Raw genomic sequence first — 57,671 nt, forward strand, 5'->3', positions numbered from 1 at the left:
GATGGAGGAATTCGCACAACTGCAACCTTCACTCTTTTGAAACCATGTCAACAAAATTATTCCGGACAGCAGTGCGCCTGCGCGGGAATGACGGCTCTTAACGGCATTACGGCATGAGCGCGGATTAAGCCTTATTCACAAGTGAAGTTGGCCGCGTCCTCGATGTTGCCGCTGCCCTTGTACTTGGCCGCTTTAGGATAGGGGCACAGCGGACGGGTACGCGAAGCGGACCAACTGGCCGGCAGGTCGGTATTGACGCCGCCGGCGTTGCCCACGCCGCGCACGCTGGCCTGCACGCTGTCCGGCGCCTTGCCTTGCTCCACCCAATTGACCAGTGGCGTCAGCATATCGAATTGATCCGCGGTCGGACCGCCGGCGCAGTGGTTCATGCCCGGCACCGCGAAGAAGCGCGCGAAGTTGGAGGCATCGCCGCCGTTGTTGGTGCGCAGCGCGTTGTACCATGCCGTGGTGTCATCGCTGGAGAAGATCGGATCGCTGGTGCCGTGATAAACCATGATCTTGGCGCCGCGGTTTTTCAGCGTCGACAAGTCGGATGGATTCGGCGGCAGCATGAACGACAGCGCGCTCTCGGTGAAGGTGGCGTTGGTGGCGGCCACCTTGGTCAGCATGGTCGCCAGGTCGCCGGTCAGCGCGAAGTTCGGACCGTTGAAGGTGGCCGGATCTTCAGGCGGCGCCTCCCAGATCAAACCCACCGCGCCCGAGTCCAGCGCCAGCGGCGCATTGAACTTCCAGGATGCCCAGCCGCCGGTGGCGAGGCCGGCGTCGTAAGGGAAGCTGGAGTAGATCTTGGTTCCGCTCGCGGTGGTGGCGCCGGCGAACAGACCGCCGATGGCGGTTTTCTGCGCCGCACTCAGGCAGGTGCCGTCGCGCGAGCCGCCGCAGGTCGGCACATCGCGGTTCAAATCGAAAGCGGCCTGGCAGGCCTGCGTGTTCTGCACCAGGCCATCGGCCGCTCCGTCCAGCGCATCGCACTTGGCCAGCACCGCGTTGGACACCAGCGTGCGCTCGGCCTGCGTGAAGCCGGTCGACAGGTCGCCTGGCGTGGTGGCCAGCGTGTTATAGGTCTTGGCGCCGGCGATGTTGGCGATGGCCGCCAGCGGCAGGCGATAGCCGGGATTCCCGACCAGGAAGCCGTCGTATTGGTCGCCATAGCGGGCCGCCGCCACCATGGTATGACGGCCGCCGTTGGAGCATCCGCCGATGTAGGAGCGGTCCGGCTTCTTGCCGTAGGCGGTCTCGATGATGTATTTGGCCATTGGCGTCAGCTTGCCGACCGCCTGGTAGCCGTAGTCCAGCCGCGCTTGCGGATCGGTGCCGAAGAACGGCGTGGCCGGGCTGTGGCCAGCGTCGGAACTGATGACGGCAAAGCCCATGTTGAGCGCATTGTCGAGCGGGCCCCCACCGCCCACCGGGCCGGTCGCGGTCACCACGCTGCCATCAACGCCGCCGTTGGCCTGATAGAAGAAGCGGCCGTTCCAGTTGTTCGGCAGGCGCATCTCGAAGCCGATGGCGTAGCTCTTGCCGTCGACCGCGCTGGTGCGCTTGTACATCTGGCCGGTGACCTGGCAGTGCGCCGGCACCGGCTTGCCGGCGACCGTGAGCGCTCCCGCCGCGATGGCGTTGGCGCCGGTGATGGTGGTGTTGGCGAAGTTGATTTTATTAACCAGATCGGCGCAGTTGCCCAGCGTGGCGCCACTGGCCGCGCCAAGTTGCGGCAGGCCGCCGGCGCTTGCCTTGGTGCCGGAACCGCCGCAGGCAGTGAGCAGCAGCGCGACCGATGCCGCCATCGCGGTCAATTGGATGTTCTTCATTGGGTGTCTCCTCTATAGTCGTAAGGGCGTGACGGTCCGCGCAGCCTTCTATGGGCTGCGTGCGGACCTGCTTGGGGAACTACGGGATCAGATCGGCGCGACGTCCTTGAGCACGCCGACCGGCTGGTTAATCAGCTTGCCATTCACCTTCTTGACCTCGCGGATGTACATGTTCTGCACGATGTCGCGCGTGGCCGGGTCGATCGAGATAGGACCGCGCGGGCTGTCCCACTTCATGTTGGACAGGATTTGCATGGCCTTGTCGCCGGTAACGGTGCCATTCAGCTTGCGGACGGTTTCGTAGATCATGCCCATGGTGTCGTAGGCGGCCACGGTGACGAAGGTCGGCGGCAGCGCCTTCGGCAGCGCGGCGGCGTAGGCGGCCAGGAACGCCTTGTTGGCCGGGTTGTCCAGCGCGGTCGAGTAGTTCAGCACCGTGACAGCGCCCAGCGCGCGGTCGCCCAGCGCCTCCAGCGTCGGCGAGTCGCTGGTCATGTCGCCCACGCCCAGGAACTTGATGCCGGCCTTGTCGAGCCCCTTGTCGCTGAAGGCCTTCAGCAGCGCGGTGCCATCCTCGGCGCCGGGCGCGAAGAAGAACAGGGCGTCCGGCTTCTCGTCCTTGACGCGCTGGATGAACGGCGAATAGTCCGGGTTCGCCAGCGGCACGCGCGAGGAACCGACGATCTTGCCGCCGCCCGCCGTGAAGCCCTTGTTGAAGCGCGCCTCGGCGTCGATGCCGGTGCTGTAGTCGCTCACCAGCGTGTAGACCTTGCCGACCTTGTTGGCCGCGCTCCAGGTGCCGAAAGGCTCGGTCATCTGTTGCATGGTCATGCTGGTGCGCAGCATGTACGGCGACTTGGCGGTGATGCCGGTGGTGACCGCGTTCATCACGATCATCGGAATCTTGGCCTGGGTGGCGATCGGCGCCACCGCCAGCGCGCTTGGCGTCAGCGAGAAGCCGATCAGGAAGCTGACTTTTTCACGCGTGATCAACTCCTGCGCGGCGCGCTTGGACAAGTCGGCGTTGGAGCCGCCATCGTCGCGATAGACGATTTCGATCTTCTTGCCCGCCACCTTGTCGCCGTACTGCTGCATATAGGTCTTGATGCCGTCCTCGAACGGCTTGCCGATATTGGCGAAAGGCCCGCTCAGCGCCGCGATGACGCCGATGCGGATGGTGTCCTGCGCCTGCGCCACGCCATTGGCGAACACCATGCCGACCGCCACACCGATACATGCGAGTTTTTTCAGTTTCATAAATGTCTCCTGTAATTTTATGTATTTATGCAGCGATGATTACGTTTGGATCCGTACCTTCATACAGCGATGCCACGATGGCCGCGCGGCGCGTGAGCACCGCCGCCTGGTTGATGGAACCCTTGTCGGTCATCTCGCGATGATCGATCGATGGCGGTTCCGCCTGCAGCAGCAGGCGGTCGATGCGCATCGACGAGCCGCTGGCGTCCGCGTTGAGGCGGTTCAGCAGCGACTGGAAGCGCTCGCGCACCGGCGCGCTGGCCAGCACTTCCTCCACGCTGGCGCCGTCGCCAAGCCCGGACAGTGCCTGGCAATGTTCCATCCGTGGGAACACCAGCAAGCCGATGGCGTTGCGGTCGATGCCCGTGACCACCACGTCCAGCACATGCGGGGCCGCCGCGCTGATGACGCGCGCGCGCAGCGGGCCGACGCTGACGAAGGTGCCGGTGTTGAGCTTGAAGTCCTCCGCGATGCGGCCGTCGAACATGAAGCCCAGTTCACGGTGATCGGGATCGACAAAGCGCAGCGCGTCGCCGGTGCAGTAGTAGCCTTCCTCATCGAACGCCGCCGCCGTGAGTTCCGGCGCGCGCCAGTAGCCCGGCGTGACGTGCGGACCATGGAAGCGCGCCTCCAGCTTGTCGCCCGACGGCACCAGCTTGACCTTGCAGCCCGGCGCCGGCACGCCGACGTAGCCGGCCTTGATGATGTCACCGGTGCCGAAGGTGCACGACGGCGAGGTCTCGGTCATGCCCAGCCCCGTCATGATGCGGATCGACTCGCCCGATTCGGCGATGCCCGCCGCATCGAGCCTGTCCCAGGCCGCCTGCGACAGGCCGGCGCCGGCGCACAGGAACAGCTTCACGCGCGAGAAGAAGGTGGCGCTCAGCTTTTTGTCGCTGGCCATGGCGTCGGTCAGCATTTCAAATCCCTTGGGGATGTTGAAGTACATGGTCGGCGCGATTTCCGCCAGGTTGCGCAGGGTGGCGCCGAAGTCGCGCGGCGTTGGCTTGCCGTCGTCGATGTACAGCGTGCCGCCGTTATACAGCACGATGCCGACGTTATGGCTGCCGCCGAAGGTGTGATTCCATGGCAGCCAGTCCACCAGCACCGGCGGTTCCTCGCCCATGAAGGGGAAGGTCTGCAGCAGCATCTGCTGGTTGCTGCTCAACATGCCGTGGGTGGTGATGACGGCCTTGGGCTTCTTGGTGGAGCCCGAGGTGAACAGGAACTTGGCGATGGTTTGCGCGTTGACCTTGTCGTGCGCCGCCTCCACCGTGGTCGGTTCGACGTCCAGCAGCGCGCTGAAAGGCGTGGCGTGGTGGTTGGCCACCTCGCCGTGGGCCAGGATCAGCTCCGCGCCGGCCGGCATCACGGCGCTGATGGCGCGGCTGAACGCATTGCCGTCCGAGGCGTACAGCGCGCCCGGCGTCAACTGGCTGACCAATTCCGCCAGCTTGCCGTAGTCCGTGGCCACCAGCGAGTACGACGGCGACGCCGGCGAATACGGTATGCCCGCGTACATCGCCCCCAGCGCCAGCTGGAAGTGTTCGAGGTCGTTGCCGGACAAGATCATCAGCGGGCGCTCGGCCGACAGGCCGCGATCGAGCAGCGACTGGCCGATGCGGCGCGCGCGGTCCAGCACCTCCGCGTACGACAGGCGTATCCACTCGCCGTCCGGCCCGCGGCGCGCGACCAGCGTGCGCTCCGGGTGGGCGGCGGCGCCCGATTCCAGCCGGTCGGTGAAGCGGGGCGGGAAGTCGTCCAGCGGCGTGACGGCGTCCACGTGCCACAAGCCGTTTTCCTGGTACACCGCGACCTCCGGGTTGCCCAGCTTGACCGGGCGGCGCCTGACTTCAGGCGCCGCAGTCCTTGCTTGGTTCATGCGCTGCTCCTTAGATAGGGTAGTGGCGCGGGGTGGTCTGGACCGTGATCCAGCGCAGGTCCGTGAACTCCGCAATGCCCGCCTTGCCGCCGAAGCGTCCCTGTCCGCTGTGCTTCACGCCGCCGAACGGCATTTGCGCCTCGTCGTGCACGGTCGGGCCGTTGATGTGGCAGATGCCCGATTCAATGCGCTTGGCCACAGCCATGGCGCGGCCGATGTCGCGGCTGAACACCGCCGCCGACAAGCCGTATTCGCTGTCGTTGGCGAGGCGGATCGCCTCCTCCTCGGTGTCGAAGCGCAGGATCGAGACGATGGGGCCGAAGGACTCTTCCTGGTACACCTTCATTTCGGGCGTGACGCCGTCCACGATCGCCGGCTGCATGATATTGCCTTGCACTTCGGACGAGGTTTGCAGCACGCGCGCGCCGCGCTGTTTAGCGTCGGCCAGCATGGCGCTGACGCGGTTGGCGGCCGTGGCGTCGATCATGCCGGTCAGCGGCGCGTCGGCGTGCGCGGCTTTCAGGGTGCGGGTCTTGGCCTCGAACTTGTCGAGGAAGGTATCCGCGATCTTGTTGTCGACGATGATGCGGTCGGCCGACATGCAGATCTGCCCCTGGTTGAAGAAGGCGCTGAAGGCGGCGGCTTCCACCGCCTCGTCCAGGTCGGCGTCCTCCAGCACGATGAGCGGATTCTTGCCGCCCAGTTCCAGCAGCGCCGGTTTCAGGTGGGTGGCGCAATGCTGGGCGATGATGCGGCCGACATTGGTGGAGCCGGTGAAGTTGACGCGGCGGACGGCCGGCGCGGCGATCAGGCGCTCCACCACTTTCGGCGCGTCCTGCGGCGCATTGGTGATGACGTTGACCACGCCCGGCGGGAAGCCGGCATCCTCAAACGCGGTGCCGATCAGGCGGTGCAGGGCGGGGCACAGCTCGGACGCCTTCAGGATCACGGTATTGCCGCAGGCGAGCGGCATGGCCACGGCGCGGGTGCCGAGGATGACCGGGGCGTTCCACGGCGCGATGCCGACCACCACGCCGCAAGCCTGACGCACGCCCATGGCCAACGAGCCTGGTACGTCGGACGGAATCACTTCGCCGCTGATCTGGGTGGTCATGGCGGCCGCCTCGCGCAGCATGTTGGCGGCCAGCGTGACGTTGAACTGGTACCACACCGGCGCGCCGCCGGCTTCGGCGATGCCGCGCTCGACGAATTCGGCGCGGCGCGCTTCCATCGCGTCGGCGGCCTTCATCAGCAAGGCGCGGCGCGCGCCCGGCAGCATGGCGGACCATTCAGGGAAGGCGGCTTGCGCGGCTTGCACCGCGCGGTCGACGTCTTCCAGCGTGGCGGCGGCGGCGCGGGTGGCGACTTCGCCGCTGGCCGGGTTGCGGCGCTCGAACACGGCGCCGGTGTGGGCGGCGGCGCTGGCGCCGCCAATCAGCAGGTCGGTATTAAACATGGTTGTCTCCTCTGTTTTTATTGTAGGGTTTTTAACCGCGTTTGTAGGTTTGCAGGCCTGGCTTGATGGTCTTATCGTCCAGGAACTGCTTGAGGCCTTGCGCGCGGCCCTTTTCCGGATCGCGGTAGTTCGACTGGTCGACCTTGGCGTACAGGTAGTCCTCGTTCTGCTCCCAGGTCAGTTCGCGGCAGCGTTTGAAGCCGTTCTTGGCGATGCGCAGTACGGTCGGCGACTTGGCCAGCAGCTTGTCGGCCAGCTCCTGCACGTGCTGGCGCAGCTCGGCGCGCGGCACGCTCTTGTTGACCAGGCCCATGGCGGCCGCTTCCTGGCCGTTGAAGGTGTCGCCGGTCATGATGTAGTGCAGCGCCTGGCGGTGGCCCATGGTGTCGGCGACGGCCTTGCTGACCAGGTTACCCGGCGGGATGCCCCAGTTGATTTCGGACAGGCCGAACACCGCTTCATCGGCGGCGATGGCCAGGTCGCAGGCCACCAGCGGCGAGAACGCGCCGCCGAAGCACCAGCCGTTGACCATGGCGATGGTCGGTTTGGAGTACATGCGCAGCAGCTTCCACTGCCATTGCGAGCAATCGCGGCGCAGACGCTCCTGGAAAATCTCAGGCTTGCCGTCGTTCTCGCGGAAGTATTCTTTCAAATCCATGCCCGCGGTCCAGCTGTCGCCGGCGCCGGTCAGGACCACCACTTGCGCCTCGTCGTCCAGCTCCAGCGTCTCGAGCACGTCGATCATTTCGCGGTTGAGCGTAGGGCTCATGGCGTTGCGTTTTTCAGGACGGTTGAGGGTGATCCAGCCGATGCTGTTTTCAATCTCGACCTTCACGGTTTCCCATCGGCCAGCGTATTTGGACATACAATATCTCCTGTGTGTGTAAGTTTGTTATCAGGCTGCCTGATATGTACCTTATACTATACCCACCTTTTACGTTTTTCAAGATGAATTTTTATGGTTAGAGCAAATTCCGATTCCAAGCCCGTGGGACTGGCCTATCTGGTGGGGCGGCTGGACCACATTTTGAACAAGCGCCTGCGCGATTGCGTGGCGCCGGCCGGCCTGACGGTGCCGCAGTACACGGCGTTGACGGTGTTCCGTGCGCATGGTTCGCTGTCCAACGCGCAGCTGGCGGTGCGCATCATGACCACGCCGCAGTCGGCCAATGAGATGGTGAAGTCGATGGAGGGCAAGGGTTGGATCGAGCGCACGCCCGATCCGTCGCATGGACGCATCATCCAGATCACGTTGACCGAGGCGGGTCACGCGATTCTGGCGCAGTGCGATTCCAAGGTGCGCGAGGTGGAGCAGCAGATGTTTCCCGGTGCCACCGAGGAGCAGCGCGCGCTACTGCATGCGCAGTTGAAGGGCGCCGTGCGCGCCCTGAGTTTGGAAGGGCTCTGACCCGTCATTCCGGCGCAGGCCGGAATCCATGGAACGCATGGGCTGTGTTAACGCGCGCATTCTATGGATTCCGGCTTTCGCCGGAATGACGGGGCTTTGTCAGGCCGGCGTTTCCTCTTCGCGCAGCTGCACGCTCATGCCGTCGCAGCTGGCGGACCAGCGCGTCAGCCATTCAGGCAGCGCCGGCGATTGTTCCGCCACGCCGAGATCGCGCACGATATCGGCCGGCGGCACCGTGCCTTTGGCCGAGCGGAACACGCCGCGCATCACCACCACGCCGGCGACGCGGCCATCCTTGACGAAGCGGTGCTCGAGGAAGCTCCACTTGTCGTCCCAGCCCAGCATGCGGGTGTGGATTTCAAACGTCTGAAACACCCTCAGCTCGCGGCGGAACTTGCCCCATGCGTCGCCGACGATGGGCACGGCCTTGTGCCGCAGCGCGGTGCGGAAGGCGCCGGTTTTCAGCACATAGTCCATGCGGCCGACGTCGGCCAGCGTGAAATAGCGGCCATTGGTGACGTGACGGTTGAGGTCAAGGTCGAGCGGCCACACGCGCATGCGCACCACGGTGGTGGAAAAAGGGTCGACGCGCTTGCGCCATGGACGCTTGAGCAGCATCCAGAACAGTCGGAACCAGAGATTCATGGTGTACAGGTGAGTAGAGGATGGCCACCACTATAGAGGAGCGGGATCTGTTAAGGTAGATGCGGAAATGACTTTTTTCATGCGAAAAGCGACATGCATCTGACCCTGCTCTTTGCCGACCAATGCTCGGCCGCCAGCGCCACCACGGCCCTGGAACTGCTGACCGCCGCCAACCTGTTCGCCGGCGAGCCGATATTCGACGTCGTCACCGCGTCGCTGGACGGCGCGCCGGTGCGCACGCTGCGCGGCCAGACCTTGCAGCCGGAACTGGCGCTGGCGGACATCCCCCGCACCGATCTGGTGCTGATTCCCGGCTTTTTGTTCACGTTGCGCGAAGCCTTGCCCGGCTTCGGCCGTTACAGCGCGTGGCTGAAACGCCAGCACGCGCAGGGCGCGGTGCTGGCCACCATGTGCACCGCCACCTTCCTGTTGGCGGAAACCGGCCTGCTGGGCGGCACGCGCGCCACCACCCACTGGGCCTTCGCGGACCTGTTCCGCAGGCGCTATCCCGATGTGCGCATGGATGAACGCGAAACCCTGTGCGAGGACAATGGCCTGATCACCAGCGGCGGCGCCAGCGCGGCCATGGACTTGCTGCTGCACCTGATCCGCCGTTACGGCTCGCTCGACCTGGCGCAGAAGTGCAGCCGCTATCTGCTGATCGATAATGCCCGCTGCGAGCAATCGGTGTATGTGATGTGGTCCATGCCCAAGAGCCATGGGGATGCCGACATCCTGCGCGTGCAGAACTGGCTGGAGGAGCACTACGACCAGCCGCTGTCGATCGACGAGCTGGCGCCGCGCTTCGGCTTCGGCGTGCGCAATTTCATGCGCCGCTTCAAGGAGGCCACCGGCTACACGCCGCTGGCCTACCTGCAAACGCTGCGCATAGAAAAGGCCAAGCACCTGCTGGAAGCGACCCGCATGAGCCTCGACAGCATTACCTTCAAAGTGGGATATGAGGACAGCAACTCGTTCCGCCGGTTGTTCCAGCAGCGGGTGGGACTGCTGCCTGCGGCGTACCGGAAGAAATTCCAGCCGCAGGCAGCGTAGGGAAGGGCTTACTTGTTCAGCAGCGAGTGCTTGCGGGCGTAGCCGAAGTAGATCACCAGGCCGATGGCCAGCCAGATGATGAAGGCCACCCAGGTGAACCAGCTCAGGTAAGCCATCAGCGTGACGCAGAAGATCACGGCCAGCGCCGGAATCACCGGCACGCCCGGGCAGCGGAACGAGCGCTTGAGGTCAGGGCGGGTCTTGCGCAGGATGACGATGGCGATCGACACCAGGCTGAATGCGGCCAGCGTGCCGATGTTGACCAGCTCATTCAGCACGTTCAGCGGCACGAAGGCGGCCAGGATGCCGAACACGATGCCCACCAGCCAGGTGCAGAAGAACGGCGTCTGGAAGCGCGGATGCACTTCCGACAGGCGTTTCGGCAGCAGGCCGTCGCGCGACATGGCGTAGATGATGCGGGTTTGGCCGAAGGCCATCACCAGGATCACGGTGGTCATGCCGAGGATGGCGCCGAGGTCGACGAAACCGGCGAACCAGTTCTCGCCGGCGCGCTGCAGGGCCAGCGTGACAGGATGGTCGATGCCCATGAATTCCTTGAACGGCACGATGCCGGTCATGATGGCCGACACGATCACGTACAGCACCGTGCACACCGCCAGCGAGCCGATGATGCCGATCGGCAGATCGCGTTCCGGACGCTTGACTTCCTCGGCCGCCGAGGTCACGGCGTCGAAGCCGATGAAGGCGAAGAACACCAGCGCCGATGCGCTCAGCATGCCGTTCATCCCGTAAGGCATGAAGGGCTGCCAGTTGGCCGGGGTGACGTGGCGCGCGCCGACCAGGATGAACAGCAGCACCACGCTGATCTTGATGACCACCATGATGTTGTTCATGCGCGCCGATTCGCGCACGCCGATGCTCAGCATCGCGGTCAGCACCATCATGATGCACAGCGCCGGCAGGTTGATGAAGGTGGTCACGCCCGGCACCGCGCCCGGCGCGGCGGTCAGCGCCACCGGCAGGTGGATGTCGAAGCCCGACAGCAGCGACTGGAAGTAGCCCGACCAGCCGACCGACACGGCGGAAGTGGCGAGGCCATATTCCAGCAGCAGGTCCCAGCCGATCATCCACGCGGCCAGTTCGCCCAGCGTGGCATAGGAGTAGGTGTAGATGGAGCCGGCCACCGGCACGGTGGAGGCAAATTCCGCGTAGCACAGCGCCGCGAAGCCGCAGGCGATCGCCGCCACCACAAAGGACAAGGTCAGCGCGGGACCGGCCGTGACGGCGCCAGTACCGGTCAGCACGAAGATGCCGGTACCGACGATAGCGCCGATACCCATCAGGATCAGGTCGAAAGGACCGAGTACTTTCGCCAGGCCGCCCGGTTTGCGGGCTGTGGCGATCATCTCATCCAGATTCTTGGTTCGAAAAATGCTCAAAATGGCTCCAATTTTATTGTGGTTATCGTGATTCCCGACAACACCTTGTGAGTGTTGAAAGTCGGGCGACCGCAAATAATACAATATGGTGGAGTCAATGTTGCCGATTTATTCCTCAAAAATCGCGAGAACGGCCGCAGCTTGTTTCGTTTTAGTGACGGAATTCGCCGTTCAGGAGCGAGGATAGGTACAGCAGGAAGCGGTCTTCCAGCCGCGTCACGTCCAGTCCCGTGATCTCGCCAATGCGGCGCAGGCGGTAATCCAGCGTGTTGCGGTGGATGTGCAAGGCCTCGGCGGTGGCCGCCGGATGGCCGTCGTGGGCGAACCAGGCGTCCAGTGTGCGCTGCAGCAGTGCCTTGTTTTTGCCGAGTTTTGCCATCGGCGCGCGTAGCTGGGCCGCCTGCCAGCCGGTGTTCAGGCCGGAGAGCAGTACAGGCAGGGTGTGGTCGTAGTAACTGTACAGGTGCTGGCGCGGCTCCTGGCCGGCGCGTTCCTCCGGAGCTTGCGGGCGGGCCGCGCGCTGGCGGCCGACGCGGGCCGCCGCCTTGGCGCTCTGGAAGGAAGTCGCAACGCCTTCCGCGCCGTGCAGCGCGATGCCCTGGGTGAGCGTATGCGGCTGCGGGCAGACCGCGCGCACGCTGGCGGCCAGCGCCTGCAGCAGCTTCTCGTGGCCGGGACCGGGCGTCTCATGGAACTCCAGGATGGCCAGTTCGCGCGGACCGGTGGCTGCCGTCAGCGCCGCGGGCAGGCGCGCTTGCAGCCGCAATTGCAAGGCGTGCAGGTCGGCGCCGTCTTCCAGCTCCAGCAGGTAGACCGCGTGCATGCGCTCGAATTGCACGCCAAGGCGGTGCGCCCATGCCGCCATGTCGGCCGAATTGGCATGCTCGCCATTGATCAGGGTTAGCACGAAAGCCTCGCGGTAGCGCGAATCGCGTTGCAGTTCGCCGGTCAATTGGGCCTGTTCGAGGATCATTTCGGCGGTCAGGCGCACCAGTTCACCGAACTGGCGCACCTCGTCCGGGGCGCCGCTCAGGCCCACCGCGCCGCACAGCTGACCATTCACCGTGAGCGGCAGGTTGATGCCCGGCTGGGCGCCATGCAGATTGCGGGCGCTGGCCTGGTCGATTTTAATGGTCAGCCTCTTGGCCAAGGCGAGCAGGGCGCCGGCATGCAGCTCCCCGATGCGTCCCGGATTGCCGCTGGCGATGATGCTGCCGTTGGCGTCCATGACGTTGACGTTGTAGGGAATGATGCGCATGGTCCGCGTGACGATGTCCTGCGCCAGTTCCGTGCTTAAAATGTTCATGCCAGCTATTTTAGGGCATTTGCCCAATAATTGGCGCTGCGCCGCGCTGATATCCGGGCGGATGGCCAATGCTTTTTTGTGACGGATTCCAGATAATCGCCCTCACCATAAAAACATCTGGAGACTTGCATGAGCACTTCCATCCTGGACGGCGCCTATAAAAAGGCTGGCTGGCATCTGATTCCCTTCATCTTCGTCTGCTACCTGTTCAACTACCTGGACCGCGTCAACGTCGGCTTTGCCAAGCTGGAGATGCTCGACGCGCTCAAATTGAGCAATACCGTGTATGGGCTTGGCGCCGGCATCTTCTTTATCGGCTATGTGTTGAGCGGGGTGCCGAGTAACCTGATCCTGCATAAAATCGGCGCGCGCCGCTGGATCTCGGTGATGATGATCGCGTGGGGCAGCCTGTCGGCCTGCATGCTGTTCGTGACCACGCCAACTTCGTTCTACGTGCTGCGCTTCTTTACCGGCGTGGCGGAAGCGGGATTCTTCCCCGGCATGGTGCTGTACTTTACGCACTGGTTCCCGACCCGGAAACGTGGGCAGGTGATGGCGCTGTTCATGTCCGCGATTCCCATCTCCGGCCTGATCGGCGGTCCGCTGTCCGGCTGGATGCTGTCGCACTTCTCGGCCGGGCAAGGCGGCATGGCCGGCTGGCAGTGGCTGTTCCTGCTGCAAGGTCTGCCAACCGTGCTGCTGGGCGTGGGCGTGTATTTCTACCTGAACGATGGCATCACCCAAGCCAGGTGGCTGAGCGACGATGAAAAATCCGCCATGCGCGCCGCCCTGATCGACGACGAGCGGCAGCGCGCCGCCACCAGCACCGCTGGCGACTCCTTCGGCGCCGTGCTGCGCAACGGCAGCGTGTGGATACTGGGCGTGATTTACTTCTGCATCCAGATGGGCGTGTACGCGATTAACTTCTGGCTGCCGTCGATCATCAAGTCGCTGGGCTTCGAGAGCGCGGTCACGGTGGGCTGGCTGAGCGCCGTGCCGTATCTGATGGCGGCCGTGTTCATGGTGTGGGCGGGCCGCTCGGCCGACAAGCATCGCGAGCGCCGCTTCCACGTCTCGCTGCCGATGGTCATGGGCCTGGCCGGGCTGCTGATGGCGGCCAACTTCTCCAGCAATGCCGTGATCGTGATGGTGGGCCTGAGCATGGCGACCATGGGCGCGTTGGCGGCGCTGGCGCAGTTCTGGTCCCTGCCGGCGGCCTTCCTGGGCAGCGCGGCGGCTGCGGGCGGGCTGGCGCTGATTAACTCACTGGGCCAGATCGCCGGTTTCGTCAGCCCTTTCCTGGTCGGCTGGATCAAGGACGCGACGCAAAGCACCGACATGGCGCTGTATATTTTGTCCAGCGTGCTGCTGCTTGGTGCGATACTGGTGCTGCGCATTCCCGCCAAACTGGTCAACCGATAAGAGCAAGCGATGAAAATAGTCATAGCGCCCGATTCGTTCAAGGAGAGCCTGACGGCAATGGCGGTCGCCAACGAGATCGAAGCCGGCTTCCGCGAGATCTTCCCGGATGCCGAATACCGCAAGCTGCCGGTGGCGGACGGCGGCGAAGGCACGGTACAGGCAATGATCGACGCCAGCGGCGGCAAGCTGGTGACCTTGACGGTGACCGGCCCGCTGGGCGATCCGGTATCGGCCTTTTACGGCTTGATGGGCGACGGCCAGACGGCGGTGATCGAGATGGCCGCCGCCAGCGGGCTGGAACTGGTGGCGCCTTCGCAGCGCGATCCCTTGCGCACCACCAGCTACGGCACCGGCCAGTTGATACGCAGCGCGCTCGACGCGGGCGCGCGCCGCTTCGTGCTGGGCGTCGGCGGCAGCGCCACCAACGATGGCGGCGCCGGCATGCTGCAGGCGCTCGGCGGCCGTTTGCTCGACGCGTCCGGCGCCGAGCTGGCGGCCGGCGGCGGCGCGTTGGACCAGCTGGCCCGGATTGACTTGTCCGGCCTCGATGCCCGCATCAATGATTGCGTGTTCGACGTGGCCTGCGATGTCAGCAATCCGCTGGTCGGGCCGCAGGGCGCGTCCGCCATCTTCGGCCCGCAGAAAGGCGCCACACCGCCGATGGTGGCGCGATTGGACGACAACCTGCGCCACTATGCGGACGTCATCGCCCGTGATGTGGGCCAGCAGGTGGCCGAGGTTCCCGGCGCCGGCGCCGGCGGCGGCATTGGCGCCGCCATGATGGTGTTCCTCGGCGGCCGCCTGCGGCCGGGCAGCGAGATCGTGGCCGACGCAGTCGGGCTGGATGCGGCGGTGGCGGACGCGGACCTGGTCATCACCGGCGAAGGCCGCATCGATGGGCAGACCGTCAGCGGCAAAACCCCGGTCGGCGTGGCGCGTGTGGCGCGGCGCCACGGCAAGCCGGTGATCGCCATCGGCGGCTCGCTTGGCGTGGGCGCCGGCGAGGTGCATGCGCACGGCATCGATGCGGTGTTCGGCTCCGTCAGCCGGCCCTGCACGGTGGACGAGGCCCTCGCGGCGGCGGCGGCCAACGTGCGCGGCGCCGCGCGCAACATCGCCGCCACATTACGGTTGGGGGTCCGGCTGGGCTTGTGATAGAGTTGTCTCCGATGTAACTACGGGGCCGACTCATGGCACGACGCGGTATGCCGTCGATTAAAGTACGAATCTATACTCTGGTTTGGGCTTGCGCCTTGCCATCCATCGTCGGCTTCTCGCTGCTGACGGCCCACTTCATCGACCGTGAGCGTGAGCAGATCAAGCGCGATACCCTGATCACGGCGCGCGCGCTGATCCAGGCGGTGGACCGTGATCTCAACACCGGCATCAGCGTGGCGCTGGCGCTGTCCCAATCGCCCAATCTGGACAAGGGGGACTTCGCCGCCTTCCATGCGGAGGCGAGCAAGACCCTGCGGCCTGAATTCCCCGGTTTTAATTTCGTCCTGAGCGACCGCGATTCGGTGCAGCTGCTGAACACCGCGCGTCCGTATGGCCCGCTGCTGCCCGATCCGGGCAGCGCGGAACGCATCCGCAAGGTGTTCGAGACCGGCAAGCCTGTGATTTCCGACGTGTTCATCGGCGGCGCGTTGAAACGGCCGCTGGTGGCGATCCATGCGCCGGTGCTGCGCGACGGTAAAGTCATCTACTGCATCTCGACGGCGTTCGTGCCGGAGCGGCTCGGCCACACGCTCAAGGAACAGCGCCTGCCGCCGGACCGCGTGGTGGCGGTGTTCGATTCGCAGGGCGTGATCGTGGCGCGCTCGCTGGACCCGGAACATTCGGTCGGCAAGAAAGGCGCGCCGTCGCTGCTGGCGCAAATGCCGGAGAAAATGGAAGCCGCCGTGGAAGCCACCACGCTGGAGGGACTTCCGGTGTATTCGATGTACAGCCGCTCGCCCAGCAGCGGCTGGGCGGTGGTGATCGGCGTGCCGCGCAGCGTGGTGTGGTCGGAGATGCTGGCCTCCGTCAAGTGGATCGGACTGGGCGTGATGACGCTGCTGCTGGCAGGCTTCTGCGTGGCCTGGGCCTACGCGCGCGGCATTGGCCGTTCGGTGGAACAGGCCAATGCCGCCAAGGACGCCTTCGTGGCCAACATGAGCCACGAGTTGCGCACGCCGATGAACGCGGTGCTGGGCATGGCGCATTTGCTGGGCACCACCAAGCTGTCGCAGGAGCAGAGCCGCTACCTGGAGATGATACGGGCTTCCGGCCAGTCGCTGCTGGGCATCCTGAACGACATCCTGGACTTCTCCAAGATGCAGGCCGGGAAGGTGGAACCGCACCCGGTGCGCTTCAAGCTGGATGAGGTGATGCATTCGCTGGCCACCATCATGAGCGTGAGCGCCGGCGAGAAGGAGCTGGAGCTGTGCATGGCGGTGGAACCGGACGTGCCGCGCGTGTTGATCGGCGACGCCTTGCGGCTGCAGCAGATCCTGGTCAACCTGGCCGGCAACGCCATCAAATTCACCGAGAAGGGCGAGGTCTCGGTGCTGGTGCAGCGCATGACCAGCGCGCCGCTGACGCTGCGTTTCTGTGTGCGCGACACCGGCATCGGCATGACCGAGGACCAGCTGGCGCGGTTGTTCTCCCCGTTCACGCAGGGCGACCTGTCGTTCACGCGCCGCTTCGGCGGCACCGGGCTGGGATTGACCATCTCGAAAAACCTGATCGAGATGCTGGGCGGTTCCATACAGGTGCTAAGCGAGCCGGGTAAAGGCAGCGAGTTCCGTTTCACGCTGGCCTTCACCGCGGCCGAAGAGGCGGAGCCGGCGCGCGGCGCCAATGTGCTGCATGTGCTGGTGGTGGACGACAACCGCACCAGCCGCACCTTCATCGGCAAGACGGTGCGCTCGTGGAACTGGACCAGCGACCGTGCCGCCTCCGGCGAGGAAGCGCTGGCGCGCCTGCGCGCGGGCACCCATTACGACGTGGTGCTGGTCGATAGCCTGATGCCGGGCATGGACGGCATCGCCACCATGCGCGCGATGCGCGAACTGTCCGACGTACCGGTCATCTTCATGGTCAACGCCTACGCGCGCGGTAAGCTGATGCAGGAGATGGCCGAGGCCAGCGCGGCGGCCTTCCTCACCAAGCCCGTCACCGCATCCAGCCTGTTCGACGCGGTGCAGACCGCGCTGGCGCCCACCGCGCCGGACGGCGCCAGTGCGGGCGCACAGGCCATGCCGCCGCTGGGCGGCGTGCGCATCCTGCTGGTTGAGGATAATCTCATCAACCAGAACGTCGCCCGGGGCATCCTGGAGCAGGCGCAGGCCGTGGTCACGGTGGCCGACAACGGCCAGGTGGCGCTGGACCTGCTGCGTGGCGGCGTCTACGACCTGGTGCTGATGGACGTGCAGATGCCGGTGATGGACGGCTTCACCGCCACCCGCAAGATCCGCGCGGAGCTGGGCCTGAAATTGCCGGTCATCGCCATGACGGCCGGCGTGATGGAGTCCGAGCGCGAACAGTGCACCAGCGCCGGCATGGACGACTTCATCGCCAAGCCGATCGACGTGGAGCAGATGTTCGCGACGCTGGCGCGCCATCTGTCAAGGCTGTAGCAGCTCGACGCCATACGGTTCGAGCAGCAGCGTGTCCTGCCATGACTTGCCGCCAATGACACCGGTGGCGCCGCCGGCCAGCTTGATCCGCTGCGGCTGGGTGGTGGTGTTGACGTACAGCGTGCGGCCCTGCACCTCGCGTGCGTAGACGCCCTCCGGCGTGACGGGGCCCGGCGTGATCCCCAACTGCTGGTAAAGCCCGCGATAGAGCGCCTGCATCACCGGTCGTTGCGGCGCCGTGGCGACGTAGATGGCCTGACCGCGCCCGTATCGATTGAGTGTGATCGCAGGCGGCGCGCCCTCGACATTGCTCAGGCGCGCGAGCACGCTGGCGCTGGACGGTTCCAGCACCTCGTAGAAGTTAGTGCTGGTGGCCAGCTTCTGGCCGTTGAAGTCCACCTCCAGCGGCGCCGCGGCGTTATAGAACTCGCTGGTGCGCAGGCCGAACACGTCGCTCAATCCGCCGGGCAGGGCGGTGTTGAACCACTGCCCATGTTCGTCGATCTTGGCCGAGAACGCGCTCATGACCACCGTGCCGCCGCCGTCGACATAGCGGCGCAGCGCGCTGGCGCTGCGCTGGTCCATCACCAGCCCGGCCGGCACCACGACCAGCTTGTAGCGCTGCAGATCCTCATGGCCGATGTTGATGACGGCGGTGTCGATATTGTCGTTGAAGACCGGTGCGAACGCGTTGTGCAGCTGGTCCATGTACGGGATGGTGAAATAGTTGCGCATGGTGTTGGACGGGCCGGGCGGCGCGGAGGCGTTGCGGCTGTCGAACGAATAGGCGAAAGCCACCTGCGGCGCGGTGTAGCGCGGGAAACCCATGCCTTGCAGGCGCTGGAACTCCTTGGCGATGGTGCCGAACTCGCCGAGTTTCCAGGATGGCTTGTCGTCGTGATCCAGCAGGCCCATCAGCATTTGCTCCTCGCCGCCGAGATGGGAGTTGAAGGTCCAGGCCATCACCGCCTGTGATCCCAGCAACAGGCCCAGGTGGGCCCACATGCGCGACCTACCCTTGGTGCCGTAATAGCCGCCGCCACCGGCGGTAAATTCGTTGAACCAGATCGGCGTTTCCATGCCGGCCTTCATCATCAGCGCCTCGAAACCGGACCCCACCGGCTCCCCCGGGTAGAAGCCCATGGCGCCATAATTGGCGTACTGGCGATAGCTGGACAGGTAATCGAAGCCTTTGCGCGGTGCGCTGTCCCACAGGTTGGAGATGGCCGGCTTGTCGGGCGCGTAGCGGGCGCGCACCTGTTCCAGGTCCTTCAGCACGGCGATGGTGTTGTCGGACCAGAAGCGGCGCAGGTCGAGATTGCGCTCGGCCGGGCCGGGGCCGTCGGCGTAGGGCAGTTCGACCTCATCCCAAGTGCTCAGGCGGCGCGACCAGCGCTGGGTGGCCCAGGCCTGGTTGAGCGCCTCCAGGGTGCCATATTTGCGTTTCAGCCAAGTAACGAAGCGGCCACGGTCGGCCTTCGAGTAGGACATGAAGGTGTTGCCGATCTCGTTATCGAAGCCGATGGCGATCACGGCAGGATGGTGGGCGTAGCGCTTGACCAGCTGCTCGGCCAGCCGCACGGCCAGGCGGCGGTAGTCGGGATCGCTGATGTCCAGCATGTAGCGCTCGGCCGGCCGCACCACGGCGCCCTGGGCGTTGACCAGGTTCACGCCGGGATATTTGCGATGCAGCCACAGCGGCGCCGGCGTGCCGGGGATGTCGACAATGACCCGGATGCCGTTCTCGTGCATCTGGTCGAGGATGCGCTCGAATGGCGTCAGCGAGAACTTGCCTTCCTCGGGCTCGAAATAATCCCACGACAAGTCGCCCATGCGCACCACGTTGAAGCCGGCCTGTTTCATCAGGGCGATATCGTTGCGGATCTGCGCCGGCGAGCGGTCGACGGGCTGGTAGCAGGTGCCGACGAACAACTGGCCGGGGCCGGGCCAGGCTTGCCGGATCGCGGCGGTATCGTTGGCGGCGCCCAGGCAGGCGGGGCTGGTCAGCAAGGCCAGGGCGCAAGCCACGGCGGCGGGTATTCTCATCAGGCGTCTCCTTGGTATGTAATGGGCGCCAGCCTAAGCGCCTGACGCACCAGGAGGTAACGGCAGCGTACCAATTCCTATCAAAATGCGGGAATTGGCATGATTTTTCCCGAAATTGCTATACCGATGTGGCGGTTTCAGCCGGCGGCGGGGTGACGTCCTCGGGCGAGGTCATGCCGCGGAAGGCCTTGGGCGTGCAACCATATTCATCCTTGAACAGCTTGTTGAAATAGGAGACGTTGGCGTAGCCGACCGAATAGGCGACTTCGGCCACCGTGGCGCTGCCGTTATCGGCCAGCAGCCGGGCGGCTTCGGTCAGGCGCAATTTGTTCAGGTAGGCGCTGAAGGTCATGCCCAGCTCGGCCTTGAGCAGGTCGTTGATTTTCTTGCGGTTGACGCCGGTTTCGGTGGCGACGGTGTCCAGGTCGAGTTCGGCGTTGGCATAGTTGGTGGCGATAAACCGCAGCACCGCGGCTTTTTCCTTGTCCCGGTACGGTTCCAGCGTCAGCTGGCGGTAGGCCATGAAGGGCAGGTCGCGCTTGAGCTGGGTGTTCATGCTGGCCACCAGCGCGCGCGCATGGGCCAGGAACAGCCAGACCGCGAAACCCACGGCACTCACGGCCAGCCACACCACCAGCGCGGCGATATAGCGATAATCGCGGCCGTTCAGCGAGAGTTCGGTGATCTCAACGTGCGAGTCGACCTGGAGCGGGCTCTGCGAACTGATGCCGAAGCCGATTTTCGGTACCTGGTCCAGCTTGAACGCCTGGCGGGAGATGTCGCGTTTGAGCAGGTCGAACCACCATTGCGGGATGCTCAGATGGGCCAGGCTCAGCTTGCTGCGCACGCCTTGCTCGTTGCAGGCGAAGTAGGTAACAGGGGTCGGGTAGGTCAACAGCTTGCCCGGCTGTGAGAATTGCGCATCAAACGTGGGGATCACCATCGTCAGCGCGTTGGCCGGCTGGCACTTGGCGACCAGTTCCACCGAGCTGTATCTGGTCAGATCCACCAGTTTGGGCGCGCCGGCGCCATCCACGAAATGCAGGTCGACGGAGGCGTAGTCGCCCGGTTTCGACAGATTGAAGTCATAGCTCAGGCTGTCGTCGTTCACCTGCACGCGGGTGTGCGGGTCACGGCCTTCGGCGGTGGTCGGCAGCCGCCAGGGCAGGGGCGTGGCGTGCGCCGGCAGCAAGGAGGTGTGCAGATAGCTTTGATAAATGCAGGCGCCTGCGACCAGCGCGTCAATCAGCAGTAACAGGAGCAAGGCCATCAAGGCCTTTTTATAAAACATTTGCATAACGCGGATAGGTGAATGTTTGTTGCGATGCAGCGTGAAGCCCGGGCTGGGTCAGCGCCGAAATCATAACAGCTACGCTGTGTGTCACTTGCAACAATTGGCGTGCGGGCACCGATAACTTCTGCGCGTCTATTGATGTGGATTTTGATATTGCTGCTTTTTCTAACAAGCTTATTTGGAATTGTTCGTTTTACTGGACGGGCCGGGGCTTTATATTGGCGGCCATGCGTACCGTATCTTTTGCCCCTTCCGCGCGCGACCAGCTACTCGGCGGCGAATTCCGCCGCAGTTACGGCTGGCTCACGGCCAGCGTGCACCGTCTGGTGGGCTCGCGCCATGACGCCGAGGACCTGGCCGCATCGGCGTTCACCGAGCTGGCGGGCATGGAAGACGTCAGCCACGTGCGGCAGCCGCGCGCGCTGCTGACCACCATCGCCCGTCGTCTGACATATGAGTTCTGGCGCCGGCGCGACCTGGAACGCGCCTATCTAGAACAATTGGCGCTGGCCCCGGAGTTTTCCGAGGCCTCGCCGGAAGACATTTGCGCCGCGATCGACGAATTGATGCGCATCGACGCCGCCCTGCAAGGCCTGAGCGCCAAGGCGCGCGAGGCCTTCATCCTCAGCCAGTTCGAAGAACTGGGCTATGCGGAAATCGCCGCACGGCTGGGCGTCTCGGTCAGCATGGTGCGCAAGTATCTGGCGCAGGCCCTGGCGGCCTGCTACGCCATCGTATGAAGCTGGCGCCGGCCGAACAGCAGGCGGTGATGTGGGAAGTCCGCCTGCGCGAGGGCGACGTCGGCGCCAAGGTGCTCAATGAATTCGACCATTGGCGCACGGCGGAGGCGGCGAACGAACAAGCGTGGAACGCCTTGCAGCAGCGCCTTTCGCGCATCGGCGGCGCACGCGCGCGCGACGCGTCGGCAGTGGTGCATGCGCTGCGCGTGCCCGCCACGGAGCGGCGCCGCGCCTTGCGCGCCGCTTTCGGCATGCTGGCGCTGGGCTGCGGCGGCTGGAGCTTGCGACAAGGCGTGCATGGCCTGGGGTTGGATGCGGACTGGCGCAGCGCGGTCGGCCAGCGCGGCGAGGGCGTGCTGGCGGACGGAACGCCGCTGGTCTATGACGCCAACACCCGCATTTACCTGGCTGGCAGCGCCGCCACACCCGTGCTGGATCTCCAACAGGGACAACTGCTGGTGAAGTCGTGGCCGGAGCGCGGCGGTGTGCTCAGCGTGGCGACCGCGCACGGCACGGTGGTGACGGGCGGCGCGGAGTTCAGCGTTGGCCGGCTGGCAGAACGCAGCGTGGTCGCGGTCAGCGCCGGCAGCGCCTTGCTGCGGCCCCAATCCGGTCCGGCGGTGTTGGTCCCGGCCGGCGGGACATTCTATTTCGGTCATCATGGCGCGCAGGCCAGCGAACTGTCTTTCAACGCCATCAGCGCCTGGACGCGCGGCGTCTGCGTTGCCGACCGCATGCCGCTGGCGGAACTGATGGAGATCTTCGGCCGCTATCGCAAAGGGATGTTGCGGGCAAGCGGCCGTGCGGCCGCGATGGAGATCAGCGGCGTGTTCCGGCTCGAAGACATCGAGCGCGCGCTGTTGCAGGTGGCCGATATCCTGCCGGTGCGGCTGCGGCGCTACGGCGGCTACCTGACGGTATTGAGCGCGATCTAAAAAATATTTTCAGTTTTTGGTGACACTTTTCGATTCTCGCCGCACATGGTTAGTGAAGCGCCTTGATCGGGGCGCCATAACCTTGTGAGGCACGTTTTGCAGAAACCACAGCACATCCTGGCCATCCTGGCCGTGACCCAGTTACTCGCCTTGCCAGCCGCGCTGGCGCAGGACGCCACCCGCCATCAGTACCAGTTGTCCGGCGCGCCGCTGGACAAGACCCTGCTGCGCATCGCCGCCGAAAGCGGCGTGGCGCTGGCTTATGACCCCAAGCTGCTGGAGTCGGTGCGCTCGGCGCCGGTCAACGGCAATTACAGCGCCACCGAGGCGATCACCCGCGCGCTTGAAGGGACGGGTTTTGAGCTGGTCAGCGCCGGCGGCGGCCGCACGCTGACCATACGCCGCGCGCTGACCGTGCCGGCGGTGGCGCGTCCCGCCGTGCAGGCAGTCATCACGCCGGTGGCGCTGCGCACCCCGGCTGCCGCTGCCGCCGCAGAGGCGCCGAACAACGAGGTGCTGGCCCGCGTGACCGTCAGCGGCACCAAACGTCCGGCGCCCGGCCAGGACACCGACGATATCCAGCGCGCGCCGACTTCCTCCTACCGCGTCACCGGCGAGCAGTTGGAGCGGCAGAACCTGACCACGCTGGAGGACTTGCAGCAGCTGGTGCCGGGGCTGGTGATCCAGAGCACAGATCCCTCCGATACGCAGATCACCATTCGTGGCGTCGGCGACGGCGGCGGCCAGGCCAGCGGCGACCAGAACATCGGCATGCCAAGCAGCGTGGCGATTTATGTCGATAACGTGTATCTGCCGCGCGCCGGCATGTTGAGCAGCGGCTTGGGCGACATCGAATACGCCGAGGTGTTGAGCGGTGCGCAGGGCACCACCTTTGGCGCCAATGCCACCGGCGGTGTGGTCAACATCCATACGCGCGCGCCAGGCTTCACGCCGGAGGCGTCGGTCTCGGTGTCGTATGGCCAGAACGGCTACGCGCGCGGGCGCGCCATGCTGTCGGGCGCTTTGTCCGAGAGTTGGGCTGGCCGGCTTAATCTCGTGTACACCAATAACGACGGTCCGGTCACCAATGTCCGCAACGGCAACAAGCTGGCCGGCGTGACCAGCAGCGGTGCGCGCGGCCAGTTGCTCTTCAAGCGCGGCGACAATTTCGACCTGCGACTAAGCGCGGACATCAACGTCACCAACAGCGAACCGACGCCGGTGCTGTTGTCGACCAATGTGTTCAGTGGCGTCGACAGCTTCCTCAAGCATTCGGCGGCGGTGGGTAATCACGTCGTGTTCGGGCCGAACGTCGATCTGGATGACGAAAACACCGTGCACGTGAAGCAGGGCGGCGTCTCGGCGGAAGCCAACTGGCGCTTCGAAAATGGCTACAAGCTGCGTTCCGTTACCTCATACCGCTTCTTCCGCTCGGACCCGAACGTGGCGGACGGCTTGAGCGTGGGCGTGTATAACAATACCGGCACGCGCGTGATCGACCGCAGTTGGTCGCAGGACCTGCGGCTGGATTCGCCGGTTGGCGAGACCTTTGACTACGCGCTCGGCCTGACGTATCTGGGGCAGCATCTGGATACTCTGGCGCATACGCGCTACACCAACAACAAGCTGGCCGGCATCTATCTCGATTCGGCCAGCTATAACGGCCTGGATGTGATCCGTGTCGGCCAGGTGCACGACTACATGGCGTCGCCGTATGCGCAGGGGACCTGGCACTTTGCGCCGTCGTGGGACTTGACGGCCGGCGTGCGTGCCAATTATGAGGAGAAGGGCGGTTCGTTCGTGCGCTACAACCGGGCGGCCTTCAATTCCGGCTATCTGCAGGAGTATCACGTCTTGCCTTCGGGGACGCTGGTGCTGAAGCACGAGGTGGCGCCCGGGTGGAACGCCTATTTGGCCGGCTCGTATGGCGAGAAATCGGGCGGTCTGAATATCTCGGCCGGCGCGGCCAAGGCGGCTGGCTATGACACGCTGCTGATCAAGCCGGAGAAGACCAAGAGCGCGGAATTGGGCATCAAGGGCGCGCTGCTGGAAAACAAGGTCCGGTTGGCCGCGGACCTGTTCCAGACCGAGATCACCGATTTTCAGACGCAGGGTTACAACCCGGACGATCAACAGACTTACCTGATGAACGCCGGCAGCTTCCGCTCGCGCGGCGCCGAGGCGACGATCGCCGCGACCCTGGCCAAGGGCTGGGACCTGAACCTGGCGGGCATTTATAACGCCGCCAATTACACCGACTATGAGAATGCGCGCTGCCCGGCGGAGGTGACCTTGTCGCCGAAGCCGCCGGCATCCTGCAATCTCACTGGCCAGCGTGTGTTCAATGCCCCGCGCATCACCTGGAACGCCAGCACGCGCTATGCGTGGCGTACCGAAAACGGCCTGGAAAACTTCGTCAGCGCACGTTATTCGTATCGCGGCTGGATGTATGGCACGGTGGACAATTCGCGCCTGACGCGGGTGGAGGGCTACGGTCTGGCGTCACTCTCGGCCGGCACCACGGGCCGCCTGCAACAGGGCGAATGGAGTGCATCGCTGTGGGTGAACAATGCGTTCGACAAGCAGTATTACCGCCGCGTGGCGAGCGGCGACTACGGTTCGGTGTGGGCCTGGCTGGGCGAGGCGCGCACTGTCGGCGCAACGCTGGCGTTCAAGTATTAAGGAGCCGCGGGCATGAGTGGAAAGCTCGACAGGCGGCAATTCTTCAAGTTCGCGGCGCTGCTGACAGGCGGCGCGGTTGCCGCCGCGCCGGCGAAAAGCGGCGCGCAGGATGGCGCTGATGCAGCTGATCCTGATTCGACGCGATTGCACTGGCTCGACGGCGCACCTGCGGATTTTAAGGGCGCGACTTGGGGCGTGCCTTGGGCGCAGGGGCGCGTGCCGGCGGATGCCGCGTTTGAATTACGCCCTGACGGCGCGGTGCGGAGTGGGGCGCTGAGCGTGCAGTCATGGCCGCTGGCTTATTGGCCCGATGGCACGCTGAAATGGTCGGCCCATGCGCTGCCGCCGGATGCGGCGGGAACATCGCCCGCCGCCGGCTACGAACTTCATCCGCTTATCGATAGCGCCAGGGTGCCGCCGTCCGGCAAGGCGTTGGCGGAACAGCGTGCTGACGCTATCGTTGTCGACACCGGCCTTCTGCGTTGCACGCTTGCCCGCACAGGCTCTGTGCTGGTGAAGTCCGCCCTGCGCGCGGATAAACCATTACTGCGCGACGGCCGCCTGGTACTGCTGGTGGACGGCGCGGCAGACGACGAAACGACAGCCGCCATTCGCCGCGCCTACGAGAGCCGCATCGAATCGGCCCGGCTGGAACAGAACGGGCCGCAGCGCGCGGTGGTGCGGGTCGACGGCACGCATCGCCATGCTGATGGCAAGACGCTGCTGCCGTTCACCGTGCGCCTGTATTTTTACAAAAACTCGGACGCCATCCGCATCGTGCATACACTGGTGTATGACGCGGACCCTGCTCAAGCTTTCATACGCGGTGTCGGCTTGCGCTTCGCCGTGCCGCTGGCGGGGGCGCTGTACGACCGCCATATCCGCTTCGTCGGCGCCAACGGCGGCGTGTTCGCGGAGGCGGTGCAAGGACTGACCGGATTGCGGCGCGACGCCGGCGCGGCCGCCGAAGCCCAACTACAAGGCAAGGCGGTACAGGCTTCCGCCATTCCGGCCAGTGTCGGCAAGAACCTGCGCTACGTTCCGGCCTTTGGCAACTACACGCTGCTGCAGGCGCACCCGGACGGCTACAGCATCACCAAGCGTACCGGCCGCCAGCAAGGAGCCATCCATGCCGCCAGCGGCGGACGCGCCTCGGGTACCGGTTACCTCGGCACGCCGGAGGGGGGCGTTGCCTTCGGCATCCGGAACTTCTGGCAGAGCTATCCAGGCCAGATCGATATTCGCGACGCCGAGACGAGTGTAGCCACCATCACACTCTGGCTCTGGGCACCGCAGGCGCCAGCCATGGACATGCGCTTCTACCATGACGGCATGGGGCAAACCGACTACGCCAGCCAGCGCGATGGCCTCGATATTACCTACGAAGACTATGAGCCGGCATTCGGCACACCCTACGGCGTGGCTCGCACCAGTGAGCTGGAACTGCAACTGCTGGCCGCCACGCCCGGCCACGAGGAACTGGCGGCCATCAGCCGCCGGATGCAAACGCCGCCACTGTTGACCGCGTCGCCGCAGCGCCTGTACAGCGTCGGCATCTTCAGCGAGTACTGGCATCCGGCCGCTGGGCAGCCCGGCAAGCTGGATAAGCAGCTCGCATGGGCGTTCGATTTCTACCGCAACCAGGTTGAGGACCGCCGCTGGTACGGCTACTGGGACTACGGCGATGTGATGCACACCTACGACCACCAGCGCCACGTATGGCGCTACGACGTAGGCGGCTTCGCCTGGGATAACTCGGAGCTCAGCACCGAGATCTGGCTGTGGCACTACTACTTGCATAGCGGCCGCGCCGATGCCTACCGCATGGCCGAGGCCATGACGCGCCACACCGGCGAGGTGGACGTGCACCACATCGGTCCATACAGCCCGCTCGGCACGCGGCATGGCGTGCAGCACTGGGGCGACAGCGCCAAGCAGTTGCGCGTATCCACCGCCATCAACCGCCGCTTCTTGTACTACCTGAGCGCCGACGAGCGCGTGGGCGATCTGCTGCGCGAGCAGGTGAACGCCGTGGAGCGCCTGCGCACCGTGATCCCGGGTCGCAAGATCGGCCAGACGGCGCCGGCCAGCGAGCCGGAGACCCACGCCAGCGTGGCCTTCGGCACGGACTGGGGGGCGGTGGCCGCCGCATGGTTCACGGAATGGGAGCGCACCGGCCAGCCGCAATACCGCGATAAGCTGTTGAATAGCATGGCCAGCATTGCCGCCCAACCGCTTGGCTTTCTCGCGGGCGGCGGCATCATGGACCTGCGCAGCGGCGCCTATCTGCCGGACCCGGATGCGAAAATCAGCATCTCACACCTGAGCGCCGTTTTCGGTTTGCCGGAAATCGCCAGCGAATTGATACGCACCGTGCCGCAACCTGCCTTCCGCGATGCCTGGCTGCGTTACTGCCGCCTGTACAACGCCAGCCCCGAGGAGCAAAAAGCCGAACTTGGACAAGACCTCGGCAAGCTGAATCTGGGACAGGGACATGCGCGCTTGTTGGCCTACCATGCGCTTCAGCAGCAGGACAGTGCCACGCTGGCGCGCGCGTGGGCGCAGTTCAACGAGGGCAGGGCGGGCTTGCGCGACAAGGATCTGGTGTCGCGTCGCGTCAAGCCGCCACTGGTGCTGAACGAGGTGGAAGAAGCCGCATCGCTCTCGACCAACGCGGTGGCGCAATGGGGGCTGGGCGCCATCGGCATGCTGGCCCTGGAGGCGCAGTTGGCTGACAGGGTGCTCGTCCGCGATGATTTTAAGCGCTTCGATCCGCTAACGTGGGCGGTGGAAGCGGAGGAGAAGGCGGCGCGTGTGTACACCGAGCGCGGCGTGCTGGTGCTCGATGCACAGCGCGGCCTCACTGTGTGGCTGCGGCGTCAGCTCATCGGGCACTATGAGATCAGCTTCACGCGCACCGTGCTGGCCGATGCACGCCTGTCGGACCTGAATTTCTTCTGGGAGGCGCAACTGCCGGCGGGTTTCACGCAATCGGGCAAACTGGAGGAATACGACAAGCTGCGGCTGTTCTACGCCGGCATAGGCGGCAACAACAACACGACCACGCGCTTCCGCCACTACGACGGCAGCGGCGAGCGCAGGCTGCTGCGGGAGTACACCGCGCCGGAATACCTGCTCAAGGCCGGGCGGCCGTACCAGATACGCATCGCGGTGGATGCGCGCGGCACGCGGCTGTACGTGGACAACAGCGAGATCTTCTCGGCGCCGGGACCACTGCTGGGCGGCGGCTACTTCGGCTTGCGCACCACGCAGTCGCGCCAGAAGGTGGAGCGTTTTGTGGTGACAAGGCTGCCTTAGGCAACCAGACGCCACTCCACGCGGTTGCGGCCCGACTTCTTGGCGTGATACAGCAGGTTGTCGGCTGCCGTGAACAATTCGGCGCTGGTTTCCGCCGCCGCGCTGTTCAGCGTCGCGCCGCCGGCGCTGACGGTCAGCATCGGCGCAACCGACGAGGCCTCGTGCGCGATCTGCAAATCCGCGATGGCGTCGCAGATGCAGGCCACCACCTGCTGCGCTTGCGCCGCGTCGGTATCGGGCAGCAGCAGCACCATCTCCTCGCCACCGTAGCGCGCCGCCAGGTCGGCCGGGCGGCGCAGGCCGGAAGCCGCGGTGCGGGCCACGGCGCGCAAGGCGCGGTCGCCGGCCGGGTGGCCGTAATGGTCGTTGTACTGCTTGAAGGCGTCGATATCGAGCAGCGCCAACGACAGCGGCCGGCCGCTGCGGCGGCTGCGCTGCCACTCGGCCTCGTAGACCTCATCGAAACGGCGGCGGTTGGCCAGCTCGGTCAGCCCATCGACGTGCGCCAGGTGCTCCAGCATGCGGCGCTGGCGCACCATCTGCAGGTGCATGGCCACGCGCGCCATCACCACGGTTTCATTGAACGGCTTGGAGATATAGTCGGCCGCGCCCATCTTCAGGCCATTGGCTTCATCCTCCGGCCGCCCAAGACCGGAAATGAAGATCACCGTGATGTGCGCGGTCTGCGCGTCCGCGCGCAGGCGGCGCAGCACCTCGTAGCCATCCATGTCCGGCATCACCACGTCCAGCAGGATCAGGTCCGGCAGGTGGCGCATGGCGCGCTCCAGCGTCTGCTCGCCGTTCTTCGCCAGCAGCACGGTGTGCTCGGGCTTGAGCAATTCGGCCAGCACTTGCCGGTTGACGATGTCGTCATCGGCCACGAGGACTTTTTGGGTTCCCGCAAAGTTCATGAGCTTACTTCCAGTTCGTTGTTCAGCGCCCGCGACAGGGCGCCCAGCGGCGCCAGCGCGGCGTGGTATTCGATATCGTCGACGGCGCGCTGGATCTGCGCTAGCAGGTCAGCATGGCGTAAGACCACCGGCAGCGCGCGTAGTTCCGCCAGCACGTCCTCGGCGCGGGCGTCATCGCTGCGCAGATAGGCTTCCAGCCGGGTGATGAGCAGATGGGCGTCGCTGTCGCGGTAGCGCACCGGCGCCGGCGGTTCGCCCAGTTGCGCCAGCCCGTTGACCACCACCTCCAGGCCGTCGGCCAGTTCGCCGGCCAGCAGGGCGATGCGGTCCAGCCGGTCGTTGCGCATGGCCTGTTCCAGCGCCTGGGCGTGCGCCGCCAGATGAAAGGCGCCGATGTAGGCGGCGGATGACTTCAGGTTGTGGGTCAGGCTGTACAGCACTTCGTGCTGGCCGCTGGCGATGGCTTCGCGCACGGTTTGCGCGGCTGGCTTGTACTCGTGAAGGAAACCGCGGATGCGCTTGTCCAGGCGACCGCGCTGGCGGTCCACGCTGTCCAGTGCCAGTTGCCAGTCGACGCCCGGGATCGACGGCAACGGCAAGCTGTGGCCGGCATGGTCGATCGGCGGCGGCGCCATTTGCATGGCGGCGCTGGCCTGCGCCCGGCGCGCCGCGAGGCGCGACGGCGGTATCCATTTGATCAGCGCGCGGAACAGCTGCTCCGGCACGATAGGCTTGGTGACGTGGTCGTTCATGCCGGCGGCGATGCTCTTGTCGCGGTCCCCCGCCATGGCGTAGGCGGTCATGGCGACAATGGGCAGGTGCTTGCAGCGCTCGATCGCGCGGATGCGGCGTGTGGCGGTGAGGCCGTCCATTTCGCGCATCTGGACGTCCATCAGCACCAGGTCGTAGTCGGTTTGCTCCACCATGTGCAGCGCCTCGCCGCCATGTTCCGCGACGTCGATCTGCATGCGGGCGGCGGACAGGAAGTCCAGCGCCACCTCGCGGTTGTTGGCGTTGTCCTCGACCAGCAGGATGCGTGCGCCGTCCAGCGCCGACAGGTCGCGCATCGCCAGGCCGGCGGTGTCCGAGCGGCGCAGTTCGCGCGCCGGCTGCTGCGGCGCCAGCGGCCAGTCCACCGGCGCGGCGTCCTTTTCCGCGATGCCGAGGCGGACGATGAAGCTGAAGCGGCTGCCGATACCCGGTGTGCTCATCACCTGGATGTCGCCGCCCATCAGTTCCACCAGCTGGCGCGAGATGCTCAGGCCAAGACCGGTGCCACCATACTTGCGGGTGGTGGTGGTGCCGGCCTGGTGGAACGACTGGAACAAGCTTTCGACCTGCGAGGGCCGCATGCCGATGCCGGTGTCGCTGACCGAGAAGCGCAGCGCGACGGTGTCCACGGTCTTGTCCATCAATTCCACCGCGACGATGATTTCACCGCGCTCGGTGAACTTGACGGCATTGCTGGTCAGGTTGATCAGCACCTGGCTTAGTCGCAGCGGATCGCCGATCAGGCGCGCCGGCACGTTGCCGTCCACCCGCATCTTCAGCTCCACGCGCGCGGCGTCGGATTTGATGACGGTCAGGCTGGAGAGATGGTCCAGCATTTCCTGCAGGTCGAACGGGGCCGACTCCAGCCGCAGCTTGCCGGCTTCGATCTTGGAGAAATCGAGGATGTCGTTGATGACCGCCAGCAGGTGCTCGCCGGCGCCCAGAATCTTGCCGAGGTAGTTTTGCAGCTTTGGGCTGGGCTCCGTCATCAGCGCCAGGCGGCTCATGCCGATGATGGCGTTCATCGGTGTGCGGATCTCGTGACTCATGTGGGCCAGGAATTCCGACTTGGTGCGCGTGGCTTCCTCGGCGCGCAGCATGGCGCTTTGCATGGCCTTGGTGCGCAGGCCGAGGATGCGGGTGAACAGCAGCATGTCGATCATGTTCCCGAACTGCAGCGCGTGCATGCTCCAGAAATTGGCGTCTACCTTGCCGCTGATAACCTGGCTCAGTATCGCCGACGAGGTGAAGCTGATGCCCCAGCCGATCAGGAAGTAAATGCCGACGGCATCGCCGCGCCGCGCGCGGAAATAGGCGCCCGGCAGGCCAAGCAGCATCGGCATCACGCCCAGCGTGCTGACGATGACGACCAGCGTTTCCACGCTCATGATGTCGGCCACGTAGGCGAGGGCGCTGACCACGCACAGCGCCGCGCCGCCCTTCATCAGGCGGCTGAAGATCAGGTCCTTGCCCGGCCGGGCCAGCGCCTGCTCGACGAACAGGTAGGCGCCGCACGACGCGGTGAGCGCAAACACGCCGCCGGCGTGGATGCTCATCCAGGCGTTCGCCTTCCACAGGTACTGGTTGCCCAGTCCGAAAAACTCCACCGAGAACAAGGTGGTGCCCAGTACCAGCAGCGCGAACTTGCCAAACAGCGGCTCGCGTAGCGTGACCCATTGCGCAAGGCTGTACAGCAGCAGGCATAGACTCAGGCCGGTGAGCAGCCCTTGCAGCATCTGTTCGTTGAGCGCGGCGCCATGGAAGGCGGCCGGCCGGGCGAGATTGATCGGCAGGATCATCGCGCCGATGTTTTGCACGCGCAGCAGGATCACCTGCTCGGCGCCCGGTGTCAGATGCAGCAGCGCGGCCGGCACGCGGCTGCGCGGCGCGCCGTCGGTATCGGCCTGCAGGTTGCCGATCACCTGGTGCTGGGCGAGCTTGCCGTCGGTGGCGACGTAGACGTCGATGCGGTTCAGCACCGCGTAGTCGATGCTCAGTATCCACTCGCCGTCGCTGTTGGACGGCACTGCCACCGGAATGCGCAGCCACATCACGTCCTTGTGCACGCCCAGTGTGGCGTAGGCGGAACTGGGCAAGGCGTAATGCTCGACCGCGGCCAGCGCCGCTTGCGGCGACATCTTGCCGTCCGCATCGGCCATGATCCTGACCACCGGCCATGCTTCAACCGCTTCCCGCTGCGCGCCCAGCACCAGCGGCCCGGAACCCGCCAACACCGCACATGGTGCCAGGGCCAGCGCGAGAATCAACAAAAGATGGCGGGTCAGGTTCTTCAGCATGGGATCAGAAGCGGTAATCCAGTCTCAGGTCCACCGTGCGCGGATCGCTCGGCGCCAGCATGCCGAAGCTGTCGATGTTGACCGGATGGACCTTGTTTTCGATGTTCTTCACGCGCGCCGTCAGGCCCCAGGCCGCGCCCCGCGGGCGGTAGCGCAAGGTGGCGTCGGTTTGCGTGTAGGACGGCACGCGGTACTGCAGCAGCTGCGCTGGCACGGCGATGATGTAGGACGCGCTGCGGCGTGCGCTGATGCCGGCGGCCAGCGCGCCGAAACCGCGTTCATAACCCAGCATCAGCGTGTTGGATGGCGAGCGGTCCAGCTTATTGCCGGCCCAATCATGGACGCCGTCCGGGCTATAGCGCGCATAGTGGGCGTCCAGCAGCGAGAATGCGTAATTGAAGCGGTCCTGGGCGGTGGGCGCGAACTGGCCCTCGGCTTCCAGTCCCTTGACGCTGGCCTCACCGGCGTTGCTGGTGACGAAGCGCGGCGCGCCGGCCACGATGGCGACGCTGGACAGCTGCAGGTTGTTGTAGTCGTACTTGAATACCGCCAGGTTCAGGCTCGCCTTGTTGTCCCACCAGCGCGTCTTGACGCCGGCTTCGTAGGAGCGCACGGTTTCCGGCTGGTAGACCAGCGCCGCCGCCGGCACCGCCAGCGCGGCCGGGCAGCCCAGGCCCAGTTGCGTCGAGCCTTCGCGGCAGCCGTCGTTGAAGCCGCCGGCCTTGTAGCCGGTGGAGACCGAGCCGTACACCAGCGTGGCCGGCGCCAGGTCGTAGTCCAGGCCGAGGCGCCACGTGGTCTGGTGCGTGCGCAGGGCGGCATCGTTCAGCAGCTTGAAATCGGTGGCCGGATTGAATGCCTCCGCCTGCTGGAAATTGGTGGAGCCGACGCGCGACTTGTCGTCATTGGTGGCGCGCGCGCCGGCGGTGGCGCGCAGCCGGTCGGTCACGCGGTAGGTGGCCTGTCCAAACAGCGCCTTGCTGGTCGAGATGGTCGGGCCATGGTCGAACACATAGTACGGCGGAAGACCGATCAGATCGAGGTCGCGGAAGGCGTACAGCTGCTTCGACGTTTCGCGGAAGTAGTACAGGCCCGCCTGCGCGCTGAGTGGGCCGTCGCCGTTGGTGGCCAGCCGCAGCTCGTGCGAATTCTGGCTGTAATCGCCCAGGAAGCTTTCGCGCACGTTGAGCGCAAGCGCCGGTTGCACGCGGTAGTAGAAGTTGGCCAGCTGGTCGTGATCGTAGTCGCGGTGCGAACCAAGGTAGTACATGGTGGCGGCGCCCAGGTCCCAGGTCAGATCGGCGCTGATGCCGGAGGTGTTCTTGTAGCTGTGGGCCTGTACCGGCGGCGCGATGGCGGCATTCGGCGCGACGAAGCCATAGGTCAGCCGCGCATGCGTGCCGCTGCCGTAAGGGACAGGGTTGCCGCTGGCGACGCCGTGGTAGAAATTGGTGTCGGGGACGTAGCTGTCGTTGTTGTCATCGACCTTGCTGCGGTCGTAGCGCAGCACCAGCGTGGCGTCGCGCGTGATTTTCAGCCTGGCCGACAGCCGCGCCGACTTGTCGTCGCGGTCCTTGCCCAGCTCACGGCCGTTGTGCAGGCCATTGATCAGGTAACTGTCATGCCTGTTCAAGGCCATGGCGGCGCGCAGCGACAGCATGTCGTTGACGGGGACGTTGACCATGGCGCTGACCTTGCGGCTGTTGTAGTTGCCGATTTCGGTGGCGATCCAAGCTTCGAAGCGGTTGATCGGCGCCTTCGAGATCACGCTGACCACGCCGGCGGTGGTGTTGCGGCCATACAGCGTACCTTGCGGGCCGCGCAGCACTTCCACGCGTTCCAGGTCGTAGAAGCTGCGGTTCTGCGCTTGCGGGCGCGCGATGTATGTCCCGTCCAGCAGGAAGGCGGCCGAGGGGTCGCCTTTCTCTGTGGTGTCGGCGTTGGAGACGCCGCGCATGGTGATGCGCAGACCATCGGTGGCGTAGTCCAGCTCCACGTTGGGCACGCGCGCGCCGATGGCGCCGGGTGTGTCGATGCCGGCGGCGTTCAACTGGTCGGCCGTCAGCGTGGTCATGGAGACCGGCGTTTTCGATTCGAGCGATGGCGATCGTTGCGCCGTCACGGTCACTTCCTGAATTTGCGCGCGCGCGGCACCTGCCAGCATCAGCGACAGCGCGATAGTCTTTTTCATCATTGCTATTTTTTAAACGGCCGTTGCGTTCGAGATGCAAAGCCTGAGAGTGTATCAGGTTGCCTTCCGAAGTCGTAGTTAATAAAGCAACTATATGGATAAAAGACTCACGCCCCGCTGGATGGCGTCGCAGTGAGACGCGCGAAACGCATCCGGTCCATGTAGGGTCGTAACAACAGTCGGCCGGCGGACCGTGCGTCAGGATAGGCGGCGTTGCCACCAGCGTTTGCCGCCGGCGTAGGCGACGCGCGCTGGCACGCCGAGGGTGACGCGCACGCCGCCTCCCGGCGCCTCGCCGATCTCCAGTTTGCCGCCGGCGCGCGCGGCGCGCTCGCGCATGCCGGTCAGGCCATAGTGCTTTGGTTTCGGCGCGGCGTCCTTCTGAATACCGATGCCGTCGTCCTCGACCTCCAGGATGAAGTGCTCGCGCTCATACATCACACGCAGCTGCACGCGCCGCGCGCTGGCGTGGTGGAAGGCGTTGCGCAGCGCCTCGCGGGCGATCTCGCACGCTTCTTCCGCCACCGTTTCACGCAGCTTGCGGCGCTGCCCGGTCACGGCGATGTCGAAGGCGATAGCCGGATGCGTCTCGCGCAACTGGCGGCCCGCCTCGGCGGCGGCGCTTTCCACGTCGTCCACGCGGCCGGTGCGCAGCTCGTACACCTGATCGCGCCCCTCGATAATGGTGTCGTTGGCCTGGTCGAGGATGGGCGCGAGCTTGCCGCGCGCCTCTTCCGGCAGGCCGAGCGAGACGGTGTCCAGGCGCAGTATCAGCGACTGCACGCTTTGCAGGAAGGTGTCGTGCAAGGTGCGGGCGATGCGTTCGCGTTCGGCCATGCGCACCACCATTTTCTCAGCCACGCGGCGCGTGGCCACGCGCAGCCGGTAAAGGTAGAGCAGGTAGAGCAGGCTGGCCGCCGCCAGCCCGCACAAGCCCTTGAACCAGATGGTCTGCACGAACTTCGGCGCGATCTCGAAATCCAGCCGTGCCTCCGCGCGGCCAGGCACGCCATCCTCGTTGAAGGCGCGGACGCGGAAGGTGTAGCTGCCCGGCGCCACGTTGGTGTAATAGGCCACGCGGCGACCGGCGGCATCCTGCCAGTCTTCATCGACGCCGGATAGCTGATATTCGAAGCGCATCGCTTCAGGCTTGCGCAAGCCGGGCGCCGTGAAGTGGATGTTGAAGTTTTGCGAACCTGGCGGCAGGCGCAGGCCCGGCGTGGCGCTTCGGCTGGTGTCGCCGATCTCCACCGCCAGCACCCGCGCCGCCGGCGCCACCGGGTTGTGGCGGATCTGGCCCGGCGACAGCCGCAGCACGGCCGACGTGGTCATGAACCACAATTGGCCCGACGGGTCGGCGTAGACGCTGGGCAGGCGGTTGTCCAGCATGGCCTGGCCCTCGTAGCCATCCAGCCTTCCGAGCAGTTCATAATCGAGCGGCAGATCCGGGTTGGCGATGGCGGCCTGCCAGGCGTCGCGGCGCACGTGCACCACGCCCTGGGCGCCGTTCAGCCAGCGGTCGCCGTTGGCGCTGACGGCCATGCCGGAGATATTGTTGAGTACTTCCGGCCGCATGGCCTTTAGCTTGCGAAAGCCCCGGCCGGTGAACAGCGCCAGTCCCTGGTCGCCGCCGACCAGGATGTCCTCGCGCGCATAAAGCATGGTGGCCAGGCCGATCGATCTGGCGTCGTAGGTGGTCAGCTTGCCGTTGTCGTTGAAGACAACGGTGCCGTCGCCGGTGGCGTGCCAGCGTTCGCCCGGATGGCGGCCGGCGATGCCGGTGAAGATGCGCGCCGGCAGGCTGAAGGCGCCGCGCGGCTGCCAGCGTCCATCGACGTAGCCCATCAAGCCGGTCTGCGCCGCGGCCATCCACAGCACCTTGCCGTCGTCGACCAGGCCGGCGACATCGAGATCCGCCGGTTTGCCGTCGCGTCCCGGCGGCAGCGGCAGGCGCGTGATCTGGCCGCGATAACGCCGTTCGATGTAACGCTTGCCGGCCATGAGCAACGCGCCGTCATGGCCATTCGCCAGCACGCTGTAGTGCTGCGGCGAGCGTTCGGGTTCGGCGTTGGGCGCCAGCCGCCAGGTCGCGCCATTGATGGCGTCGGACAGCCATACGCCGCCTTCGCTGTCGCCGGCCATGCTGAAGTTGCCGCTGGCTTGCGGCAGGCGCACCGGTATCAGGCTGTTTTCACGGAAGCGATCAAGCCCGCTTTGGGTGGCGATCCAGATATTGCCTTCCAAGTCCTCCAGCAGCGTGTTGGTCGCGCGCGAGGTCATGGGGAGGTGTGTGTCCGCCCGGTCGGAGGCGTCGCGCACCGTCACCAGCGGGCCCTCGGCGCGCGCGCCGGCCTTCGCCACGCGGCATAACAGTTCGGGGCAGTTGCGCGTCCATAGGTTGCCGTCACGGTCGAACTGCGCGTGCACGCGCGACTCGTACGAATTGAACGAGGGCAGCCGGGGCAAGAGCTGCCGCTGGCCGGCGGGCACGGTGGCCTGCCACGGCAGCGGCCACAATTGCCGGTCGTCGACGGTCCACAGCCGTCCATCCGGCGATTGCAGCATGGTGTGCTGATTGCGCTGGGCGTACACCAGTGTGAACTTGCCGCTGGCGCGATCGAGCCGGTAAGCGCCATCGTCGAACAGCGACCATACCTGCCCGTACTGGTCGAGCAGCACGGTACGTGGCTGGCCTTGCGGCAGGCCTTGTTCCGCGCCTTGCTTGCGCAGCTGTCCCTGCGTGTAGAGATGCAGCCCGGTGGCGCTGGCGATCCAGACGCCACCGTCGTTATCCGGCGCCACCGTTTCGATGCTGCCGAGCGGGCTATCGAGCGGCACCGGGCTTTCCATCTGGCCGTTCTTGCGCAGCACGGACAAGCCGCCGACGGAAAAACTGATCCACAGGTCGCCGTTGGGGGCTGCGCGCAGCAGCGCCACGCGCAGCTTGGCGATCTCGCTGCCGGCCGGCATGGGGTAGCGTTCGAAGCGCACGCCGTCAAAGCGATACAGCCCGCTGGAACTGCCCAGCCACAGCCAGCCATCGGGCGTTTGCGCCATCGCCTTGATTTCGGCGGGGGCGCCATCACGCGTGCTCCAGCTGGCGTGATGGTAATCGCGCAGGCCGATATCCGGATTGAGGGCGAAGGCGGGGAGGCACAGGGCCAGCGCTGCGGTCAGCGCAACCAGGGCACGCGAGCGCAGGCCGGTGGTCGATACAAGCATCTTAATTTCCAAACAGTCGGCGCCACCAGGGCGCGTGCGGCATTGCGTAGGCCCGGCGGGCCGAAAGCGTCATTGTAATGGCACAGCCCTGATCCTGCAGACTGTTGATCTCCAGGGAGGCGCCCATGCGCGCCGCCCGCTCGCGCATGCCGACCAGGCCCCAGTGGCCGTCGGCGGGCGAGGGCGACATGCCTCGACCATCGTCGGCCACCCGCAGCGTGAAGCGTTCCGCCTCGTAATCCAGACGGACTTCGATGGCGCAGGCCTGCGCATGCTGGTAGGCGTTGCGTATCGCTTCGCGGCCGATTTCGCTGATGTCGTCCACCACCGCGGCTCGCAGTGCGCGGCGCGTGCCGCCGATGTCGAGCGTGAAACGCACACCGGGGTAGCTGGCGGCCAGCAGGGTGGCGACGTCGCGCAGGCGGCACTCCACCTCATCGGCGCCGGACGAGCGCAACTCCTGCACCTGGGCGCGGCCCTCGCTGATGCTGCTACGCGCGCTGTGCAGGACCGAGGCCAGTTTTTTGCGGGCCGCGCTGTCGTCCGGCAGTTCATCGACAGCGGCGTCCAGGCGCAACACCACCCCCTGCACGGTCTGCAGGAAGGTATCGTGCAGCGTGCGCGCGATGCGTTCGCGTTCGGCGATGCGCACTTCCATGCGCTCCTCCAGTCTTGCCGTCACCACGCGCAGGCGGTACAGGTAGAGCGCATACAGCGCGGCGGCGGCGGCCAGCACGCAGGCGGCCTTGAACCACAGCGTTTGCACGAAGGTGGCGGGAATCTCGAATTCGACGCTGGCTGGCTGCTCGCTCCACAAGCCGTCCTCATTGGCCGCGCGCACGTGGAAGCGGTAGACGCCCGGCGTCATATTGGTGTAGTAGGCGGCACGGCGCGGGCCGGCGTCTTGCCAATCGCTGTCGGCGCCTTCCAGCCGGTACTGGAAGCGCACTGCTTCCGGTTGGCGCAGACTGGCGGCGGTGTAGCTGATGTTGAGGTTTTTCGATCCGGGCGGCAGCATCAGCGCCGGTTCCGGCTCGTAAGTGGCGGCGCCGGCATGCAGGCCGTGCACGTGGGGCACCGGCGCCGCCGGATTGCGCGGAATGGCGCGCGTGTCGAAGCGCAGGATGCCGCCGGTGCTGGCCAGCCAAAGCTGGCCGTCCTTGTCCAGCTTCGCGCTGGCGTGACGGTTGATCAGCGAGGCCTTGCCCACGTAACCGTCGCGCTGACCGAACAGCTGGTAGCGCAGCGGCAGTTCTGGGTTGGCGACGCTGGCTTTCCAGTCGTCGCGGCGCACGTGGACCAGTCCCTTGCCGCCGTTCAGCCAACGGTCGCCATCCGGGGTGACGGCCAGCCCGGAAACGTCTTGCAGGACTTCGGGATCGGCGCTCAATAGCTGGCGGAAGCCGCCGTTGACGAAGACCGCCAGCCCAAGGTCGCCGCTGGCGACGATGTCCTCGCCGGTGTAGATGCCGGTGGCCAGGCCGATCATGGGCGCCGGATAGGGCGTCTGCTTTTCGTTCTCATCGAGCAGCACGATGGTGCCGTCGCCGCAGGCGAGCCAAAGATGGCCTGCCTTTGTGCCGGGCACTCCCAGCAGGATGTTGGGCGGCAGCGGGAATTTGTCGCGCGGCAGCCAGGGGCCGTCGCCACGCCGTCCTATCAGGCCGGTTTGCGCGGTGACCAGCCAGAGACGCTTGCCGTCATCCGTCACACCCAGCACAAACAGGTCCTTGGGTTTGCCGTCCGGCCCTGGCAGCGAGGGCAGCGCGATTTTTTCCACCTTGCCTCCGGCGCGGCGTTCGATCTCGCGCCCGTTGGCCAGCAGCAGCGCGCCGCTGAAATCCTTGCTCACCAGTTGCGCGTTCATCGGTTCACGCTGCGGCTCGGCGCCGTGCTTGAGGCGCCACACGGTGTTGGCGGCGGGATGGGCTGCCCACACCTGGCCGTCCGCGTCGGTAACCATGATGAAGCTCGCGGGGCTGGTCGCCTGGGGGATGCGCTGGCGCTGCAGGCGGTTGTCGCGGTAGCGGTCGATGCCTTCCAGCGTCGCCACCCAGATATTGTGCTCGCGGTCCTCGATCAGGCTATTGCCGGCCGTGTTCCAGGGAGTGCGCTGAAGTGGCGCCTGGTCAGGCGCGGGCTGCGGCACATCGATGGTGTCGGTGGCCGCGACCACGTGCGCCGGCGTCACGCACAAATCGGTCGGGCACTTGAGCCGCCACAGGTTGCCATCGCGGTCGAAACGGGCCACCCATTCGGAGCCGAAGCCGGGCGAGTTGACGATATTCGGCTTGCCTGCGCCGGCCGCCGCGCCTTCGGGCGCCGGAAGCGCCTGTATCCGCCGCTGGTTGGCGGTCCAGATGCGGCCATCGGGCGACTCGATCAGGGAGGAAGGCAAGGACAGGCTGCGCACCGCGTTGAATTCGGCGCGGGTACGGTCATACAGATAGGCGGCGGTCACGCTGGCCACCCACAGCCGGCCGTGGCGGTCGATGCGCACGTCGGTGATCTCGCGCGGCGGCGCCCCGGCCACGGACACCGGCGACGCCTGCCGCTGATGGACGCGGAACAGGCCATTGCTGGTCACGCACCAGATATCGCCGTTGTCGTCGAACGCCAATTGCGACGAAGGCGGCATTTTGCCGACCGGGATAACGTCCTCCAGCCGTCCGTCAGGATGCAGGATCGACAGGCCGCCGCCCAGCGAGAAGGAAATGTACAAGTCGCCGTTGGGATGCGCGCGCACGAGCGTGGCGCGGCGGCGTTCATTGCGCTCGCTGCCGGGCAGGCGCTGCTTCTCGAAGCGCACACCGTCGAAGCGATACAGGCCGCTGGGACCAGTGACCCACAGCCAGCCGTCGCGCGTCTGCGCCATGCTGTGGATTTCGGGCGGCGCGCCGTCGCGGGTGGTCCAGCTGGCGCGGTTGTAGTCGGGGAGCGGCGTGAGTGGATTGAGCGCCTGCGCGGCGCTGGGCAGCAAGGCAAGCAGCAACAGGAGGCGAGATGGCATGATGGATCCCGGAAGGCCGGCACGCGCCGGAGCATCCGGGATTCTAGCTTGAAAACGATATCAAGCGATTAAGCTTGTTTAACTCCCAGCTTGTAGCCCAAGGCCAGCACCCCCAGCCAAACCGGTATCAGATATACCGACAGTTGCAAATCCGGTGTCAGGTACATCACCGCCAGGATCCCGGCCAGGAAGGCCAGGCACAGATAGTTGGTGAGCGGGTAGCCCAGGCTCTGGAACTGCGTTACCTGGCCGGCCGCCTTCTTGCGAGCGCGGAAGCGCAGGTGTATCCAGCTGATCAAGCCCCAGTTGATGATCAGGGCCGACACCACGAGGCCCATGAGGAAGCCGAAAGCCTTGGCCGGCATGAAGTAGTTGACCGCCACGCAGACGCCGGTGGCCAGCGCCGACACGCCCAGCGCCGTCAGCGGCACGCCGCGCGCGTTGACTTTCAGTAGCGCCTTCGGCGCGTTGCCTTGCCTGGCCAGACCGTACAACATGCGGGTATTCGAATACACGCCGCTGTTGTACACAGACAGCGCCGCCGTCAGTACCACCACGTTCAGCGCATGTGCGACCATGTTGCTGTTCAGGGCGTGGAAGATCAGCACGAACGGGCTGCCGCTGGTGACCACTTTCCGCCACGGATAGAGCGACAGCAGGATGCCCAACGCGCCGATGTAAAAGATCAGGATGCGGTAAATGGCCTGGTTGGTGGCCTTGGGGATGGTGTGCGATGGGTTGTCCGCTTCGGCGGCGGTGATGCCGATCAGTTCCAGCCCGCCGAACGAGAACATGATGACCGCCATGGCCATGACCAGGCCATTCACGCCATTCGGGAAGAAGCCGCCGTGCTGCCACAGGTTGGCGACGGTGGCTTGTGGCCCGGCGTCGCCGGAGATCAGCAACCAGGCGCCAAAGCCGATCATGCCGACAATCGCCAGCACCTTGATGATGGCGAACCAGAATTCCATCTCGCCGAAGGCCTTGACGTTGAACAGGCTGATGGCGTTGATGATGACGAAGAAGGCCAGCGCCGACATCCAGGTCGGCACGCCGGGCCACCAGTACTGGACGTAGATGCCGACCGCCGACAGCTCGGCCATGCTGACCAGCACATACAGCACCCAGTAGTTCCAGCCCGCCATGAAGCCAGCCCAGTGGCCGCAGTACTTGTCGGCGAAATAGCTGAAGGAGCCGGCCACCGGCTCGTCGACCACCATCTCGCCCAGCTGGCGCATGATGAAGAAGGCGATCAGGCCGGCCACGCCGTAACCCAGCAGCACCGACGGGCCGGCCATCTGGATGGTTTGCGCGATACCGAGGAACAGACCGGTGCCGATGGCGCCGCCCAGCGCGATTAACTGAATATGCCGGCTTTTCAGGCCGCGCTTGAGTTCACTCATCTGCTTACCTATGCGAGATTAAAAGTTGATTCTCGCATAACTCAGTCTTCGTGCACAGGCAAAGGCGTGAACTTGTAGTCGGCGCGCGCAAACTCGTGGCCGCGCTTGACGGTCAATACAACAGAGCGCACGTTGCCGATGTCCTTCAGTGGATCCTGTTTGAGGAAGACCATGTTGGCGTACTTGCCCGCTTCCAGCGTGCCGAATTCCTTCTGCTTGCCCAGCGCCTCGGCGGCGTTGGCGGTGGCGGCGATGATGGCTTCCTGCGGCGTGAAGCCGGCGTACCTGACCAGTTTCTCCAGCTCGTGGTCCACCACCGGGAAGGGATCGTCGCCGGTGTTGTCGGTATCGGTACCGGCGATGATCTTGACGCCCGCCTTGTGCATGGCGCGTGTGATGTCGCCGGCCAGCGCGATGTGACAGTGCGGGCCGTCGGATTTGTAAACGCTGAGCGTGGCGTCCACGATGGTGCCGGACTTCGCCAGCGCGGCGATGTACTGTTTAATGCCCGGATCCTCGGCCGTCAGGCCCTCATAGGATGGCTCGCCGCCATGGCCGTAGGACGTTTTGCCGGCTTCGCGCACGTGGCGCGCAATCATGCAGGCGTGCGAGACGGCGGTCGCACCCAGCGAGTCGTAAGGCGAGGCAGGATAGACCTGCATGTGCGTCCACACCGGAAAGTGCTGGCTCCGGGCTTCCGCTATCAGCCGGCGCACCAGTGTGCCGGGCAGGTTGGCGTAGATTTTCATGCCGGTGGCGCCCGTGCCGCGCGCCTGGGCGACCGCCAGCGGCAGGCTGGTTTGCTCGTCCACTGCGTACAGCCATGGCACGCTGCCAGGTTGTTCGCCGAGGGCTGCCACCACCGTGCGCGGGTCCTTGAAGAAGCTTGGTCCGGCCACCAGCGAGGCATAGAAAATATCCGGCGACGGAATGCGGTTCAACAGCGCGTCACGCGACAGGCCGGCTAGTTCGCGCGCGTCGCCGGCCATGTCGCGCACCCCGGTGACGCCACCGTAGATATTGCGCTTCAATTCCGCCTCGGCGTAGGGCCGGTCTGGATTGGTGGCGTAATGCACGTGCGAGTCAATCAGGCCAGGCAGCACGTACTGGCCGGCCACGTCCACCATGCGCGCGCCTTCGGTGTGGCGCGCGCTCAGTTGGGCGGCGGGCAGCACGGCCTCGATGCGATCGTCCTTGACGATGATGGCCATGTCGGTGCGCGGCGTGGCGGCGGTACCGTCGATCAGCGTGGCGCCGCGATAGATCACGCGGCCAAGTGCCTTGCCATTCAGCCTGTCGAGACGTTCCTGCTGGACGTTGGCCTTGGGCTTTTCCTCGGCCGCGTGGACGGCGCCGCACAGGGCGGCGATGGCGATTACCGCATGTTTCAGGATCATCTCAGCTCCATACTCCATCGGCCACGCGCAGGAAATTCGTGCCGAGGATTTTTTCAATGCGGCTGGCGCTGTGACCGCGCTTGGCCAGCAGGTCGGCCAATTTCCAGAATTTGTCCCTGCCCATCAGGTCCGGCAGGAAGGGCACGATGTCCGGGCGCTCGCCCGGCGCGCTGATGCCGGCGGCGCGGCGCTGGCGCACCTCATCTTCCAGGCCTTTCATATAGATCTTCATATCGTCGATCTGCGGCACGGTGCCGTCGGTGCCGATGCCGACATGGTCCTCGCCGCAGATATTGATGGCATGCTCGATGTGGGTAATCAGGTCGGCCGCCATTGGCTGGCGTCCGACCGCCAGGAAAGGCATGAAGTAGATGCCGACGAAGCCGCCTTTGTCCGCCACGAGGCGCAGTTCCTTGTCGGTCTTGTTGCGCGGCAGGTCGGCAATGGCGCGGCAGCCGGTGTGGCTGATGATGATCGGTGCTTTCGACGCGGCTGCGGCGTCGAGGCAGATTTGCTCGCCGCTGTGGCTCAGGTCCACCAGGATGCGGTGGCGATTCAGTTCCGCCACCACTTCGCGGCCGAATGGCGTCAGGCCCTTGTTGGCGGGGGCCATGGAGCCGTCGCCGAGTTGATTGGGCCCGTTGTAGGTCAGCTGGATTACACGCACGCCGCCCTTGGCGAAGACTTCCACCCGGCGCGCATCGTTGCCCATCATGGCGGCGTTCTGGAAGCCGAGAATCACGCCGATGCGCTTTTCGGCGTGCGCGCGCCGGATGTCGGCGGCGCCGCGGACCAGCAGCAAATCCGCCGGTTTGCGTTGGATGAAGGCGTTCCATGCCTGCACCTCGGCCACGGTTTTCTCATACGGATCGCCATCTCCGAACACGTAACCGATGGTCATATTGAAGGCGGTAAGGCCGGAGGCCTTGGCGTCCGCCAGCGCGCGCGCATCGATGCCGAAATCGCTGTCGGCGTTTTCACGGCGTGAAACCGGCAGGTTGATGTTGTCGATGCCGCCCAGCGCGTCGATGATGAGCGGACGCTTGTCGCGCAGCGCCGGCGCGGCGGTGGCGGGTATGCCCAGCGAGGCCAGGCTGGCGGCGGCTGCGCTGTGCAGGAAAGTACGTCGGTCGGTCATGCGGTCTCCGTTATTTATTGGCCGGCGCGTAAGCCACGCATTCCACTTCCACCTCGCCGCCCAGCGCCAGGCCGTTGACGCCCATGGCGCTGCGCGCCGGCAGGCGGCCCGGCTTGAAATAGCCGGCGTAGATCTTGTTGAAGTCCGCCCATTTGGACATATCAGCCAGCATGACCGTGCACTTGACCACGTCGTTCATGCCCAGGCCCATGCCTTTCAGGATGTCGGCCACGTTGTCCATGGCCTTGCGCGACTGCGCTTCAAAGCCGCCCGGCACGAGGCCTTTGTCGTCGGCGCCCATTTGGCCGGACAGCAGCACCATGTCGCCGGCGCGCACCGCCAGCGAGAAAGGCCGGCCCGGCGGATTGCCCTTGTTGTAGTACTCCGCGTCGGCGGCATGGACGGCGCCTGCGCAGCTGAACAGGGCCAGTACAGCGGTGAGATGTTTGAGTGTCATGGCGGTCTCCTTGGTCGAAAAATTATAAACAGTTTGTTTAAATAAATGGGAAAATAAACGCATGGATCAACAAAATGTTGGAATGCGATGAAAGCAGTTTCATTGGCCGCCGAGCGCGCGGCCGTTATCAATGCCCTGCGGCCGGTGGTGCCGATGCTGGCCTCCATGGCCGGACCGCATCTGGAAGTGGTGCTGCATGATGTGAGCAAGCCTGAGAATTCGGTGATCGCCATCGCCAATGGGCATATCTCTGGCCGCAGCGTGGGCAGCTCGGTGCTGGAGGGGCCGCAGAACGACAAGGGCTTCGCTGCGGCGACGCGGATCAAGTCAAAAGACGGTGCGGTGCATAGCCTGGTCGAGGACTACATGACGGTGACCGCCGACGGGCGCAAGCTGCGTTCGGCCTCCGCCATCTTCCGCGACGCCAGCGGCGAGCCGTTCGCCACCCTGTGCCTGAACGCGGACCTGTCGGGCTTCCAGGCGGCGCATGGTTGGTTGTCGCGGATGCTGGAGCCCATGGTGGGAGCGGCCCAGGCCCCGGCGCCCATGCCGGCGGCGGCGCCGGCCGAACCGCAAATGGACACGCTGATGCAGGAGATCATCAGCGAGGCCGTGGGCCCCGGCGGCAGCGCCGAGTCCCTGACGCGCGAGGACAAGATACAGGCCGTGGGCGCGATGCAGCGGCGCGGCCTGTTCATCGTCAAGGGCGGCGTGGAGCGCGCCGCCGCCGCGCTGCGCGTGTCGCGCTTCACCATTTATAATTACATGGAACAGTTGCGCCGCCGCGAATGAGTTCCGGCAGTCGGCGCCTTACCCAGGACAAGGATCAACGTATGACGAGTTTTGTTAAAGCGGTGCGTTTTGTTTGCGTGGCGCTGGCGGCACTGTGTGTTCAGATGACAAACGCGGCCGAGACGCCGCCGCAGGGCAATCTGCTGATCGCGGGCGGCGCGGTCCGCCCCGACAACACCATCATTTGGGAGCGGCTGGTGCAACTGGCGGGCGGCAAGGGCGCCCGCATCGCTGTGATGCCCAGCGCCGCAGGCAATCCGGAACGCTCCGGCGCCAACTTGGTCGCCACGCTGAACAAGTTCGGGGCGTCGGCCTTCGCGGTGCCGGTGGCCGTGCGCCTCAAGACCACCGATTACAAGGTCGCCGCCGAAGATGAAGCGCTGGCGCGCTCCATCCGCGAAGCCGGCGGCGTGTATTTCGCCGGCGGTGACCAGGGCCTGATCACGAAAGCGCTGGTGCGCCCGGACGGCAGCCGTACCGCCGTGCTGCAGGCGATCTGGGACGTCTACAACAAGGGCGGCGTGATTGGCGGCAGCAGCGCCGGCGCCGCCATCATGAGCAGCACCATGTACTATGAGGCCAAAACGGTCATCGGCACGCTGGCCGCCGGCGTGAACGACGGGCGCGAACTGGCGCCGGGCCTCGGCTTCGTCGGCACCGACGTCTTCGTCGACCAGCACCTGCTGGCGCGCGGACGCTTCGCCCGCATGCTGCCGGCCATGCTGAAGAAGAATTACAAGCTGGGACTCGGCATCGACGAGAACACCGCCATGGTCATCAACGCCAAGCGCGAAGTGGAGATCATCGGCTATCAGGGCGCGCTGCTGCTGGACCTGACGCAGGCCAGGACCAACGGCGACATCAAGGAATTCAACCTGACCAACGCGCGCATCAGCTATCTCGATCGCGGCGACCGCTATAACCTGATCACCGGCCAGTACACGCCATCGGCCGACAAAGTGAACGGCAAGCTCGATCCGGCAAACCCGTTCCTGAATGAGCAGGTGTATTCGGCGGATGCGCTGGGCCACAACACCATCCTGGTGATGATGGAAAAACTGATCAACAACGCCCGCAGCGAAGCGATCGGCATCGCCACCGCCGCACCGGGCGAACCGCGCGAAGAACTGGGCTTCGAATTCAAGCTGACCCGCGACGCCAGCAGCGTCGGTTACGAGTCGGCCACCACCGATGCCTACACCATTCTCAACCTGCGGCTGGACGTGCGGCCGTTGCAAATCACCCGTCCCTGGTACCGTTAAGGGAAAATACTAGGTTCACAGTTGCCTGAAATGTACGTATGCTTACGCCTTTTTAAGAACATTGGTGCAGCATGACAGTAGGCAGATCGGTTCCGGCGGACGTCGCGTTTGTACAATCGGCGCTGGGCAGGGTGCTTAGCGGCGTCCGCGCCCAAGGTTCCGCCTCCCACCGCAGCATCGCGGAGTACCTGATCCGCAACCCGATGCGCGGCGCCGCCCTCAAGATCGAGGAGATGGCCGAAGGCTGCCAGGTGTCCACCGCCACCATCAGCCGCTTCGCCCGCGACATCGGCTTTCCCAACTACGCCGGCATGCGCAGCGCGCTGGCCGAGACGCTGCACATGGCCATGCAGCCGGTGGAAAAACTGCGCACCTCGATCGCCCATCGCAAGGCCGCCCTGGCCTCCGGGGAGGCGAGCATGGAGCAGGCCAAGGTCAATCTCGCCGCCGCCCATGACGCCCAATCGCAACTGGTGCTGGACCAGGTGGCGCGCCGGATCAGCGGCGCCCGCACCGTCTACGTGCTGGGGCTGGGCATGTCTTCCTGTTTTTCGACCATGCTGGCCTTGCATCTGCAGCCGTTCTGCCACCACGTGGTGGATATGGCGGGGGCGGGCGGTAACGAAATCGCGGCCGGCCATCTGGTGCACATCGGCCGTGGCGACGTACTGCTGGCGATGTCCTTCCCGCGCTATGCCAGCGACGTGATGCGCTTTGCGCACTACGCCCGCAACAGCAAGGCGTGCGTGGTGACGATCACCGATACGCCGTCGGCGCCGATGGTGCCGCTGTCGGACCACGTGCTGTACGCGGGCAGCGCGCATGGCGTGCTGCCGAGCAGTTACGTGGCCACGGTGGCGGTGATCGAAGCGTTGGTGACCTCCCTGATGGTGTCCAACAAGAGTAATGTCCGGAAGGCCGCGCGCCTCAATGAAGTCATCGCGGACTACATGGTCCAGCCTTCTGTTTAGCGGATTTACTAAACAAAGGCCCTTATGCGGTGGATGATTTGACCACCGCACGCGCACGCGCTATAAAGTCGCATCGTCTACGTAGCGGGTGACAAATGGTTAAACTTTTCGCGGGCGGCGCGCTGGCGCTGGCCCTGGCATTCCCGGCGATCTCCATCGCGCAGACCACGCCGGCAGCGGCGGTGGATGTCTTTATTGGCACCGGTGGCGATGGCCACACCTTCCCTGGCGCCACGCGCCCGTTCGGCATGGTGCAGCTGAGCCCAGACACGCAAGTGCGGCCGTTCCGCCAGAGTTATCCCTGGGCGTCCGGCTATCGCTACGACGACGATTCGATCCTCGGCTTCTCGCATACCCATTTTTCCGGCAGCGGCCACTCCGACCTGGGCGACGTGCTGTTGATGCCTTATAGCGCGGAGACCAAGTGGGAGCCGGGTTATCCCGAGCGGCCGTTCAGCGGCTATCGCTCGCGTTTCAGCCACAAGGACGAGCGCGCGGAACCGGGGTATTACGCGGTGCGCCTGTCGGACAACGAGGTGAACGTGGAGTTGACCGCCAGCGAGCGCGTTGGTTTGCATCGCTATCGTTACGCCAAAGACGCGGAGGCCAAGGTGATGCTGGATCTGCGTGCCAGTATCTACGATTACGCCGCCAAGAATCTCTGGTCGCGTCTGCGCGTGCGCGACAACACGCTGATCACCGGCATGCGCGAGACGCGCGGCTGGGCCGCCGGCCGCCTGTTGTACTTCGCGATCCAGTTCTCGCATCCGCTGACGGCGCGCACTTTGCGCAATATGGAACGTGACGTCGAGTACAAGGGCTTTGCCGGTCCGGCCGACAAAATCCTCGTCGAGGGGAAGGCACTGGTCGGCGCGCTGGAATTCGGTGTGCCTGCCGACGGTCAGCTGCAGATCAAGGTGGCGATATCGGGCGTCAGCGAGGAGGGCGCGATCGCCAACCTGGCCGAGATGCCGGGGTGGGACTTCGACGCGGAGCGCGCCAAGGCGTCGGCCGCATGGAACGAAGCGCTGGGCGCGGTGGCGATCGAAGCCGCGCCGGAAATGCGCAAGATGGTCTACACCGCGCTCTATCACAGCATGCTGGCCCCCAGCCTGTTCATGGACCGCGACGGACGCTATCGCGGCCCGGACAACGAGGTGCATCAGGCCACCGGCTTCCGTTATCACTCCACGTTCTCCTTGTGGGATACCTACCGTGCGCTGCATCCCTTGCTGACATTGGTGCAGCCGGAGCAGCGCAACGTCGACTTTGTGCGCTCGCTGATCGAGTCGCAGAAGAACAGCCCTTACGCCATCCTGCCGGTATGGGCATTCCATGGACTGGAGACATGGTGCATGATCGGCTATCACGCGGTGCCGGTGATCGCGGACGCCTACATGAAAGGCCTGAAGGGCTTCGATGCGGAAGAAGCGCTGAAGGCCATGACCTCCAGCGCGGAATATGGGCCGTACGGCGGTTTGGAGCACTACATGAAACTGGGCTACGTGCCGATCGACCTCGAACCGGAGGCGGCATCGAAAACGGTGGAATATGCTTTCGACGACTGGACCATCGCGCGCATGGCGGAGAAGATGGGCAAGAAGGACATCGCCGCGCGCTACTACAAGCGGGCGCAGAACTATCGCAACTCGTTTGACGTGAAGACCGGCTTCCTGCGCGCGAAGAAGTCGGACGGCACCTTCCGCGAGCCTTTCAATCCGGTGCAATCGAACTTCGGCAGCGACTACACCGAGGGCAGCGCGTGGCAATACTCGTGGTATATGCCGCACGATAACGCGGGCCTGATCAAGATGCTGGGCGGGGACAAAGCCCTGCAGGACAAGATCGACCAGGTGTTCGATGCCAAGGTGGACGACAACGTCTACGCGCACATGGAAGACATCTCGGGCTTGATCGGCCACTACGCGCATGGCAACGAGCCGTCGCACCATGTGGCTTACCTGTACAACTACGCGGGCGCGCCGTGGAAAACGCAACAGCGCCTGACGCAGGTGGTGGCATCACAGTACAACACCACGCCGGCCGGCTTATCGGGCAACGATGATCTGGGCCAGATGTCGGCCTGGCTGGCCTTCACCGCGCTGGGCTTCTATCCGGTGGCGCCGGGCAGCAACGAATACGTGATCGGCCGTCCGTTCCTGGACAAAGCCGTGATGAATCTCCCGAACGGCAAGCGCTTCACCATCCGCGCGCAGGGCCTGAGCAAGGAGAACATCTACGTTGCCGGCGTCACGCTGAACGGCAAGTCGCTGGCCCAAACCTACCTGCGCCACGACCAGATCACGGCCGGCGGCGAGTTGGTATTCACCATGGCCAGTCAACCGAACAAGGAGTGGGGCAAGGCCGCGACGTCGCGGCCTTACACGCAAACGGCATACTGATAATCAAACAATCAGGCGGAGATTTCCGGTTCGCGGTTGTAGAAGGTCAGGCGGTTGCCGGCGGGGTCTTTGATCGACATTTCGCGGCCGCCCCAAGGCGCGTCTTCAACGCCCGGGCGCGCGTGCTTGTATTCCTTGGCGATTAATTCGGCCTGGTAGGCGTCAACGTCGGTGGTGGCGATGCGGATGGCGGCGCCCGGCGAGCAGTCGCCGAAGTGGCCGGACAGGTGCAGCAGGCAGCCATCCTTGGATACTTGCATGTACAGCGGGAAGTTGTCCTCGAAGCGATGCTGCCAGTCGACCTGGAAGCCCAAAAAGTCGACGTAGAACTCAAGCGTCATCGCTTCGTCGAAGATGCGCAGGATGGGGGTGACGGTGCCCAGGCTCATGGCGGCTCCTTAGTTGTTTTAACAACTTTAGCATACCCTCCGGACTCAGTACACCTCGGGCACGATGATTTCCGCCGGCACCGGACGGCGCACGTAGTCGTCGTGGTATTCACGCTCCGGCAGGTGGATGGCGGGGTGTTCAACCTCCTCGTACGGCATCTGACCAAGCAGATGATGGATGCAGTTCAGGCGCGCCTTTTTCTTGTCCACGCCTTGCACCACCCACCACGGCGCCTCGGGAATGTGCGTCCGCTCCAGCATGATTTCCTTGGCCTTGGTGTATTCCTCCCAGCGGCGGCGCGACTCCAGATCCATCGGACTGAGTTTCCACTGCTTGAGCGGGTCGTGGATGCGGCCGAGGAAGCGCGCATTCTGCTCTTCGTCCGAAATCGAGAACCAGTATTTGATGACCTGGATGCCGGAACGGACCAGCATGCGCTCGAACTCGGGCACGGTCTGGAAGAATTCCTCGTACTGCTCGTCGGTGCAGAAGCCCATCACGCGCTCGACGCCGGCGCGGTTGTACCAGCTGCGGTCGAACAGCACGATTTCGCCCGCGGCCGGCAGGTGCGAAACGTAGCGCTGGAAGTACCACTGCGTGCGTTCACGGTTGTTTGGCGCCGGCAGCGCGGCCACGCGGCAGACGCGTGGATTCAGGCGCTGGACGATGCGTTTGATGACGCCACCCTTGCCGGCGGCATCGCGGCCCTCGAAGATGATCACGACCTTGTGGCCGGTGTGGACCACCCAGTCCTGCAGCTTGACCAGCTCCGCCTGCAGGCGGAACAACTCGCGGAAGTAGAGACGGCGTGCTTCCTTGGCTTCGGCGCTGCGCTCGCGCTCCACCACCTGGCGTGTGACCGGGTCGATCTCGCGGTCCTCCAGCTCCATCTCCAGTTCTTCGTCGTAGCTGTCGGTCAGCTCGCGCTGGACGCGGTCCAGCAGGTCGCTCTCGTTCAAGTTCACGCAGTACTCCTCATTTTGCAATGGGAGCACCTTACGCGACGATTATGACGCCGTGATGACGGCGCCCGGCAGCGCCGGCTCGGCCGGTTGCGGCGCCTCCACGCCTTGCGTCGCCAGCTCCAGTTCCTCGAAGGCGTCGTAGGTCAGCCGCATCAGGCGGTCCGGATCGGGCACCAGGTCGGTGTCCACGAACAGCGCCAGCTGGATCTGGCCGGCGTAGGAGATGAAGGCCAGCCCGACGCCCAGCTTGCCGGCCTGCGGCACCCAGCAGATCAGGTCCGTCAGGCGCGAGCCGGCCAGGTAGCGGCGGCTGGACGGCCCCTCGATATTGGTCAGCACCACCGAGCCCTTGGAAGTGAACAGGTTGAGCGCGAAGTGCTGGAAGGCGGTCGGCAGGCAGCCCGCGATCGACAGAAAGGCCATGGTGGCGCGCGGCTGGTGCGAGCGCTTGATGGCGGTCATGCGGCCGCTGGACTGTCGCAGGCGCAGCGTCGGATCATCGACATTGGTCGGCAGATCCACCGCCACCAGTCCGAACTCGTTCCCGAGCTGGAAGGCGTTGGCCTTCTCGCGCAGGTTGAAGGTGACCGCGGCGCGCAGGGCGCGGCCATCGGGACGCTGTCCGCGCTCGCCCAAGTATTGGCGCAGCGCGCCGGAGACGGCGGCCACCCACACATCGTTCAAGGTTACGCCCATGCGCTTGGACATGGCGCGCACACGATCCATCTCCAGCGGCGGCAGCCAGACCAGCTGCTTGGCTCCGGCCATGGGCGCCTTGAACTGGGTGCGCGCATCGGGCCAGAGCAGGGACAGGCGCGTGACGTGGAAGGCTATCTTCAGCCAGGACAGGCCTTGCACCACCGCCGAGCACACCTTGTTGTGGGCGATGGCGCGGTGCGGGTGGCCGACCGGCGAGGGCGTCTTGCCATGCAGGCCGTTGTCGTCGGTGAGGTGATTCAGCACGTGCACCAGTCCCAGGCCGTCGGTGATGCAGTGGTGGACGCGGAACACGATGGCGTGGCCGCCGTTGACGCGGTCCAGCACCGTCATGTGCCACATCGGGCGGTCGCGTTCCAGCGGCAGGTGCGCGAGGCGCGTCAGATGCTCCTGCAATTCGGTCCGGTTGACGTCGCGCTCCATGCGTTCCAGCTCGATGTGCCGCCTGATGTCGAACCGCTCGTCCTCCACCCAGTGCGGCCGGCCGCGCAGGCACACCACTTTCTGCGTGAAGCGAGGATAGTTGGGCAGGCGGTGGGCGATGGTGGAAACCAGCCGCTCCATATCCACCGGGCCTTCGAACAAAAGGATGCTGTTGATGACCATGAGGTTCATGCCGGTGTCCATGCGATGCCATGCATAGTCGCGGCGCGTCATTGCCGCAGGTGCGGCCGGGCTTTTGCTCATTCGTGCTGTCTCGCTTGTTTATATTGTTATGGGTGCCGCGGATACTTCCTCTTCAACCGGCTTGGCGACGCGCGGGCGCAGGGCGTAGCGGTTCAGGCCCGCCATGTGGATGCGGCACAGGTACTCGCGCCAGTCGATGTCGCCGGCGTCCACGGTGTAGCGTGCGCGGTCCTCGCCGCTGAAGCGTTGCGCCAGCGCTTGCAGGCGGTCGTTGTGGAACACGTAGCGCGGGGCGGTGTAGAACGAAAACGTCAGCGCCAGCAGCTGCGTGGTGCGCAGCGCTTCCAGTTTGGGCGATTCACCCGCGCCGAGCAGCTTGCGCAGCGCGCTCCAGCCACCCGCGCCGACGCGCATGGCGCGCAGCATCAGCAGAAACAGCGGGCGGCTGACCACACGGAAGTCGTGTTTCGGCTGGCTGTAGAACAGGCGGTCGTATTGACGCCAGTTGCGCTGGGATTCGCCCTGTATCAGGTCAATCACCTGGCGCAGGGTGACCGGATTGCTGGAGCCAGTGCACACTTGGTAGATGCGGGTGGCGGCCGGCGCCTGCAGCGCTTCAACGGAGGCCAGTACAATGCTGTTGGCCACCAGGTCGGCCGGAATGATGTCCACTACCTCTTTCGGCTTGGCCGGGAAGAAGTTGGTCTTGCCGCGCGCGTAGGCGAGGATGATCGCGTCCGCCACCTTCACGCCCTCGATCCAGCCTGGAGCCGGCTCCTGCAGCGTGCTCTCGATGATCGAAGGCCGCACGATGGTAAGCGAGCGGCCGCGCATGGCCGCCATGGCCAGTTGCTCGCCCATCCACTTGGTGAAGGTGTAGGTGTCGTTCCAGCCGTGGTAATTGGCCTCGCTGATGCCAAGGGCCGTCAGGCGCCGCGCCAACTCCTCCGGCTCGCGCACTTCGGCGCGAAGCGTGGCGATGCGATGTTGCAGGTGCTTGAGTAAACCGTATAAATCATAATGGCCGTCGGCGTGGCGCGGAATCGCGGCGCGTGCCGGGGCGACGTTTTCTTCATGCATGGCGCCACGGTTGTAGCCGTTGACATAGCAGGTCGACACCTGGATCAGCGGCGCATGGCCGGCGCGCGCGAGCTCGGTGATGTTTTGCACGCTGATCGCGTTGATGGCCAGCGCCTCGTCCAGCGCCTCGCGGAAGTTGACGCTGGCGGCGGCGTTGATGATCAGGTCGACGCGGCGCGCCAGCGCGTTGAAGGCGGTGATCGGCATGCCGAAGCCAGGCTCCGTTACCTCGCCCGTCACGCACTCGATTTTCTCGGCGAAGAACTCGCTCAGGAAAGCGGGACGCTCGGCGCGCAGGCGGTCGAAGATCGACGAGGTGGCGATGTCGCGTTCGAAGCGCTGGCGTGCATCGGCGCCGTTGGCGCCGGCGCGGATCAGCAGCACGATGCGGCCGATATCGGGTACGCCGCGGATCAGCTTTTCCAGCACCACCTTGGCCAGGAAGCCGGTGCTGCCGGTGATCAGGACGCGCTTGCCCGAGAGTGCCGCTTGCACATTCAATGCTGGAGTCATAGGTTTCTCAGAAACGGTGTCAGAACTGCAATGAACCGATCTTAGAGCGAAACCGCGCGGTGACTATCTATTTTGCACTGGCTTGGGAAGCCAAACGCATGACGTGGGGAGTCAGCACTGGAGGCGCCGCGCCCGGGCGCCTGCGGCATTTGTACAACGGAACGGATCAGCGGCCTGGGCGCAGGCCGTCCCACACCTCCTTGATGGTGGCGGTGACGATGCCGGTGGCGTCGGGATCGCCGCGCAGCAGGGCGCGCAGGTAGTGAACCGCCTGCTTGGACGAGACGTGGGGCGGCAGCGGCGGCACGTCCGGATCGGTCACCATCTCCAGCAGCGTGGGCACGGGCGAGGCCAGCGCCTGTTCCCAGGCCTCGGCCACCTGGTCGGGATGATCGACGCGGATGCCGCGCAGGCCAAGCAGCTCGGCATAGGCGGCGTAGGGGAAGGCGGGCAGGTCCTGCGAGGCCTTCAGCTTGGCGTCGCCCTCGGTGATGCGCTGCTCCCACGTCACCATATTGAGGTCGCCGTTGTTGAGCACCATGATGACCATGCGCGGATCGCTCCATTCGCGCCACAGGTGGGCCAGCGTGATCAGCGCGTTCACGCCCAGCATCTGCATGGCGCCGTCACCCAGCATGGCGACCACCGGACGCTCCGGGTGCACGGATTTCGCGGCCAGCGCGTAGGGCAGGGCCGATCCCATGGTGGCCAGCCCCCCGGACAGGGAGGCGCTCATACCGGGCCGGATTTTCAAATCGCGCGCGTACCAACTGGCGCAGGAGCCGGAATCGCAGGTGAGGATCACGTTGTCCGGCAGGCGCGGCGACAGTTCCCAAAACACGCGCTGCGGATTGAGCGGCTTGGCCTCGTTCATGGCGCGCGCTTCCAGCACTTTCCACCAGTCGGCGACGTTGTGTTCGATGCGTTCGCGCCAACTGCGGTCGGTCTGTTGTTCCAGCAGCGGCAGCAGGGCCTCCAGCGTGGCGGCGCTGTCGCCCGTAAGGCAGACTTCCATCGGATAGCGCAGGTTGAGCATGCGCGCATCGATGTCGATCTGCACGCCGCGCGCCTTACCTTCCTTGGGCAGGAATTCGGAATAGGGGAAGGCCGAGCCGACCATCAGCAAGGTGTCGCATTCGTTCATCAAGTCCCAGCTGGGCTTGGTACCGAGCAGGCCGATGGCGCCGGTCACGTAAGGAAAGACGTCCGGCACGGCGGCCTTGCCCAGCAGGGCCTTGGCGATACCCGCGCCGAGCTTGTCGGCGACGGCGATCAGCGCGTCGGTGGCATGCAGCGCGCCGGCGCCGGCCAGGATGGCGACCTTCTTGCCGGCGTTGAGCACGGCCGCCGCGCGTTGCAGGTCCTCGAGGCGCGGCAGCACGGCATGGCCGGTGTAGCCGATGCCGCTGTGGACCGTGCCGTGCTCGCGCGGCGGCGTTTCGACCGCTTTCATTTCCTGCAAATCGTTGGGCAGGATCACGCAAGTGACGGTGCGGCGCTCGATGGCGATGCGCATGGCACGGTCGATCAGGTGGCGTACCTGTTCCGGTGTGGTGGCCATCTGCACAAACTCGTGCGCCACGTCCTTGAACAGCGACAGCAAGTCGACTTCCTGCTGATAATCGCCGCCCAGCGCCATGCGGCTCTGCTGACCGACGATGGCGACCACCGGTTGGTGATCCATCTTGGCATCGTACAAACCGTTAAGCAGGTGAATGGCGCCGGGGCCGGAGGTGGCAAGGCAAACGCCGACCTCGCCGCTGAACTTGGCGTGCGCGCACGCCATGAAGGCGGCCAGTTCCTCATGGCGCGCCTGCACGAATCGAACGCCGGTGTCGCCATGGCCAAACGCGCCGATCACGCCATTGATGCCATCGCCCGGATAACCGTAGATACGCTTGACGCCCCACGCCGCCAGCCGCTTGAGTACAAAGTCGCCCACCGTCGCCATGCCACACCCCGCTGTGATCGGATTGAAGCCCGATTCTAGCGGGGAAGTTCACAATTGCGCAGCGATAACGTGCGCGGTGTGTTGATGCTCACGCTCTGAATAAGCAGATGGCTTAAGAGGACCATTGCCGCCAACTGCCGTCATTCCGGCGCAGGCCGGAATCCATAGGTCAGAAGCGTGCCGCCGAAATATGGATTCCCGCTTTCGCGAGCAACTCGATTTGCACTGATACCGGACTGCACTTGGCAGGGCCGATTTCTCTTCGTCGAAAGTAGTTGCGTTCCATCTTTTTTACATCTATAGTTAGCCATATGGATAACTATCGAGTAGCGCTAGACGCGATTTTCCACGCTTTGGCAGACCCAACGCGCAGGGCCGTGGTGCGCCGCTTGGGCGAGGGCTCAGCGACGATCAGTGAACTGTCGGAGCCCTTCGACATGGCACTGCCGTCGTTCATGAAGCACATGCGGGTACTGGAAGAGACCGGACTGGTCAGCAGCAGCAAAAGCGGGCGGGTGCGGACCTGCACGCTCGAGCGGGACAAGCTCCTCGCGGCCGAGCGTTGGTTTGAGGAGCAGCGCGCGCTCTGGAGCAATCGATACGAAAACCTGGACAAACTTTTGGAACAACTGCAAGGAGACGACAATGGCAGCTAAGCTTCAATTCGATTTCGTGGTCAATAAGGAAAAGAGCACCCTCACCGTGACGCGGGAATTCGCCGGCCCACGCCAGTTGGTCTGGGATTGCCATACGCAGAGTGCTTTGCTCGACCGTTGGTTTGCGCCCAAGCCTCTAAGCACCAAGACCAAACATATGGAATTCAAGGAGGGCGGCTACTGGCACTATGCCATGGTCACGCCCGATGGGCAGGCTTATTGGGGGCGAGTGGACTACCTGGCCATCCGCCC

Annotated in this window: 39 protein-coding genes (1 of these 39 running past the window's edge); 15 read left to right on the plus strand and 24 right to left on the minus strand. The window is 65.1% G+C overall.

Translation table 11 applies throughout. The features are described 5' to 3' along the window. Positions 1-131 precede the first annotated feature (131 nt). From FHW83_RS20190 to FHW83_RS20210, 5 genes are all read right to left on the minus strand, one after another. A complete protein-coding gene (locus tag FHW83_RS20190) occupies positions 132-1,832 on the minus strand; it encodes a tannase/feruloyl esterase family alpha/beta hydrolase (protein ID WP_176648152.1) in 1,701 nt (566 codons plus the stop codon). Between the two features lie 87 nt (positions 1,833-1,919). After that, positions 1,920-3,089 carry an ABC transporter substrate-binding protein gene (locus tag FHW83_RS20195; protein ID WP_176648153.1) on the minus strand — a complete coding sequence of 390 codons (1,170 nt, stop codon included), beginning with the start codon at positions 3,087-3,089 and terminating at the stop codon, positions 1,920-1,922. Between the two features lie 25 nt (positions 3,090-3,114). After that, positions 3,115-4,971: a feruloyl-CoA synthase gene (locus FHW83_RS20200; RefSeq protein ID WP_176648154.1), complete on the minus strand. Its 1,857-nt coding sequence runs from the start codon at positions 4,969-4,971 to the stop codon at positions 3,115-3,117. Between the two features lie 10 nt (positions 4,972-4,981). Beyond that, entirely contained in the window at positions 4,982-6,427 is a 1,446-nt protein-coding gene (locus tag FHW83_RS20205) for an aldehyde dehydrogenase (RefSeq protein ID WP_176648155.1), read from the minus strand. Positions 6,428-6,458: 31 nt separating this feature from the next. Further along, a complete protein-coding gene (locus tag FHW83_RS20210) occupies positions 6,459-7,292 on the minus strand; it encodes a p-hydroxycinnamoyl CoA hydratase/lyase (protein ID WP_176648156.1) in 834 nt (277 codons plus the stop codon). 93 nt (positions 7,293-7,385) lie between these two features. Between FHW83_RS20210 and FHW83_RS20215 the strand changes: the two genes are divergently transcribed. After that, positions 7,386-7,835, plus strand: a complete 450-nt coding sequence (locus tag FHW83_RS20215) for a MarR family winged helix-turn-helix transcriptional regulator (protein ID WP_176648157.1) — start codon at positions 7,386-7,388, stop codon at positions 7,833-7,835. 99 nt (positions 7,836-7,934) lie between these two features. Here FHW83_RS20215 and FHW83_RS20220 read toward each other — a convergent pair whose 3' ends face one another. After that, entirely contained in the window at positions 7,935-8,480 is a 546-nt protein-coding gene (locus FHW83_RS20220; RefSeq protein ID WP_176648158.1) for a thioesterase family protein, read from the minus strand. A gap of 93 nt (positions 8,481-8,573) precedes the next feature. Here FHW83_RS20220 and FHW83_RS20225 point away from each other — a divergent pair, with 93 nt between their 5' ends. Then, on the plus strand, positions 8,574-9,533 hold the full coding sequence (locus tag FHW83_RS20225; RefSeq protein ID WP_176648159.1) for a GlxA family transcriptional regulator: 960 nt from the start codon (positions 8,574-8,576) through the stop codon (positions 9,531-9,533). A gap of 8 nt (positions 9,534-9,541) precedes the next feature. On the opposite strand, the gene FHW83_RS20230 is transcribed toward FHW83_RS20225, so the two are convergent. Both FHW83_RS20230 and FHW83_RS20235 read right to left on the minus strand, forming a co-directional pair. Continuing rightward, positions 9,542-10,933 (minus strand): amino acid permease, encoded by a 1,392-nt coding sequence (locus FHW83_RS20230; RefSeq protein WP_304506230.1) that lies wholly within the window; start codon positions 10,931-10,933, stop codon positions 9,542-9,544. 151 nt (positions 10,934-11,084) lie between these two features. Continuing rightward, positions 11,085-12,239 carry a sugar diacid recognition domain-containing protein gene (locus FHW83_RS20235; protein ID WP_176648160.1) on the minus strand — a complete coding sequence of 385 codons (1,155 nt, stop codon included), beginning with the start codon at positions 12,237-12,239 and terminating at the stop codon, positions 11,085-11,087. A gap of 129 nt (positions 12,240-12,368) precedes the next feature. Here FHW83_RS20235 and FHW83_RS20240 point away from each other — a divergent pair, with 129 nt between their 5' ends. From FHW83_RS20240 to FHW83_RS20250, 3 genes are all read left to right on the plus strand, one after another. Continuing rightward, positions 12,369-13,661 carry an MFS transporter gene (locus FHW83_RS20240; RefSeq protein ID WP_176648161.1) on the plus strand — a complete coding sequence of 431 codons (1,293 nt, stop codon included), beginning with the start codon at positions 12,369-12,371 and terminating at the stop codon, positions 13,659-13,661. Positions 13,662-13,670: 9 nt separating this feature from the next. Then, a complete protein-coding gene (locus FHW83_RS20245; RefSeq protein WP_176648162.1) occupies positions 13,671-14,816 on the plus strand; it encodes a glycerate kinase in 1,146 nt (381 codons plus the stop codon). A gap of 98 nt (positions 14,817-14,914) precedes the next feature. Further along, positions 14,915-17,281, plus strand: coding sequence for a hybrid sensor histidine kinase/response regulator (locus FHW83_RS20250; RefSeq protein WP_229224278.1), 2,367 nt, complete (start codon positions 14,915-14,917; stop codon positions 17,279-17,281). Here FHW83_RS20250 and FHW83_RS20255 read toward each other — a convergent pair. Together FHW83_RS20255 and FHW83_RS20260 are read right to left on the minus strand one after the other, a co-directional pair. Next, positions 17,270-19,327 carry a beta-galactosidase gene (locus tag FHW83_RS20255; protein WP_176648164.1) on the minus strand — a complete coding sequence of 686 codons (2,058 nt, stop codon included), beginning with the start codon at positions 19,325-19,327 and terminating at the stop codon, positions 17,270-17,272. The genes FHW83_RS20250 and FHW83_RS20255 overlap by 12 nt on opposite strands. A 118-nt stretch (positions 19,328-19,445) precedes the next feature. Next, a complete protein-coding gene (locus FHW83_RS20260) occupies positions 19,446-20,597 on the minus strand; it encodes an AraC family transcriptional regulator (RefSeq protein WP_176648165.1) in 1,152 nt (383 codons plus the stop codon). 251 nt (positions 20,598-20,848) lie between these two features. Here FHW83_RS20260 and FHW83_RS20265 point away from each other — a divergent pair, with 251 nt between their 5' ends. The 4 genes from FHW83_RS20265 (at position 20,849) to FHW83_RS30500 (ending at position 28,296) form a co-directional block, all read left to right on the plus strand. Continuing rightward, positions 20,849-21,361 (plus strand): sigma-70 family RNA polymerase sigma factor, encoded by a 513-nt coding sequence (locus FHW83_RS20265; RefSeq protein WP_176648166.1) that lies wholly within the window; start codon positions 20,849-20,851, stop codon positions 21,359-21,361. Continuing rightward, on the plus strand, positions 21,358-22,296 hold the full coding sequence (locus FHW83_RS20270; protein ID WP_176648167.1) for a DUF4880 domain-containing protein: 939 nt from the start codon (positions 21,358-21,360) through the stop codon (positions 22,294-22,296). Before FHW83_RS20265 ends, FHW83_RS20270 begins: the two co-directional genes overlap by 4 nt. A 96-nt stretch (positions 22,297-22,392) precedes the next feature. After that, entirely contained in the window at positions 22,393-24,978 is a 2,586-nt protein-coding gene (locus tag FHW83_RS20275) for a TonB-dependent receptor (RefSeq protein ID WP_218106371.1), read from the plus strand. 12 nt (positions 24,979-24,990) lie between these two features. Then, positions 24,991-28,296, plus strand: a complete 3,306-nt coding sequence (locus FHW83_RS30500) for a DUF6250 domain-containing protein (RefSeq protein WP_218106372.1) — start codon at positions 24,991-24,993, stop codon at positions 28,294-28,296. On the opposite strand, the gene FHW83_RS20285 is transcribed toward FHW83_RS30500, so the two are convergent. From FHW83_RS20285 to FHW83_RS20325, 9 genes are all read right to left on the minus strand, one after another. Continuing rightward, positions 28,293-29,207: a diguanylate cyclase gene (locus FHW83_RS20285; RefSeq protein WP_176648168.1), complete on the minus strand. Its 915-nt coding sequence runs from the start codon at positions 29,205-29,207 to the stop codon at positions 28,293-28,295. The two genes, FHW83_RS30500 and FHW83_RS20285, sit on opposite strands and share 4 nt — an antisense overlap. Continuing rightward, entirely contained in the window at positions 29,204-32,275 is a 3,072-nt protein-coding gene (locus FHW83_RS20290) for a hybrid sensor histidine kinase/response regulator (RefSeq protein WP_176648169.1), read from the minus strand. Before FHW83_RS20290 ends, FHW83_RS20285 begins: the two co-directional genes overlap by 4 nt. 4 nt (positions 32,276-32,279) lie before the next feature. Further along, entirely contained in the window at positions 32,280-34,469 is a 2,190-nt protein-coding gene (locus FHW83_RS20295) for a TonB-dependent receptor (RefSeq protein ID WP_229224279.1), read from the minus strand. Between the two features lie 195 nt (positions 34,470-34,664). Then, positions 34,665-37,688: a sensor histidine kinase gene (locus FHW83_RS20300; protein WP_176648170.1), complete on the minus strand. Its 3,024-nt coding sequence runs from the start codon at positions 37,686-37,688 to the stop codon at positions 34,665-34,667. A gap of 1 nt (position 37,689) precedes the next feature. Next, on the minus strand, positions 37,690-40,698 hold the full coding sequence (locus tag FHW83_RS20305) for a sensor histidine kinase (RefSeq protein ID WP_176648171.1): 3,009 nt from the start codon (positions 40,696-40,698) through the stop codon (positions 37,690-37,692). Between the two features lie 68 nt (positions 40,699-40,766). After that, entirely contained in the window at positions 40,767-42,101 is a 1,335-nt protein-coding gene (locus FHW83_RS20310; protein ID WP_176648172.1) for an amino acid permease, read from the minus strand. A gap of 41 nt (positions 42,102-42,142) precedes the next feature. Beyond that, a complete protein-coding gene (locus FHW83_RS20315) occupies positions 42,143-43,498 on the minus strand; it encodes an amidohydrolase family protein (RefSeq protein ID WP_176648173.1) in 1,356 nt (451 codons plus the stop codon). 1 nt (position 43,499) lies between these two features. Further along, positions 43,500-44,636 carry a dipeptidase gene (locus FHW83_RS20320; RefSeq protein ID WP_176648174.1) on the minus strand — a complete coding sequence of 379 codons (1,137 nt, stop codon included), beginning with the start codon at positions 44,634-44,636 and terminating at the stop codon, positions 43,500-43,502. A gap of 10 nt (positions 44,637-44,646) precedes the next feature. Further along, the gene (locus FHW83_RS20325; RefSeq protein ID WP_176648175.1) at positions 44,647-45,093 is read right to left on the minus strand and encodes a RidA family protein; all 447 of its coding nucleotides are present in this window, start codon (positions 45,091-45,093) and stop codon (positions 44,647-44,649) included. An 87-nt stretch (positions 45,094-45,180) separates the two neighbouring features. Between FHW83_RS20325 and FHW83_RS20330 the strand changes: the two genes are divergently transcribed. The 4 genes from FHW83_RS20330 to FHW83_RS20345 all read left to right on the plus strand — a co-directional run bounded on the left by FHW83_RS20330 (position 45,181) and on the right by FHW83_RS20345 (position 50,520). Beyond that, a complete protein-coding gene (locus FHW83_RS20330; RefSeq protein ID WP_176648176.1) occupies positions 45,181-45,885 on the plus strand; it encodes a transcriptional regulator in 705 nt (234 codons plus the stop codon). A gap of 41 nt (positions 45,886-45,926) precedes the next feature. Beyond that, entirely contained in the window at positions 45,927-47,147 is a 1,221-nt protein-coding gene (locus tag FHW83_RS20335; protein ID WP_176648177.1) for a cyanophycinase, read from the plus strand. Positions 47,148-47,218: 71 nt separating this feature from the next. Next, the gene (locus tag FHW83_RS20340) at positions 47,219-48,118 is read left to right on the plus strand and encodes a MurR/RpiR family transcriptional regulator (RefSeq protein WP_176648178.1); all 900 of its coding nucleotides are present in this window, start codon (positions 47,219-47,221) and stop codon (positions 48,116-48,118) included. 95 nt (positions 48,119-48,213) lie between these two features. Beyond that, the gene (locus tag FHW83_RS20345) at positions 48,214-50,520 is read left to right on the plus strand and encodes a GH92 family glycosyl hydrolase (protein WP_176648179.1); all 2,307 of its coding nucleotides are present in this window, start codon (positions 48,214-48,216) and stop codon (positions 50,518-50,520) included. An 11-nt stretch (positions 50,521-50,531) separates the two neighbouring features. Here FHW83_RS20345 and FHW83_RS20350 read toward each other — a convergent pair whose 3' ends face one another. The 5 genes from FHW83_RS20350 to FHW83_RS20370 all read right to left on the minus strand — a co-directional run bounded on the left by FHW83_RS20350 (position 50,532) and on the right by FHW83_RS20370 (position 56,763). Next, entirely contained in the window at positions 50,532-50,909 is a 378-nt protein-coding gene (locus FHW83_RS20350) for a glyoxalase superfamily protein (protein WP_176648180.1), read from the minus strand. A 45-nt stretch (positions 50,910-50,954) separates the two neighbouring features. Beyond that, the gene (gene ppk2, locus FHW83_RS20355; RefSeq protein ID WP_373997245.1) at positions 50,955-51,800 is read right to left on the minus strand and encodes a polyphosphate kinase 2; all 846 of its coding nucleotides are present in this window, start codon (positions 51,798-51,800) and stop codon (positions 50,955-50,957) included. 117 nt (positions 51,801-51,917) lie between these two features. Beyond that, positions 51,918-53,279, minus strand: a complete 1,362-nt coding sequence (locus FHW83_RS20360) for a wax ester/triacylglycerol synthase family O-acyltransferase (RefSeq protein WP_176648181.1) — start codon at positions 53,277-53,279, stop codon at positions 51,918-51,920. 18 nt (positions 53,280-53,297) lie between these two features. Then, positions 53,298-54,812 carry a fatty acyl-CoA reductase gene (locus FHW83_RS20365; protein ID WP_176648182.1) on the minus strand — a complete coding sequence of 505 codons (1,515 nt, stop codon included), beginning with the start codon at positions 54,810-54,812 and terminating at the stop codon, positions 53,298-53,300. A gap of 166 nt (positions 54,813-54,978) precedes the next feature. Beyond that, positions 54,979-56,763 (minus strand): thiamine pyrophosphate-requiring protein, encoded by a 1,785-nt coding sequence (locus tag FHW83_RS20370; RefSeq protein ID WP_176648183.1) that lies wholly within the window; start codon positions 56,761-56,763, stop codon positions 54,979-54,981. A gap of 311 nt (positions 56,764-57,074) precedes the next feature. On the opposite strand from FHW83_RS20370, the gene FHW83_RS20375 reads away from it, so the two are divergent. Both FHW83_RS20375 and FHW83_RS20380 read left to right on the plus strand, forming a co-directional pair. Further along, positions 57,075-57,419: a helix-turn-helix transcriptional regulator gene (locus FHW83_RS20375; RefSeq protein ID WP_176648184.1), complete on the plus strand. Its 345-nt coding sequence runs from the start codon at positions 57,075-57,077 to the stop codon at positions 57,417-57,419. Further along, positions 57,409-57,671, plus strand: partial view of an SRPBCC domain-containing protein gene (locus FHW83_RS20380; RefSeq protein ID WP_176648185.1) — the 5' portion only. 241 nt of this gene lie beyond the right edge of the window; the window shows 263 of its 504 coding nt (coding positions 1-263); its start codon is at positions 57,409-57,411; its stop codon lies off the right edge, out of view. The genes FHW83_RS20375 and FHW83_RS20380 overlap by 11 nt, the downstream gene beginning before the upstream one ends.

It is taken from the genome of Duganella sp. SG902 (assembly GCF_013376005.1).
Taxonomy (GTDB): Bacteria; Pseudomonadota; Gammaproteobacteria; order Burkholderiales; family Burkholderiaceae_D; genus Rugamonas.

Bases quoted from the DNA above. Each gene is read 5' to 3' on its own strand.
- FHW83_RS20190 (WP_176648152.1), bottom strand. From the start codon at position 1,832: ATGAAGAACATCCAATTGACCGCGATGGCGGCATCGGTCGCGCTGCTG.
- FHW83_RS20195 (WP_176648153.1), bottom strand. From the start codon at position 3,089: ATGAAACTGAAAAAACTCGCATGTATCGGTGTGGCGGTCGGCATGGTG.
- FHW83_RS20200 (WP_176648154.1), bottom strand. From the start codon at position 4,971: ATGAACCAAGCAAGGACTGCGGCGCCTGAAGTCAGGCGCCGCCCGGTC.
- FHW83_RS20205 (WP_176648155.1), bottom strand. From the start codon at position 6,427: ATGTTTAATACCGACCTGCTGATTGGCGGCGCCAGCGCCGCCGCCCAC.
- FHW83_RS20210 (WP_176648156.1), bottom strand. From the start codon at position 7,292: ATGTCCAAATACGCTGGCCGATGGGAAACCGTGAAGGTCGAGATTGAA.
- FHW83_RS20215 (WP_176648157.1), top strand. From the start codon at position 7,386: ATGGTTAGAGCAAATTCCGATTCCAAGCCCGTGGGACTGGCCTATCTG.
- FHW83_RS20220 (WP_176648158.1), bottom strand. From the start codon at position 8,480: ATGAATCTCTGGTTCCGACTGTTCTGGATGCTGCTCAAGCGTCCATGG.
- FHW83_RS20225 (WP_176648159.1), top strand. From the start codon at position 8,574: ATGCATCTGACCCTGCTCTTTGCCGACCAATGCTCGGCCGCCAGCGCC.
- FHW83_RS20235 (WP_176648160.1), bottom strand. From the start codon at position 12,239: ATGAACATTTTAAGCACGGAACTGGCGCAGGACATCGTCACGCGGACC.
- FHW83_RS20240 (WP_176648161.1), top strand. From the start codon at position 12,369: ATGAGCACTTCCATCCTGGACGGCGCCTATAAAAAGGCTGGCTGGCAT.
- FHW83_RS20245 (WP_176648162.1), top strand. From the start codon at position 13,671: ATGAAAATAGTCATAGCGCCCGATTCGTTCAAGGAGAGCCTGACGGCA.
- FHW83_RS20255 (WP_176648164.1), bottom strand. From the start codon at position 19,327: ATGAGAATACCCGCCGCCGTGGCTTGCGCCCTGGCCTTGCTGACCAGC.
- FHW83_RS20260 (WP_176648165.1), bottom strand. From the start codon at position 20,597: ATGGCCTTGCTCCTGTTACTGCTGATTGACGCGCTGGTCGCAGGCGCC.
- FHW83_RS20265 (WP_176648166.1), top strand. From the start codon at position 20,849: ATGCGTACCGTATCTTTTGCCCCTTCCGCGCGCGACCAGCTACTCGGC.
- FHW83_RS20270 (WP_176648167.1), top strand. From the start codon at position 21,358: ATGAAGCTGGCGCCGGCCGAACAGCAGGCGGTGATGTGGGAAGTCCGC.
- FHW83_RS30500 (WP_218106372.1), top strand. From the start codon at position 24,991: ATGAGTGGAAAGCTCGACAGGCGGCAATTCTTCAAGTTCGCGGCGCTG.
- FHW83_RS20285 (WP_176648168.1), bottom strand. From the start codon at position 29,207: ATGAACTTTGCGGGAACCCAAAAAGTCCTCGTGGCCGATGACGACATC.
- FHW83_RS20290 (WP_176648169.1), bottom strand. From the start codon at position 32,275: ATGCTGAAGAACCTGACCCGCCATCTTTTGTTGATTCTCGCGCTGGCC.
- FHW83_RS20295 (WP_229224279.1), bottom strand. From the start codon at position 34,469: ATGATGAAAAAGACTATCGCGCTGTCGCTGATGCTGGCAGGTGCCGCG.
- FHW83_RS20300 (WP_176648170.1), bottom strand. From the start codon at position 37,688: ATGCTTGTATCGACCACCGGCCTGCGCTCGCGTGCCCTGGTTGCGCTG.
- FHW83_RS20305 (WP_176648171.1), bottom strand. From the start codon at position 40,698: ATGCCATCTCGCCTCCTGTTGCTGCTTGCCTTGCTGCCCAGCGCCGCG.
- FHW83_RS20310 (WP_176648172.1), bottom strand. From the start codon at position 42,101: ATGAGTGAACTCAAGCGCGGCCTGAAAAGCCGGCATATTCAGTTAATC.
- FHW83_RS20315 (WP_176648173.1), bottom strand. From the start codon at position 43,498: ATGATCCTGAAACATGCGGTAATCGCCATCGCCGCCCTGTGCGGCGCC.
- FHW83_RS20320 (WP_176648174.1), bottom strand. From the start codon at position 44,636: ATGACCGACCGACGTACTTTCCTGCACAGCGCAGCCGCCGCCAGCCTG.
- FHW83_RS20325 (WP_176648175.1), bottom strand. From the start codon at position 45,093: ATGACACTCAAACATCTCACCGCTGTACTGGCCCTGTTCAGCTGCGCA.
- FHW83_RS20330 (WP_176648176.1), top strand. From the start codon at position 45,181: ATGAAAGCAGTTTCATTGGCCGCCGAGCGCGCGGCCGTTATCAATGCC.
- FHW83_RS20335 (WP_176648177.1), top strand. From the start codon at position 45,927: ATGACGAGTTTTGTTAAAGCGGTGCGTTTTGTTTGCGTGGCGCTGGCG.
- FHW83_RS20340 (WP_176648178.1), top strand. From the start codon at position 47,219: ATGACAGTAGGCAGATCGGTTCCGGCGGACGTCGCGTTTGTACAATCG.
- FHW83_RS20345 (WP_176648179.1), top strand. From the start codon at position 48,214: ATGGTTAAACTTTTCGCGGGCGGCGCGCTGGCGCTGGCCCTGGCATTC.
- FHW83_RS20350 (WP_176648180.1), bottom strand. From the start codon at position 50,909: ATGAGCCTGGGCACCGTCACCCCCATCCTGCGCATCTTCGACGAAGCG.
- ppk2 (WP_373997245.1), bottom strand. From the start codon at position 51,800: ATGGAGCTGGAGGACCGCGAGATCGACCCGGTCACACGCCAGGTGGTG.
- FHW83_RS20360 (WP_176648181.1), bottom strand. From the start codon at position 53,279: ATGAGCAAAAGCCCGGCCGCACCTGCGGCAATGACGCGCCGCGACTAT.
- FHW83_RS20365 (WP_176648182.1), bottom strand. From the start codon at position 54,812: ATGACTCCAGCATTGAATGTGCAAGCGGCACTCTCGGGCAAGCGCGTC.
- FHW83_RS20370 (WP_176648183.1), bottom strand. From the start codon at position 56,763: ATGGCGACGGTGGGCGACTTTGTACTCAAGCGGCTGGCGGCGTGGGGC.
- FHW83_RS20375 (WP_176648184.1), top strand. From the start codon at position 57,075: ATGGATAACTATCGAGTAGCGCTAGACGCGATTTTCCACGCTTTGGCA.